Source organism: Nonomuraea sp. NPDC004186, from assembly GCF_053603495.1.
This window is the reverse complement of the sequence record NZ_JBSGFQ010000048.1, coordinates 1-44411: the sequence shown is the minus strand read 5'-3', so window position 1 is coordinate 44411 and position 44411 is coordinate 1. Positions and strand designations below refer to the sequence as shown.

The window sequence follows — 44411 nt, the reverse complement described above, 5'->3', positions numbered from 1 at the left end:
GGCGCCGGGCCGCGTGGCAGCGGCTGCTGAAGCGGTCGGGCCGCGCCGTCCCGCCGCCCGTCGTCGGCGACTGGTCCCCGCAGTCGGGGTACGACGCCGCCCGCCGCCTGCTGGCCGACGACGACGTGACCGCCGTCTTCGCCGCCAACGACCAGATGGCCGTTGGCGTCCTGCAAGCGGCGGCCGAGCTGGGCCGCAAGGTGCCGGACGACCTGAGTGTGGTCGGCTTCGACGACCTCGACTTCGCGCCGTTCCTCATCCCGCCGCTGACGACCGTCCGCCAGGACCTCGCCACGGTGGGCCGCCGCTGTCTCGAGCACCTGATCACGCAGATCGAGGCCCCGCAGAAGGTCGAGGCGTCCGCTCCCGCCAGCAGGTTCGTCCGGCCGGAGCTGGTGGTGCGGGCCTCCACCGCGCCGCCGCGCCGCTGACCTCACCGCCACCGCCCAGGCCGTTGACAGGCCGCTCAGGTTAGCGCAAACATGAATGTGCTGAGCTGAACAACGCATCGGCCTTCCCTTCCGAGAAAGCAGGTCACATGCTGCGCCGACTGCCGATCATCGCCTTAACCGCGGTTCTCGCCGTCTCGTCCCTCACCCACCCCGCCGCGGCGGAAGGAGCCGAATCCGTGCCCGACGCCAAGCCGCTCGCCCGCGCGTACGGCGCTCTGGGCGCCAACTTCAACCAGAACCTCGACGCCCTCGACTACCGGGAACTTCGCGAGGCCCGCGCCCGCTGGGTCCGCGGGTTCTTCCCGATGCCCGCCGCCGACAAGGGCGACCCCGCCGAGCACTTCGCGATCAGCACCATCACCAAGGCGGCGGCGCGCGGCTACGACACCGTCCTCAGCCTGAAGTTCCCCTACGACGCGGCGTCCTTCCCCGCGCCGGGCAGCCCCAGGATGGCCGCGGAGCTGGCCCGGCTGGACAAGGTGCTGCCCACGGTGATGGGCAAGGTGGACATCCTCACGATCGGCAACGAGCCCTTCATCGAGAGTCTGCCCGCTGAACGTGACCAGCGGCTCAACGAGTTCTACGAGACCGTCGCCCGGCACGTGATCGACTACCGGCGTGAGCGGTGCGGCGCCGACTGCGGCACCGCGCTCTACATGGGCGCGCTGAACCGGCTCGACCTGCCGGACCGCCGCACGCCGGCGGCCGAGCGCTGGATGACCTTCGTACGCCAGACGCCGGAGATCGAGGGCGTGGACATCCACCCGCACATCCCCGCGCCGGAGAACGCGCAGCCGTTCCTGGACTACATCCTGCCGAGGATGCGCCCCGACCAGACGTTCCTGGTCACCGAGTTCTCTCTCGTCTGGTACTGGCAGCAGCACCTGAAGGACCCGGTCGCGGCCACGTTCGCCCAGAAGTACGGCTTCCCCTCCGGCACGCTGGTATGGCAGGTCATCAAGGCCGCCATCGACAAGCCGTTCAGCGAGCGGAAGTGGGACGACTTCCTGGCCGGCAGCCCGTGGTTCACCAGCCAGTCGGGCTTCCTGCGCGACCAGATGAAGCTGTACCGGGGCACCGGGCGGCTGGCGGTCGCCACGTACGCCTTCAAGCAGGACGACCTGATGGTCGAGAACTTCGGCCCTGGCAAGGCCCCGTGGCTGCTCAACAGCGTGTACGCCCCGTACACCGTGCAGCCCCGCGGCGCCCTGTCGGGGCGCGGCTACTGGCTCGACGCCTTCCGCGCGCTGCAGCGCCACTGACCAGTTCGCGCCGGCCGCCGCCAACCGCGGCGGCCGGGCTCGCCGGCGCGCTCGTGGGATCACCAGTGCGCCGTCCGCGGCTGGCTACGATCTTCGGTGGCGACCAGGACGTCGAGCAGCAGCTCCTGCAGCTCGGCCCGGACCGCCGCATGAGCCGGGTCGTCCCACAGGTTGTCCAGCTCCATCGTGTCGGTCTCCAGGTCGTACAGCTCGCCGGAGCGCGCTCGGGTCGTGGACGGCGCGCCATGGTAGACGACGACCTTCCAGCGGTCGTGCCTGAGCATCGTGGTGTGCACGGGCTCCTCGTACGGGTGGCCGCTGTTGCGGTACTCGCACAGCGCCCAGTCCCTTGCCGGCGCGTCCTGCTCGCCGCGGGCCGGCGGCAGGAGGTTCAGCCCCTGCCCGCGGGGGAGTGGCGGTGCGCCCGCGGCCGCGAGGAACGTCGTCGCCAGGTCGATCCACTGGACCAGCCCGGCCCGCCGCTCGCCGGCGGGCAACCCGGCGGGCCAGCGCATGACGAGCGGCACGCGGACGGCGCACTCGTACATCATCGGCCCCTTCAGCATGAGCTGGTGATCACCGAGCATCTCGCCGTGGTCGCTGGTGAAGACGACCAGCGTGTCCTCGGCCAGGCCCGCCTCGTCGAGGGCGGCGAGAATCCGGCCGACCTCGTCGTCGACGAGACTCACCATCGCGTAGTAGTTGACCCTGACGTCGTGGAGCTCGGATTCCGTGTACTCCGTGTAGCCGCGTGCGTGGCCGGCGTAGGAGCGGTGCGAGGCCTCGGTCTGCACGGGCGGCTTGCCGGCGAGCTCCTGGTCCCGGGTGACCGGACGCCGCAGAGCCTTTCCACGGTAACGATCGACGTACTCCTTCGGCGCGCCGAACCCGTGGTGCGGGTCGAAGAAGTTGGCCACGAAGAAGAACGGCTTGTCCGCGTCGCGCGAGCGCCGCAGGTAGTCGATGGTCTCGTCGCCGATCCACCGGCTGTAGTGGAACTCCGTGGGAAGCGTGTCGAAGCCGGTCCCGGAATCGGCCTGGGCGGCGGCCTCGTACAGGTCCGGCCGTACGGCCCGCAGCCACCGGTGGTAGGCGTTCTCGGACGATCCGACGTAAGGGTCGTGTGCCCACCGGAACACGCGGAAGCCGTCGTCCAGCCGCGGTTCGAGCCGGCCGCCGAAGCACGCCCCGCCGACGTGGAACTTCCCGGCCAGGCCGCAGTCGTAGCCGTGGTCGGCCAGGGTGCGCGAGAACAGGTGCTCGTGCGCGGGCAGCCCTACGCCGTTCGCCCAGGCGCCGTGCGCGTGAACGTAGCGGCCCGACATCAGGCTGGCGCGGGAGGGGCCGCAGACCGGGCTCTGTACGTAGCAGTTCTCGAAGAGCACGCCCTGGGCCGCCAGCCGGTCGAGGTTGGGCGTGTCGATCTCGTCGTTGCCGTAGGCGCCCATCGCGTCGAAGCGCTGCTGGTCGGTGCAGATGAGCAGGATGTTCGGTTGATTCATGTCTCTCATTCGAGGTCAGGACTTCACGGCCCCGGCGACGCCTTCGACGAAGTAGCGCTGGAGCGCGAGGAATCGTCGCGACGGCCGAACGTCGTCATGGAGGTCCTCTCCTCGCCGGAACTGAGGGGCCAAGTCCCAAGGCGAACGTTCGCGTCCGGAGGCACCTCGCCGGAGGATGTCGTGCTCCCCGTGTCCATGGTCTACCGCGCCTCCACCGCCTCCGCGCCGGCCTAGTGCCAGTTGTGTGGCGCGCGTTTGAGGGTGTAGACCGCCTCCGGCAGGTCGTCCCGGACGCGGATCATCCAGCGGGCGAGATCGGTGGTGAGGGCGGCGCGGATCTCGGCGAGCGCGGGATCGTCGTACCGGTTGTCCAGCTCCGCCGGGTCGGCGTCCAGGTCGTAGAGCTCGCCGGCGCCGCGCTCGTCCAGGAGCAGCTTCCACTGTTCGCGCCGGAGCATCACCGTCGTGCCGGACTGGGTGACGGTGTTGAGCTCGTCGAAGGTCCGGCCCTCGTACGGGAAGTGCAACGGCGGGCGCTCGTCGACGTCGTAGGACAGCCCGCCGAACCCGCGTTCGCCGTATCCGCTGGCGAACTCCTCGGCAGGATACGGAGCCCCGGTGAGCAGGGGCCACAGGCTACGGCCCTGGACGCCGGGCGGGATCTCGACGTCGATCGCGTCGCAGATCGTCGGGAACAGATCGGCGAGCGAGACGAAGTCGGTGCGGTTGTCCACGGCCCGCACGCCCGGCCCGGCGACGGCGAACGGGATGCGCATCAGGCACTCGGGCATGCCCGCGCCCTTGCGCTGCAGCCCGTAGTCCCCGACGTAGTCGCCGTGGTCGGCGACGAAGAGCACCAGCGTGTCCGCGTCCCGCCCGCGTTCGCGCAGGTGCGCGAAGAACCGTTGGAGCTGGTCGTCGATCAGCCGGAGCATGCCGCAGTAGTTGGCACGGTAGCGCCGCCACTCGGCGTCGTACCCGGGCCGCTTCTCCTCGATCAGCCTGCGCAGCCAGGTGTAGGTGCCGCCCTTGCGCGCGGCGCCCTCGGGCCCGGCCAGCCGGTCGGGCACCTGGTCCGGCCCGAAGAGGCTGAAGTACGGCTCCGGGACCTGGTACGGATTGTGCGGTTCCGGGAACGACAGCCAGGCGAAGAACGGCCGGTCGCCGGGCGTCCGGTCGATGGCGCTGATCGCGTCGGAGACGATCCGGTGCGGGAACTGGCACTCCAGCGGGAACGGTGTCGGCTCGTGGCTGACCGAGTGGTCGAGCGCGCCGAGCCACTGCTCGAACCGCGCCTGGTCGGCGGTCGCCGCGCCGGCCGGGCCGCGGTTGTGCCAGTACGGTGCGGCGAAGGTGTCGAAGTCGTCGGGCTTGCGGTGGAAGTGCGTCTTGCCCGCCAGGTGCAGCGCGTAGCCGGCGTCGCGGAGCACGTCCACCAGGTCGGAGCCGCGCAGCACGTGCTGCGCCGCGCTGTTCTGCCGGACCCGGTGCGCGGACGGGTAGCGTCCGGTGAGCAGGCTGACCCGGGCGGGCACGCACAGCGGGGACGTGGTGTGCGCCCGCTGGAACCGCGTGCCGCCGCTCATCAGCTCGTCGAGGAAGGGCATGGTGTCCAGGGGGAAGCCGCTCGCGGCGGTCCAGCCGGCACGCTGCTGGTCGGTCATGATCAGCACGATGTTCGGTCGGTTCACGGGATGAGCCCCCATCGCTAGCGCTCGGCGTACATGGGCTTGAGGTAGTCCGCCCGCGGCTTCCAGTTGGGGAAGGCGTAGTCGTCCAGGCCGACCTTCGCGCCCTTGCCCTTGGCCGCCGCGATCGCCGCGTCCCGTTCCTTGGCGCTGTCGCTGGACAGCTTGGTCAGTGCCGCGCGGACGTCGGTGACGTCGCCGCTGAACGCGCCCTGGACGATGTCCCCGAGGGTGGGGGTGACCGGCTTGGACTCGATCTGGACCCGCTGGACGTCCTTGTTCCCGGCGACCGGAGTGGGGGCGAGGTAGACGCTCTCCTTGAACCAGGAGATCAGCTTCTTGTAGGCGGGGTGCGCTTGGGACTGTTCGACGACGGCGATGTCGCGGGGTGGCTGCGACATGGTCTCGGCGACCCGGCGCGAGTAGTCCTCCGTGGTGAAGTAGTCGCCGAGCAGTTTGTTCGCCGCCGCGGCGTGCTTGCTTCCGGGCGACAGCCAGTATTCGCCGGGCTGCGGCACATGGTAGGTGGCCACGGTGTCGCCCGCGTCGGGCACCAGGATCGGCCCCACGCCGAGCTTGTCCGCGAAGTCGGGCGTGCTCTGCAGCGCCACGCCGGGGCACCACGGGCCGTCGAAGTAGTACGCCGCCACCCCGGCGGTCCACCGGGCGCGCGCCACGTCGTCGGTCCAGGAGTTCGCCCCCGGCACCAGCAGCTTGTCCCGGCTCAGCGACACCAGGAACTCGATCACGTCGAGGTACTCGTCGGCGTGGAAGGCGTACTCGCCGGTGGCGTACCGCAGGCCGAGGCCGCCCTCGAACCCGGCCGCCTGCGCCAGGTCGTGGACCTGCTCGCCGAGCCGCTGCGGCATGCCGACGTTCCACACCCAGCCGTACGACTGGCCGCCGCTCTTGCTCTGCACCGTCCGGGCCGCGGCCCGGAACTCGTCGTAGGTCTTGGGCGGGGCCTGCGGGTCCAGCCCGGCGCGCGCGACCAGCTCCGTGTTGAACCACGACGCCGCGACGTAGACCTGGTGGCTGAAGACGGGAAACGCGTAGATCTTGCCGTCGAAGACGTGCAGGCCCTCGATGAGCGAGTCCTTGACCCGGGCCGTCGCCTCGTCGCCGAGGTCCAGCGGCTGCGCCCATCCGGCGGCGATGAGCGCCGCGGGCGGCACGTTGTTGAGGCCGGCGTTGGAGTGGACGTCCGGCAGCTGGTTGCTCTGTTTGGCCAGTTGCAGCGCCTGGCCCATCTTCGCGGGGTTGTAGTACGTGTACTGGACGGGGACGCCGCCGGCGCTCTTGGCGAATTTGGCGAAGATGTCCGCTTTCGCCTTCTGCAGCTGGTTCTGGTGGTCCCACCAGGTCAGCGACCCGCCCGCGGTACCGCCACCGCCTCCGCCGCCACCGCACGCGCCGGTCGCCGCCACGGCGGCCAGGGTGCCTGCTGCGGAGAGGAATCCCCGCCGAGTCATCGCGGTCATCGGTCCTGCCTCCCACCGGCGGCTGTGAACGTCGCGTAAAAATGTTGCCGCGCGGCAAATTCATTCTTGCCACGCGGCATGCCGCGCGGCAAGACTCTTCTATGAACTCAATGTCATCGGCTTCCACCGGAGGATGTGAACGACCGTGGTGACACAACGTGATGTTGCGCGGCTGGCCGGAGTCTCCGTACGGACCGTCTCCAACGTCGTGAACAACTTCGCCTACGTGTCGGAGGAGACCCGCGCCCAGGTCCAGCGCGCCCTGGACGAACTCGACTACCGGCCCAACGTCGCGGCGCGCAGCCTGAACCGGGGGCGGTCGAACCTGCTGGCCCTCGTGCTGCCGCTGGACGTGCCGTACTTCACCGAACTGGCCGCCCACGTGGTGGATCGGGCCGAGGAACGCGGGTACACGGTGCTCATCGACCGCACCGAGGGGGTGGCCGAACGGGAGCGGCAGATCGTCATGCGGCGGGACCGGTCGGCCCTCTTCGACGGGTTCATCTTCAGCCCGCTCGGCCTGACCGAGGACGAGCTGCGTCGCTGGGCCGGCAACTGCCCGACGGTGATGCTGGGCGAGATGCGGGTGGAGGGCATGGATCACGTCGCCATCGACGACACCGCCGCGGCCCGCAGCGCCACCGCGCACCTGATCTCGCTGGGCCGCACCCGGATCGCCGCCATCGGCGTGCCCCACCTGCCGCGCTCGGAGACCGCCGCGGCGCGGAGGCAGACCTCGGCGCACCGGTCCGACGGGTACGAGCAGGCGCTGGCCGAGGCGGGGCTGCCGCTCCGGCCCGAGCTCACCGTACGGGTGCGGCGCTACCAGCGCGAAGACGGCCGGCGCGCGATGGACCAGCTGCTCGATCTGGCGGAGCCGCCGGACGCGGTGTTCTGCTACAACGACCTGCTCGCCATCGGGGCGCTGCGGGCGGTGGTGTCCCGGGGGCTGCGGGTGCCCGAGGACGTCGCCGTCGTCGGGTTCGACGGCATCGAGGAGGGCCGGTTCGCCAATCCGGCGCTCACCACCATCGCGCCCGACAAGAAGCGGATCGCCGAGCTCGCCGTGACCCGCCTGCTGGAGCGCGTCGAGGGAGACCAGGGCCCGCCCGTCCATCTGGAGGCGCCCTGGCGGCTGGTGGTCGACCAGAGCACCACCGGCGGCACCGGGCAGGGCGCTCCGGAGACGCGCGGATGACGGTCGCACTCCCCGCCGCGCCGGGAACGCGACCGCGCGGCACCGCGTACGTCTGGCTGTTCCTGGCCCCGACCGTGCTGCTGTACGGCGCCTTCACCGTCTACCCGATCATCGGCAGCTACGCGTACTCGCTCACCGACTGGAACGGGTTCGACACGGGCCGGACGTTCATCGGCGTGGCCAACTACCGCGAGGTCCTCGCCGACCCGATGTTCTGGAGCTCGTTCCGGCTGACGCTGACGTTCATGGTCTGCGCGGTGCCGCTCCAGGTGCTGGTCACCCTGCTGGTCGCGATCCTGCTCAACTCGCCCCGCATGCCGCTGCGCAAGCTGTTCCGCACCGCGCTGTTCCTGCCGGTGGTCACCACCACGGCGATCGTCGGCGTCGTCATGCAGTTCGTCTTCGACCCGGCCAGCGGCCCGGTGAACCTCGCGTTACGCGAGGCCGGCCTGGTGACGGACGGCATCGACTTCCTCGGCCAGTCGTCGACGGCGCTGGGCACGACGATCGCCGTGTACGTGTGGAAGTGGTTCGGGATCACCCTGGTCTACTGGCTGGCCGCGTTGCAGACGGTGCCGAACGAGGTGTACGAGGCGGCACGCCTCGACGGCGCCGGCGCGCCCGCGATCCTGCGGCACATCACCCTGCCCCTGCTCAAGCCCTTCCTGGTCATCATCACGCTGCTGTCGATCGAGGCGTCGTTGCAGGTCTTCGACCTCGTCCTGACCATGACCGGCGGCGGCCCGTTCTACTCGACAGAGGTGATCGAGGTCTACATCTACCGGTGGGCCTTCGCCGCCACCATCCCCCGCCTCGGGTACGCCTCCGCGGCCGCCGTGCTGTTCGGCCTGTTCGTCTGCCTCGTCGGCATCCTGCAACTGCTCGCGGTTCGCGCCGCCCGGCGGACCAGGAGGGCGGCATGAGCACGGTCGCGCAGACCCGCCCCCGCCCGCGCCGGACCTGGAGCGCGACGCTGCGCCGGCTGCCCTGGTGGCTGGCCGCCGCCGCGCTCGCCATCGGCTGCCTGCTGTGGATCTACCCGTTCCTGTGGATGGTCTCCGCGTCGCTGAAGACGTCGGCGGAGGTGTTCACCCAAGGGCTCGGCCTGCTGCCCGACAACCCGGCATGGGAGAACTACGAGCGCGCGTGGAGCAGCGCGCAGTTCGGGAAGTACCTGCTCAACACCGTGATCGTCACGGTGAGCACGGTCGTGGTGGTGCTCATCCGGTGCGCCATGGCCGGCTACGTCCTGGCCCGCCACGACTTCCGCGGGCGCCGGATCGTCATGGGCGTCCTGGTCGCCACGCTGTTCGTCCCGGCCGGATACACCATCATCCCGCTGGTCGACCTCTCCCAGCGGCTCGGGCTGCTGAACTCGCTGACGGGCATGATCGTGGCGATGTCGGGGGCCGCGAACGTGTCGGCGATCCTGCTCTACGCCGGATACTTCCGCGGCATCCCCAAGGAACTGTCCGAAAGCGCGCTCATCGACGGCGCCGGGTTCCTGACCGTCTTCTTCCGCATCATGCTGCCGCTGGCCAAGCCGGTGACGGCCACGGTCACCGTGCTCACCTTCCTGAACACCTGGAACGCGTTCTTCCTGCCGCTGGTCTTCACGTTCTCCCGGCCCGACCTGCGCACCGTCAGCGTCGGCATGCTGGCGTTCGTCGGCGAGAACACCACCGACTGGTCCGGCATGGCCGCCGCGGCGACGATCTCGCTGCTGCCCGTGGTCGCACTGTTCGTCGTCCTGCAGCGGTACTTCGTCGAGGGCATCGCCGGTGCCGTCAAATCCTGAATCCCCGGAGAAAGCGAGTCTTGTGAACACCGTCATTCCCCGTCCCGAGTACCCGCGTCCGCAGTTCGTCCGCCCCGCATGGCGGTGCCTCAACGGAACCTGGCAGTTCGAGAGGGACCCCGGCGACTCCGGGTTGGAGCGGGGCCTGCTCGACCGGGATCTGACCGGCGAGATCGTCGTGCCGTTCTGCCCGGAGGCGTCGCTGTCCGGCGTCGGCGATCCGGACTTCCACCCGGCCGTCTGGTACCGCCGTACCGTCCGGGTGCCGCAGGACTGGGCCGGGCAGCGGGTGCTGCTGCACTTCCAGGCGGTGGACCACGACACCACGGTGTGGGTGGACGGCGTCGAGTCCTGCCGGCACCGGGGCGGGTTCACCCCGTTCACCTGCGATCTGACCGCGGCGGCCGATCCGGCGCACACGTACACCGTGGTCGTGCGCGCCCGCGACGCCCGCTCCGGCCCGCAGGCGCGCGGCAAGCAGACCACCGACTACGAGGGGCGCGGCGCGCACTACGGGCGCACCACCGGCATCTGGCAGACGGTGTGGTGCGAGCCCGTGCCCGGCACGCACCTCGGCCGGCCGCGGATCACGCCGAACGTCGCGGCCTCCGCGTTCCGCGTCACCGTGCCGGTGTCGGGCGACCGCCCCGGGCACGCCGTCAGGGTGACCGTGTCGGACCAGGCCGGCGACCTCGCGCAGGCGCAGGCTCGCGCCGACCTCGACCTGGCCGCCGAAGTCTGGCTGCCGCTGCCGGACGACCGGGTACGGCTGTGGTCCCCCGAGGACCCGCACCTGTACGACCTGCGCATCGACCTGCTCGACGGCGGCGGCGCCGTGGTCGACACCGCCACCAGCTACGCCGGGCTCCGCTCGGTCGCCATCGACGGGCACGCCGTCCTGCTCAACGGCGAGGTGCGCTACCAGCGGCTCGTGCTCGACCAGGGCTACTACCCCGACGGCCTGATGACCGCGCCCACGGACGAGGCCCTGCGCCGCGACATCGAGCTGGCCGTGGCCGCGGGGTTCAACGGCGCGCGGCTGCACCAGAAGGTGTTCGAGGAGCGGTATCTGTACCACGCCGACCGGGCGGGTTTCCTGGTCTGGGGCGAGTTCGGGGACTGGGGGGCCAACGTCGGCGGGCCGCCCGGCGACAACCAGCAGCCGACCGCGTCGTTCGTGACCCAGTGGCTGGAGGCGGTCGAGCGCGACTACTCCCACCCGAGCATCGTCGGCTGGTGCCCGCTCAACGAGACCTGGCAGCGGCTGCACGACCGGATCACCGTACTCGACGACGTCACCCGGGGCATGTACCTGGCCACGAAGGCGGCCGACCCCACCCGCCCGGTGATCGACGCGTCCGGCTACGCGCACCGGGTCCCCGGCGCCGACGTCTACGACTCGCACTGCTACGAGCAGGATCCCGAGGTGTTCGGCAAGCTGATGGCGGGCCTGGCCGACGGGACGCCGTACGTCAACGCCGATCCCGACGGCACGGCGTGGTCGGTGCCGTACCAGGGGCAGCCGTACTTCTGCAGCGAGTTCGGCGGCATCTGGTGGAATCCGGACGTGCGCTCCGATGAGAGCTCCTGGGGGTACGGCGAGCGCCCCGCCGGCGAGGAGGAGCTCCAGCAGCGGTTCGCCGGCCTGGTCGGGGTCCTGCTGAACGACCCCCGGATGTTCGGCTACTGCTACACGCAGCTCACCGACGTCTTCCAGGAACAGAACGGGATCTATCGCTTCGACCGCTCCAGCAAGCTGGATGTCTCGCGGATCCGCGCGGCACAGCTACGTCCGGCCGCCATCGAGCAGGCGCGATCTGAGGCCGAGGGATGTTAACCGGCGCGAAGAAGCGGCGGGCGTTCGCCGTCGGGCTGGTCACCGTCTTGACGCTCCTGTCCCCGGCCGCCCTCACCCCCGCCGTCGCCCCCGCCGTCGCCCCCGCTGTCGCTTCCGCCGAGCCCGCGCTTGCGGCGGCGGGCCCCGTGCAGGGCGGGACGATCGAGGTACGCGGCCGGGTGGTGGACGCCCGTGACGGCATGCCGATCGCAGGGGCCGGCGTGCACGCCTCGAGGTCCGGGATCACGCGACCGACCCAGGGCCGCGTCGACTTCACCCAGCCCGGTGCGCTGAACGGCTGGCACTACGCCGCGGGCCTGCGCGGCAACGCCGGAACCCAGGCGATCAGCCGCCTCGAAGGCCGCAGCGCCTCCGGCTGAGGAGGGGACCGGTGATCCTGATCGTCACCGGCCCGCTCCCGTCGCGATCCGGTACTGCGCCGCGACCGCCCCGTTGGCCGTCCGGTACGGCCCGGACAACTCGATGGGACCCTCGGCCGAACCCATACTGGCCGGCAACTCCACAACACCGGCACGGCCGGGGAGGTCCCGGCGCGCTCGGCGATGCGCACCAGAAACGGGATCGCCTCAATCGTGCACGGATAGCTGTCACCCTGGTGGTGCGCCGAGCCCTGCATGCCGTCGAGCGCGCTCTCGCGGACGGCGGGATCGGGGGGCCGTCGGGGTGATTCAGGCAACCGCCCGTACGGGAGGCACCGTTCCACACCGACATCGGCTCGGACGCGACGGACCAGTCGAGGCGCTCACCAAGGACGGCAGATCAGGCGTCGTACGTGCGTCATTCGAAGAACTTGAGGCTGTACCCGACGTTGGTGTTAGCGCCGGGCACGTTCGCCCGCCGGTAGGTGGTATTGCTCCACCACACGGCCGTGCCGGTGTACCAGAACCGGTTGGACCACGAGTACGGCGTGCCCTTGGCAACAGCGTGGTACATGGTCGGGAACCGGTTGCCGGACGGCGGGCTGGTGGCGATGTCCCCGCGCTCCAGCACGAACGTGTGGTGACCCGGGCCGTCCACGTGCAGCGTCGGGGTCCAGCCCGCCATCATGTACTCCGCGTACGAGCCGAACAGGCAACCGTTGCTCTTGTACCAGTCCCACACGTTCGTCGGGTCACCACCGGAGCGCAGCCGCAGATCGGCGAGGCAGTACTTGCTGCTCCAACTGCCGTTCGCCGAGTACACGATGTGCAACTGCCCGTTCGGGTCGAGGATCGGCTCGGGGCCCTCGTTGATGAACGGGTTGCCGACGACCCGCTCCCACGGCTCCCGCGGCTGGGAGATGATGTACCGGCCGCCGGTGGCCGTGGTCGGGCTGCTCATCCGGGCGAGGTAGAGGTTCTGCTCGACGTTGGTGTCGCCCGCCCAGCCGGACCACACGAACCAGCGCTGGCCGTTGAAGGTGAACGGCACGCCGTCGATGGCCCACTTGTCGCCGGGCAGGGCGACCTTCGTCGCGGCGGAATAACCGGAATCGGCGGTGGCGGAGCTGATGTGGTACATCCGGTGGGCGGCGCCGCGGCCCGCCGCGAAGTAGATGTGGTAGCGGCCGTCGTGGTGCACGATCTCGGGAGCCCACACCTCACCGAGGTTGCCGGTGTCCATCCACACCTGACGCGGGGACGCGACGGCGATGCCCTCGAGAGTGGTCGCCGTCCGTACAGCGACGCCGCCGTTCACCGACTTGGCCGCGACGTAGAGATCGCCGACCTTGATGACGCTGGGGTCGGCGCCACCCAGCGTGGTGCGGCCGAGAGGCACGGGCTGATCGGCGGGTTCGGCGGTGTCGGCGTTGGCGGGGGAGGCGGGGATGCCGCCGACGGCGGTCAGGGCGAGGGCGATGACCACGAGTCGAAGAGCATGTCTTTTCATAGGGCTCTTTCTACCTACGAGCCGGCCGAAATTTAAAGTAAAGTTTATTAATAGATTAGCGCTCATTCGAGCGGCTCGCCGGAACGGCGCGACGACAAGGCACGCACGGTGTCGGCGCTGGCTTCGGAGAGGTCATGCGGCATATGAGTACTCGTGGAGGACTCCGCCGAGCCGGTCTCGTCGGCGTATGTCCTTGTCTCGATCGCTCATGGGCAGCAGTCGCAGCGCGGCGAAGGAGCATGGCCGATCATCCTGCCGCACGCGCGGCCACGATTCTCGGCATGGACAAAGCAATGCAGCCCCCGGCCGACGCCCGAAGCGCCCAGCCGAAAGGCTTCGTCGCGAAGCTCCCCGCCGACCGTCGCTCCGTCCCGTTCTCCATCGCACTGCACCTGGTGCCCGGCACGGTCATCGTCGCCGTGTACGCGTTCATCGCCGCCCCCTGGTCCCCTCGCGGTTGTGCTCCTCCCGCGCCGGCTGTGGTCATATGCGGGTCCCGTTCCGGGGTCCGGAGGGGCCTGAACGAATCCTCAACATGGACTCAACACAGCCGCACCTACCTTCCTCTCATCAGCCACAACACGAGAGGAAGACGACGATGAGCATCAAGCTTCGTAAGTCGCTCACCGCCCTGGCCATCGGTGGCGCGGCCTCCATCGCCATGCTGACGGCCGCCCCGACCGGTGCCGTCGCCGACACCGCCAAGGCGCAGGGCAACACCCCCGCCTGCGTCGCCATCTGGCAGAAGAGCGGCTGGGTCAACAAGACCGGCTACGCGCGCAACGACTGCGGCGTCCGGATGCGTTACCGCATCGACTGGTCGTATGGGGCCGACGGCCGCTGCTTCACCGTCGACCCCGGCCAGACCATCTCCAGCACCGTGCCCAAGGCGCCGCGCAGGTTCAACGGCGCCAGCTACTGCTAGACGTTGCGGCGGTACTGACCGCCCGCCTCGAAAGCGAGCGCGATCGGGCCGCCAGGGTGTCATGCCGAGGTGTGCTTGATCGCTGTGATGCGGAACGGGATCCGGCGGCAGCGGGTTCGCGTACGCGCGATGCATCTGTCCACGGACGCCTCGAGGAATCGCGGAGCGCTGCCCGACTGGCGGCGGCCGGGAGCGGCCGGAGAGCCGCACGCCCAGGCCGGCCGATCCGCCAGGCAGCGCCCCGCGCCCGCGAGCCGGGCCCGTTCAACCCACGCGACTGCTGGAGATCCACCCGGCTCCGCCGCAAGCGATCGTCATGTTTCGCGGTCGGATGTGTGGAACCCGCGCGGCGCTGCCGGTCCGGCGGGCGCCGTCGCACGGGGCGGATGACCGCGTCCATGACCGCACCAGAGAACACGATCGCGAGCGAGAAGCCAGGATCAGAGAGCCCAACGGCCGGATCAACCGGCCGCAAACGATCATGACGAAGTCGAAGAGCAAGGTAGGCGGTAAGTGCTCCAAAAGGCCCTCCGTTCGGGGCCGTGCGACCAGCCCCAAAGGTCGCCCCCGGTCACCGGCTCGCGCCGAACTTCCCGGCCGGTTGACCGCGACGATCCGTATTTTGCGGCTCGCTGTAGCTTCGGGAGCTCCAGGCCGGTCCGGGAAGACCCCGATCGAGCAGAATGGCGGACTTGATGGTTCCTCTCACTTCTTCCGACCCGCACCGCCTGGGACGGTACTGGCTGGTCGGCCGTCTTGGCGCGGGCGGCCAGGGCGTCGTCTACGAGGCGTACGGCGAGTCGGGCGAGCGGGTCGCGATCAAGGTGCCCAGGTCCGAGGGCGCGCAGGCGCGGACCAGGCTGGCCAAGGAGGCGTCGGCGGCCCAGCGGGTGGCCTCGTTCTGCACTGCCAAGGTGATCGAGGCGCAGGTCGAGGTGGCGCCGCTGTACATCGTCAGCGAGTACGTCGCCGGCCTCAGTCTGCGGCAGGTCGTGGCCGAGTCGGGCCCCTACGAGGGCGACCGGCTGCGCCGCCTGGCCGTCGGCGTGGCGACCGCGCTGACCGCCATCCACCAGGCCGGCATCGTCCACCGCGACCTCAAGCCGGACAACATCATCCTCGGCCCCGACGGCCCTCGGGTGATCGACTTCGGTGTCGCCAGGGAGGTCGGGCCCACCACGAGCGGTCCGGTCATGGGCACGCCGAACTACATGTCGCCGGAGGTGTTCGACGGGCGCGCCGTGACCGAGGCGGCCGATCTGTGGGCGTGGGGCCTGGTCGTGCTGTTCGCGGCCCGGGGGGCTGAGGCGATCGAGCCCGGCGACCCGATGGCGGTCATCGGGCGGTTGCTCGACTTCACGCCGGACGTGGCCGGGCTGCCCGAACCGCTCGGCTCCCTCGTGGCGGCCGCCCTGTCCAGGAACGCCGCCGACCGGCCGGCCGCCAGGCAGGTGCTGCTGCGCCTGCTCGACGACACCATCGCTGCCGGCAGCGTCGCGGCAGGCGCCGCTGAGGAGGACCCGCTGGCGCGCGGTGGCACGCTGGCCGGCACGCTGAAGGGCCGGGCGGAACCGGACCTGGGTGCGATCGCCGAGGAGCTCTACGCCGAGCTCACCGAGACCGAGCGGGCGAGCGTGCCCGAGGTGTTCCTGCGGATGATCGACGGCGACGCGCTCCGGCCGGTCGGCCGGGACGAGCTGCCCGAGACGGCGGCCGTTGACGCGCTGCTCGACGTGTTCGCCGCTGCGGGCATCGTCACGCGGGCCGGGACGGCGTACGCGCTGGCCATGCCGGGCCTGCTGCGCGCCTGGCCCCGGCTGGGTGAGTGGGTGGCGGGCAACAGCGCCGGGCTGCCCGTGCACCGCAGGCTCGCCGCCGCGGCCGCCGAGTGGGACGGCCACGGTCGCAAACCCGCCGACCTGCTGCAGGGCACCCAGTTGGACCGGACCTTGCAGTGGGCGGCCACCGAGCGCAAGGACCTCACGCTCACCCGCCGCGAACGCGACTTCCTCGACGCGGCCGCCAGGCAGTCCCGCCGGCGCTCCAGGACGCGCAACCTGATCGCGGCGGTCCTGGCGGTCCTGCTGGTCGCCGCGCTCGGCGGGCTGGGCGCCGCCGAGTACCTGCGCAGGCAGTCCGACCGGCAGCGCGACGAGGCCCTGGCCAAGGAGCTGGCCCTGCGCGCCGACGGCCTGCGGGAGCAGGAACCGCGGCTGGCCCGGCTGCTGTCCGTGGCCGCCTGGCGGCTCGCGCCCGCGCTGACGGAGACGCGCGGCGCGCTGTACGAGTCGGCCTCCCGGCACACGAGCGACGTCTTCGTCGCCCCGGGCGTCAGCGCCCAGACCACGCAGGCGCTGAGCCCGGACGGCCGGATGCTGGCCTCCGCCGACGGCGGCACGGCCCGGATCTGGGACGTCACGAGCGGGCGGCGGCTGCACGAGTTCTCCGGCCTGCCCCAATCCCCGAACGCGCTCGCTGTGAGCCCTGGCGCCCGCACCCTGGCCGTCCTGGACGACCAGGGGGTGCAACTTTGGGACTCCGCCACGGGCAGACCGCTCGAGGACCGGTTCGGCGCCGAGGCGGGCAACGCGGGCGCGTTCGGGAAGCTGGAGTTCGACCGTACCGGCCGGCTGCTGTCCGTCCCGCACGGGGACGAGGGCGAGCGATGGTGGGACGTCGCCGGGCACAAGTGGCTCACCTCGCCGCGCGGCGCCGTGCTGAACGGCGTCAGCGCGGACGGCCGCTACGGCTTCGTGGCCCGCGGCCGGGACGCGGCCGAGGTGTGGGACCTGCACCGGGGCCGCCTGCTGAAGCTCGACAGGCCGCCCGCCTCCGGCACCGTGTCCGAGGTCAAGTTCACCAGTGACGGCAGCGGGCTGGCGCTCGTCCAGGACGTGCCCGGCCGCGACCAGCCCATGGTCCACGTGTACGACCTGACCTCCGGCACGACCAAATTCGCCGAGGACGGCAAGGCCGGGCAGGAGGTCGACTTCGTCTTCGGCGACGAATTCGTCGCCCAGTGGGACGCCCAGGACGACGAGCTCGTGCTGACGCGCTGGAGCGACTGGTCGACCGTGCTGAAGCTGCCGCTGCCCGGATCCATGCAGGTTCGGTTCGACCTCGCCGCGAAAGCCGTGCGCGGGCTGGACAGCGAAGGGACCGTCTTCACGATCGATGTGTCCATGTTGTTCGACCCGTCGCTCGGCGCCGAGGCGGACAACCTGCAGCCGTCGCCGGACGGCCGCGTCGTGGCGGCCAAACGGGACTACGACCTGACCCTCCTGGACGCGGCGTCCGGCCGCCGCCTGGCGGGCCCGATCACCTGGAAGGGCTGGGGCGAGGCCATGGCGTTCACCTCCGACGGCAGGCGGCTGGCCTACGGGGACGGCGCGCGCGTCCGCGTGCTCGACGTCGCCACGGGGCGGACGGTCGACGACTTCGCGGCCGTCACCAAGGGGACGGAGCAGATCAGCGAGCTCGCCTTCACCCGCGACGGCCGCACGCTGGCCTTCCTGACCAAGTCCTCCAGCGGCGATGAGTGGCTGGAAGTGCGCGACCTCGCGCGCCGGGTGTCCACCTCCACCGGGCAGACCGGCTTCCCGCCGATGAGCGCCGGCGCGGACGGCCGGGTGCTCGTAGCGGGCAACGGGCCGCTCCTGTACGACACGGTGAACAAGATCGCCCTGCCCATCGCGAAGGAGGCCCAGCGGCTCGGCGTCGCCGCCGCCGCCAGTCCCGACGGTAGCCAGGTGGTCTTCGCCGGGTTCAACCGGCTCACCCTGTGGGACCGCGACCTCAAGACCCGCCTCGCCGTCTTCCCGGCCGCACTGGACGGGGCCGAGGCCGTGCCGGTCGCGGCGGTCGCCTGGTCGCCGGACGCGCGCACGATCGCCGTGTACGAGGACGGCCCCCGGATCCGGCTGTGGGACGTGGCCGGCAAGCGGGAGCTGGGCGTCGTGTTCGACGGGCTGACGGATTCGGTCGGCAACAATTCCTGGCTGGGTTTCTCCCCGGACGGCACGAAGATCTACAGCCTGACGTCCGACGGCACGCTGCGCACCCACGAACTCGACGAGCGGCGGCTGGTCACGCAGGTGTGCGCCCGCGCCGGCCGCGCGCTGTCGGCCGAGGAGTGGCGGACCTACCTGGCGGGCATCGAGCCCTTCACGGTGTGCCCCGCCACCTGACCTGCGCGGATGGAGCGTGGCCGGCGGTCCGGGGTCATTCCCCGGCGAGTCGCCGATCGACGCGGGTGAGCAGATCATCGATCGGTTCTCAGGCGGTGCAGCGCCACAAGCGCACGGTGCCGTCCCCGTGGGCGGTGGCCAGCAGCGGTCCCTCAGGGGAGAACTCGACGCTTTCAACGGTGGCGGCGAACCCGTCCACCGTCATGGGAGGGGCGGCCACGTTGGTGCGCCAGATGCGGGCCGTCCCGTCGTGTCCTGTTCCCGCCACCCATCGCCCGTCGGGGCTGAAGGCGACGGACCACACCATGTTCTGGTGGCCGCGTAACACCAGAGGCTCGCCTCGGCCGGATACGGGCCAGATCCGCACGGTGTGCCGTCGGTGCCCGCACTGGCCAGGAGCCGCCCATCCGGACTGAACGCGACAGCCCACACGAGACCTCGATGGCCGCGCAGGATCAGCGGGGGCAGGTCGCGGTGCGGGTCCCAGATCCGTACGGTGCCGTCCTGCCCGCCGGTCGCCAGCCGGCGCCCGTCCGGGCTGAACTCGGCGCTCCACACCACACGCTCGTGGCCACGCAGCACCACCGGCTTCGTCTCGCCGCCCGTGTCGGCGACCCGTATCGTGCCATCGGTGGCGGCGCTGGCCAGGCGCCTCCCGTCGCGGCTCACGGCCAGGCCCACCATCTCGCCGTCGTGCCGGTCCAGCACGCGATTGGTGCCGGCAGACCAGTCCCAGCTCCGGACGGCGCCGTCCACACCTCCGCTGAACACCCGCCGGCCGCTCGAATCGAAGGCCGCCGTCCACACCTCCTTCTCATGGCCGCGCAGCACCGAAACGAGCCCCATGCCTAATGCGCACGCCTGGAAAGCTGCTGATAACTGGGTGTTCCTGCTCTCGCCCGGAGCTGCCTGAGCTCGTACGCGAATCGGTGGAGCGGGTCATTCTCCGGATCCAGCACACGTTCAGGACGTCCCAACGCCTCATCCTCGGTGACAGTAAAGATCTGTGTCATCACAAATTGCAGTCAGGAATCGCATACCGCGAGATAAGTCTAACTCCGCTACACAGGCGCCTCCTCCTGACGATCCATCGCCCGCCCCGCAGGGGCCTGCGGCGAGGCGGACCAGGAGAACCACCGAGCTCTGGACAACGCCTCAGAATCAGATCCGGCCGCAGGTCACGGGCCTCGGCGGGGCTGCGCCTTGTTTATCCAGTCGCCGCGCCCTCGCTGGACAACCCACGGGTCACCTACAACTGGGTGAGATCGCGGGGAATGGCGACGAGCGCAACCCCTGAATCGCCGGAAACACGCATTCGGAAATCGCAGGTAATGCCAGTCGAAGTGAGGAGACAAATGCGAAAGACCCTGATCACGTTCGCCGCGGTAATCTTCGCGGTGTTCGGCCTGGCGGCCCCCTCGTCCGCCACAACCCCGGCCGACGAGAAACCGGTCGTCCTCGTCAACGAGAAGGGGGAGAGCGTCCTCAGCGTCCCGGTTCGCGCCAGTGAGGTCGGCATCCTGGCCTTCAGCGACTGCCCGAGCAGCTACAGCTGCTACTGGACGGGGACCGGTGGCAGCGGTAGCAGGGTCTACCTGACCTCCATCGTCAACAACGGAGCCGGTGTGACGCTGGCGACCAACATCCGCAACCGGACCACCACCATCCGGATCGACTGCTGACCACCATGCCGTCGCCGAGACACTGATCACGTCGCTTCTCAACTCGGAAGTCCGTCCTGGGGAGGCCACTTTCGGCCGCTCGCAGGCTGGGAGCTTGACCGATCGGCCTTCTCCCTCTCAGCCACTTCTCGCGGCACCCGGTTAGGGGCCCAGTCGTACGTGGCCCTGTGGACCCGCACGGTCGACCCCGTCCTGACGGGCCCGCGGCGCGGCGGGGGCCGAGCTGGGCAGAGGCTAGGTGGTCGTTCGCAACCGGGCCTCGGCGGCCCAGTGGGGTGCGTTCCACTGGTCGGCGATGGTGGCGGCCTGGGTGAAGTGGGCGGCGGCCTCGGTGCGGCCCAGGAAGAGGGCCAGCTCGCCGAGGGTGTGGGCGACCGGGGGCAGCGCCACCGCCAGGCTCGCGGCGCCCGCCGGGGGGTCGTTGCGGTGCGGAAGCAGCGTCGCGTAGATCTCCTCGGCGGCGTCGCGGTCGTTCAAGGCGACGATGGCCATCGCCCGCAACGTTGTGAGGAAGGTGAAGAAGAAGTCGGGGCGGATCGGGCTGGGTGACGCGCGGACCTCGCGGGCTTCGGTGTCCAGGCCGTTGGCGTGGAGGGCGAGCGCGAGCAGGTCGGAGGTCATGGCGCCGAGCGCGGTGTGGAGGGCGCGCACGTCGTCCAGGTGTGCACCGAGCGTGCCGTCGTTCAGCCAGATCGTGGCCAGGGCGAGTTGGAGAAAGCCCGTGGCGTGCACCGATCCGGCGCGCTGCATGCCCTCGTCGGCCTTGATGTAGAGGCGCTCGGCGTCGGCGAATCGGCCTTCGACGAGTGCCAGGGTCGCCAGCGTGATCTCGGCGACGGCGATCGCCTCGCGCATTCGGTAGGTGCGCGCGAGGTCCAGGGCCTCGGTGGTCGCCTGGCGCATGGTCACCGGGTCGTTGGCGGCGGCGGCGACGGTGGCAAGGTTGATCAGCCCGGTGACGCGGTAGACGGGCAGGTCGTGCTCGGTGCCGATCGCCACGAGCTCTCGGCAGAGCTCGGCGTCGCCGTGGACCCGGGCCAGGCTCTGGAGTGCCGCGGCCCGCAGCCGGGGGCCGGTGGCGAGGTCGAGTGCCTCCTGCGCTGCCTCCAGAACGGTCGGGTCGTCCTCGCCGACCAGTTCGTCCACGTACGCCGTCAGGAGCCGGGACCGCACCGAAGGGGTCAGGTCGCGCTTCAGCAGGCGGCTCAGGCGGTCGACGATGGACCGGTCGACCGTGCCGTACATACGGGCCTGCCAGGTGGTCGGCTCCGTCCACGCGGTGAATGCGGCGATCATCAGGTCGTCGCGGCCCAGGGACTCCGCGTACTCCACAGCTTCACGGCGGGTCTCGCGGGCGGCTCCGACGGCTCCCGCCCGGATCTGCGCGCGCAGCAGCCTGCCGAGCAATTCGATGCGTTCGTCCGGTCCGGTCGAGTTGGCGACGGCGTCGGTGAGGAGGGCGGCCGCCACGTCGTGGGCGTAGCGGGCCTCGGCAAGCTCGGCGGCCTGGACGCAGTAGCCGACGGCCTTTGGTGAGCCGGCGCGCGCGTAGTGGTGGGCCAGCGCCGCGATGTCGTGGGTGCCTTCAAGAGCGGCGGCGATCCGGGCGTGCATGCGGGCTGTGCGGAGGCGGCTGAGGTCGGCGATGAGGGTGTCCCTGACGAGGGCGTGGACGAAGCGGACGCGTCCGGGGGCGGGCTCGTTCAGCAGCCCGGCGATGACGCCCGCGTCCAGCGCGTCCATCACGCCGTCCTCGTCGGCGTCGGCGGCCTTGACGAGGACGTCCACCGAGCTTTCCCGGCCTGCGACCGCGGCCAGCCGGAGGATGGACACGCCTCCCTCGGGCAGGCGCGCGAGCCGGCGGCGGAGGACGTCCCGTACGCCTTCGGGGACCTCGGAGAGGGCCACCAGCGCGCCTTCGCCATTCAGCAGCCGGGCGCTTTCGCGCACATAGAACGGGTTGCCGCCGGTGCGCTCGGCGATCCCCGCGATGGTCTCCTCGTCGGCCTCGCATTCGGTCCGTACGAGCTCCGCGACGGCCTCGTCGTTCAGCCCCGACAGCGCCAGGCGGAGGGGCGTGGCGCGCGCGAGGGAGGCCAGCGTTTCGGTGAGGTGCCCGCTCTCGTCCGCGCGGTACGCGGCGACGACCAGGATCGGGGCCCGCATGCCGAGGCCGCCGCCGAGCAGTTCCAGCGTGGCGGCGTCCGCCCAGTGCAGGTCGTCCAGCACGACGGCGACCGGGCGTTCCGCGGCGACCGCCGCGAGCCATTTCCACACGGCCTGGCGCAGGCGGAACCGTCCCGCGGTGGCGTCGGCGTTCACCGGCTCGGTGTCGGTGAGCAGCGGCGCGAGGCCGTCGGCGAACTCGCCCGGGGACGTGGCCGCGGCAACGGCTCTCAGCGCCTCGGTCCAGGCCCACGCGGGCGGCGCGCTGTCGACCTCGGGGCAGTGGCCGACGGCGACCAGCCATCCGTCACGTTCAAGCCGCCTGCCCAGGTGTTCCAGTAGCGTCGACTTGCCGAGCCCGGCCTCGCCGGTGACAAGGGCGATGCGGGCGCCGTCGGTGGCGGCCTCGGTGGCGGCCTCAGTGGCGGCCGTGACCAGTGCCGACAGTTCCGCCTCGCGTCCGACGAACGGCGCCTCGGTGATCGGAGCCGGCCGCGGCAGCGGTGCGGTCGGCGGCGGCGGGGGCACGGTCTCGCGCAGGATGTCCGTGCGCTGGGTGAGGATCGCCTCCTCCAGCGCCGTCAGGTCCGGGCCGGGGTCGAGCCCGAGCTCCTCGGCGAAGATAGCGCGGGCGCGGCGGAGCGTCGCCAGCGCGTCGGCTTGGCGGCCACTGCTCCACAGTGCCAGGGCGTGCAGCCGCCAGCCCTCCTCGCGCAGCGGCTCATCGCGGGTGAGCCGCTCGGCCTCGGGGACCACCGCGGCAGCGTCGCCGATTCGCAGACCCGCCGCGACGTGCAGCTCGGTGGCGAGCAGGCGCAGCTCGTTCAGCCGGGCCGTCTCGGCGGCGGCCCACGGCTCGTCGGCGACCTCGGCGAACGCCGGTCCCTGCCACAGCCCCAACGCTTCGGCGAGCCGGGACCGGACGGCACGCGGGTCGGTGACCGTACGGGCCTGGTCGAGCAGGTCCTCGAACCGCCACGCGTCCACCGACTCCGGCCGCAGCCGCAGCGCATAGCCGGGCGACGCGCTCACCAGGAGCCGGGCCGACGTGCGCGGCGGGCGCCCGGGCTCCAGCAGCCGGCGCAGGTTGGACACATACGCCTGCAAGGACAGCAGAGCCCGCGCGGGTGGCTCGTCGCGCCACAGATCCTCGATCATCCGATCGACCGGCACGACCTGCCCACGCGCCGCCACCAGCAACGCCAGCACGCCCCGCTGCCGCGGCCCGCCGAGGTGAACGGCCGCACCGTTCACCTCGGTCGCGAACGAGCCCAGCACCCGGATGAAAACCATGATTCGCACATCGTACGTGGACGCTTCCAAATCGGCTCCAAGCCCCCTCCAAATACCCGGGAGCAGCCTGAACACATCGCCACCGATGAAGGGCAGGAACAGATGAGCGTCAACACCCAGGACATGGAGATCGTCCACCGCGCCTTCCGTCGCGAGTCGCGGCTGCTGATGGAGCTCGTCGCGGCGGTCGCCCCGGGTGACACCGCTCGCGCCAAGGTGATCGCCGACCATTTCCGTGACTACCGGCTGGGACTGAAGAACCATCACGAGGGCGAGGACGAGCTGCTGTGGCCGCCGCTGCTGTCCCGGGTCGATCTGGAGAGCGACATCGTCCTGCGCATGGAGGCACAGCACGAGCGCGTCGCGGCCACGCTGACCAGGCTGGACGCCGCGGTCCCGGCGTGGGAGGCCGCTGCCGGGGCGGACGAGCGCGACACGCTCGTGGCCGCCCTCGCCGACCACCGGGCCGTGCTTCTCGAGCACCTCGACGATGAGGAGGCCACCCTTCTTCCGCTCGCGGCCGAGCACATCACCGAAAAGGAGTGGGCCTCCCTGGGCGACCACCTGGTGGCCAACACGCCCAAGCTCACCCTTTTCACCCTCTTCGGCCTCGTCCTGGAGGACGCGAACCCGGCCGAGCGCGCCACGCTCCTGTCCGCCCTTCCCGCTCCGGTACGCGGCATCTGGCACATCATCGGCCGCCCCCGCTACGCCCGCCACATCAGCCGCGTCCGCGCCGCCTGACCAGACCCCACAGAATTCCCAAGCCCTCGCAGGAGAAGAACAATGTCACTGAAGAAGATCAACACCGTCCTGACCGCCGCCTTCATCCTCTTCATCCTCTGGTTCGGGACGGATTTCATCCTGAGCCCGGAGACGACGGCGCCGGGGTTCGGCCTGCCGAGCTGGCCGTCCGGCGACGGCGGCGGCTTCCTGATCATCAAGGGAATCCGCGACGTCGTCCTGGCCCTGGTCCTGGGCATCCTGCTGGTGACGGGCCACCGCCGGGCGCTGGGCTGGGTGCTGCTGGTGGAGGCGCTCGCCGCGTACGGCGACATGACCACCGTGCTGGCCCACCACGGCTCCGTGGCCACCGCGTTCGGCGTCCACGCCCTGACCGCGACGCTGATGGTGATCAACGGCCTGCTGATGATGCGCGAGACCCGCAAGGTCGCGGCCGCTCCGGCGACGCCCGCCCCGCATCCCGCCTGACGCCGCGCAGCAACGGTCCCAGGACGGTCGCCTACGGCATCCACGGCACCCCCGCCGGCGCTCGTGCGTCACGCGCGGCGGGCGGGTGTGACGGTGACCGCGCAGGAGCGCGTGGCCCGGTGGGCGCGGGCGTGAAGTGGGGGCAGGTGCCGGCGGCGACATGATCACCAACCCGGAGACGCCCCGCACCTGCCAGGGCCCCGCGGTGTCAGCAGAACGCGAGGGACCCGTCCGGCCGGACGGGAACCCGGCGTTCCCAGTGCACGTAGTCGTCCTCCGCCAGGGCATCCTCGTCGATGGTGATCCCCCAGCCGGGCCGGTCGGGCCGCAGCTCCAGGTGCCCGTCGACCGGCACGTACGGGTCCGGGCACCACCTCGTCGTCTCCGGCTTGTACTCCAGGATCGAGAAGTTGCTGCAGGCCGCGGCGAAGTGCACGTTGTGCGCGGTGGCCAGGGGCCCCATCGGGTTGTGGGGCGCCACCATCGTGTTGAAGGTCTCGGCGAGGGTCGCGATGCGCCGCATCTGGGACATGCCGCCCACCACGCAGATGTCCGGCTGGACGAGGTCGGCGCCCCCGTGGGTGAGCAGGTTCAGGAACTCGTGGGGAGAGTACAGGCTCTCGCCGGTGGCCAGGGGCACCTCCAACTGCTGGCGCAGGTGGCCCCAGGAGGCGTAGTGCTCCGGGCGGAGCGGCTCCTCCAGGAAGAGCGGGTCCATCGGCGCCAGGGCGTTGCCGAGCTGAACCGCCTGGTAGGGCTCGAAGATCTTGGCGTGCGCGTCGAAGGCGAAGTCGAACTCCTCCGGGCAGCACCGCCTGACCTCCTGAGCCCATTCCGCCGTCTCGGCGACGACGAGGCCCCAGCGTCTGGCGTGCAGGTCCGTACGGAACGGGCTCAGCTTGAAGGCGGTGAATCCGTGTTGCCGGTGCAGCTCGGTGGTCTGGCGGCGGCACTCGTCGGGGTCGGGCGCGGAGTAGAGCCCGCAGTAGACGCGCACCCGATCTCGTACGGCGCCACCGAGCACCTGGTAGACGGGCACGCCGAGCGCCTTGGCGGTGATGTCCCACAGCGCGTGGTCGATGGCGGCGATCGCCGCCAGCCCGAGCGCCCCCTGCGGGAACCTGGCGGTGCGGAGGAGGAGCTGGGACACGTATTCCACGCGCCGCGGGTCCGCACCCCCGATCTGCCCGCCGAGGTAATCGAGCAGGGGGCCGAGCGCCAGGTCGGGGCCATGGTTGTAGGCCTCGCCCCAGCCGCTGACGCCCTCGTCGGTGTCGACGCGCACCAGCACCCGGGGACGATCGCCGACGCGCTGCACGAACGAGCGGAGGCCGCTGATCCTCATGACGCCGCCACGGGCAGGGGCCCGAGGTCGTCGGCCTTCGCCCACTCGGTGAGGATCCGCGCGACCTCCTGCCGTTCGGGTTCGCCGAGGACGGTGCTCGGCGCCCGGACCGCGCGGTCGCACAGGCCGAGCTGGTGCATCGCCTCCTTGACGACGCTGACGTTGTTGGCTCCGCCGTCGACCGCGCGCAGGTGCTCGAATCGCGCGATGTCGCGGAGCATCCGCTCCGCCGCCGGATAGCGCTCCTCGCGCAGGGCGTCCCTGAGCCGGAGCGAGAAGGCGGGGTTGACGTTCACCAGCCCGGAGGTGAAGCCCTCGGCGCCGTGGACGGCGTAGGAGAGCGCGTACGGTTCGGCCAGCCCGGCGATCCAGACGAACCGGTCGGGGCCTGTCTCCGCGCGTAGCTGCGCGAAACGGTTCACGTCCGCGACGGCGTACTTCAGGGCGATCACGTTGGGGCACAGGTCGCCCAGCCGCGTCAGCAGCCGGCCGTCCACCCAGGCGTTGCGCAGGTAGAGGACCAGGGCCAGGTCGGGCACCGCTTCGGCGATCTCCCTGTGGTAGTCGAGCCAGCCCTGGGCCGACACGTGCGGGTGCACCGGCTGGTGCACCATGACCATCCGGATGCCGTGCGCCGCCGCGTGGCGGGCCTCCTCGACGGCGGTGGCGACGTCGAGGCCGATCCCGGCCAGGAGGTGCGCCTCTCCCTGAACGGCCTCCGCGGCGGCCGTGATCAGCTGGAGCCGCTCCTCGGCGCTCAGGGCGTAGAACTCGCCGGTGTTGCCGTTCGGGGTGAGCACGTTGACGCCCGCGTCGACCAGGCGGCGCAGCAGCGAACGGTACAGCGCGAGGTCGGGGACGCCGCCGGCGTAGGGCGTGACCGGGATGGCGACGACGTCGCGCAGGGCCCGGGAGAGCTCACCGAACCTCACGGCCGGCCTCCTTGATCTGCTGGAGCGCCCGCTCCTGGAACACGCTGATGTGCTGCAACACGAGCCGGGCCGCCTCGTCGGCCTGCCCGTTCAGTGCCGCCTCGAGAATCTGCCGGTGCTCCTGCGCCTCGTCCTCCCAGGAGGGACGCTGGGACCAGACGTTGACGGAGATGAGGGCCGTCTGGTCGCGCAGCTGGTCGAGCACGCCGACCAGCACCTCGTTGTCGCAGTCGGCGTAGAGGGCGCGGTGGAAGTCGCGATTGGCGAGGCTGCGGGTCACCTCGTCCGTGGCCTCGTCCGACTTGCGCAGGGCCTCGCGGGCTAGCCGGCCGCCGTCGCTCAGCCCGGCCTCGACGCTTCGCCGCACCGCGGCCGGCTCGATCAGGCACCGGGCGTCGAACACGCTCCGGGTGAGGCGCTCGTCGACCTTGCGGACCGTCACCCCGGTGTATTCGCTGATGGTGACCAGGCCGGCCCCGCTGAGCGTCTTCAGCGCCTCGCGCACCGGAGTCTTGGAGACACCGAAACGGCTGGCGAGCTCCACCTCCACGAGGGCACGCCCGGCCGGCAGCTCGCCGCTCAGAATGCCGCGACGCAGCGCTTCGAGGACGAGGGCCGTCCTCGAAGACGCTTTGATCGCGCCCAACGCTGTCTCACTCACCCGCGCTCCTTCACTTGTCATCGACCACCGCAACCGGCGCTCCGTCTGGCCGCCGGGGGGATCGGAGGGCATATGGCCCATTGTATAGAACCGACCATACCCTAAATCTCATATCTCATGTACCGTATGGCAACCGCACAGCGGAGCGCAGTTCTTGGTGAACGAGAGGAAAGACCCATGACCCGTCAGCACCACCCGGCCGAGGTCCTCGGCCGGTACGCCCTGTCCCGGCGCAGCTTCATCCGGACGGCGGCACAGGCCGGCGTCGCCATGGGTCTGGCGTCCGCGGTGAGCGCCTGCGGCGGCTCAGGCGGCGGCAGCGGCGGCAGTGTCACGCTGCAGTTGTGGGACACCGACACCCGCCCGGAGCGCACGGCCAACCTCAAGAAGCTGATCTCGATGTTCGAGGCCAAGAACCCCGGCATCCGCATCAACTACCTGGGCCTGCCCACCGACCAGTACATGCAGAAGATCAACACCGCGATCGCCACGCGCTCCACACCCGACCTGCTCACCCCGAAGGCGTCCGACCTCGCGGCCCTGGTGGCCCAGAACGCGCTCGCCCCCCTGGACGAACGCCTGAAGAAGGCCGGCCTCGAACAGCACATCTCCGAGCAGATGCTCAAGTCCACCCGGGCCGCCGCCCCCGACGGCAAGCTCTACCTGACGCCCACCACCAGCCTCGCCGACGTGATCTACTATCGCGCCGACTGGTTCCAGGAGGCCGGGCTGAAGCCGCCGGCCACCTGGGCGGACTTCGACGCGGCCGCGAGCCGCCTCACCGACGCCTCCTCCGGCCGCTTCGGCTACACGCTGCGCGGCGGCAACGGCTTCTTCAGCCAGTTCGTGCAGATGGTCTATCCACGCGCGGGCGTGAGCACGTTCTTCCGCGAGGACGGGTCCTCCACGCTGGACGACCCCGCGGTCATCGCCGCCTGCGAGAAGTACGTGGCCCTGTTCGGCAAGCAGACCGCGCGCAGCGATCTGACCGCAGACTTCAAGACCATGGTGGCCCAGTTCGGCAACGGCGGCGCGGCCATGTTGAGCCACAGCATCGGCTCCTACCCCAACCACGTCGCCGCCCTGGGAGCCGAGAAGGTCGGCGCCGTCGCGCCCTTCCCCGGGCCGGACGGCCAGGTGCTGACCGGCTGGATGACGACCGGGTTCGCGATGTTCCAGGAGAGCGAGCACCAGGAGGAGGCCTGGAAGTTCCTCGCCTACACGATGGAGCCCGAGGGCAACAGCTTCTGGGCCCAGAAGTCCGGATACCTCCCGGGCAACAAGACGGTCGCGAAAGAGAAGTGGGTGACCGAGAACGCCGCCATGAAGGCCGCGCTGGACGCCGCCGCGAAGCCCGGCGTCGTGACCCTGGAACAGCCCTACTACCTGCCGGAATTCACCTCCATCACCGTCACCGACCTGCTTCCGGAGTGGCAGAAGGTGCTGCAGGGCAGCCTGACGCCCCGTGACTTCCTCGCCGCCGCGGCCACGGCCCTGACCACGGCCAAGCGCAAGTACGACAAGGAGCACGGATGAGCTCCACGACCGCCGAACCGGTGCACCGCCCGGCCGGGTCCCGGGCCGGGCACGCGTACCTGCTGATCGCGCCGGCCGTCGTGCTGGTGCTGGTCTTCCTGCTCTATCCCGTGCTCAGCGTCTTCTGGGAGAGCCTGCGCCACCACAACCTCACCCGGCCCCTCGACGACGGGTTCGCCGGCCTGGACAACTACCGGGCACTGCTGGCCGACGAGCGGTTCTGGCGGAGCCTGCGCTTCACCGCCCAGTGGGTGTTCGTGGAGGTGGGGCTGCAGTTCGTGCTCGGCCTGGCGCTGGCGCTGGTGCTGAACCGCACCTTCGTGGGCCGCGGGCTGGCCCGCGCCCTGGCCTTCAGCCCATGGGCGGTGTCGGGCATCCTCACGACGACGATCTGGATCCTGCTCTACAACCCCACCACCGGGATCGGGCACTACCTGGCGTCCATGGGCATCGGCGAGTACGGGACCTCCCTGCTGTCGGATCCCGGCACGACCTTCTGGGCCCTGGTCATCGCCGAGCTGTGGAAGGGCATCCCGTTCTTCGCCATCCTCATCCTCGCCGACCTGCAGTCGGTCCCGCTGGAGCTGTACGAGGCCGCGAACGTCGACGGCGCCGGGCCGCTGCGCCGGTTCTCGTCGGTGACCTGGCCGCACATCCGCAGGGCCGTGGTCATCGCCACGCTGCTGCGGGCGGTGTGGGAGTTCAACAACGTCGACCTGCTGTACACGATGACCGCCGGCGGCCCGGCGGGTTCGACGACCACGCTGCCGCTCTACGTGGCCCAGACCGCCATCCACGACCAGGACTTCGGCTACGGCTCCGCGCTCACCGTCACGGCGTTCCTGCTGCTGACCTTCGCGTCCCTGGTCTACCTACGCATCAGCTCCGGCGATTCCAAGGAGGGCAAGTGAGCCTCGCCACCCGCGACGACGTCGGGCGGGTCCCGGCGACACCACCGACCCGGGGGCACGCGACCGGCGCGCACGCGGCCCGCAAGCGGCGGCGCTCGGCCGGCGGCCGCCTGATGCTGTGGTTGCCGCTGACGTTGTTCCTGCTCTTCACGCTCGTCCCGTTGTACTGGATGGTGCTGTTCGCCTTCCGGCCGCCGGGTTCCACGGCCCTCGTGCCGTGGCCCATCACCCTGGAGAACTTCCGCAGGGTCTGGGAGGGCTCGGGCTTCGGCGTCTACTTCCGCAACAGCATCGTCGTCGCGGTCGCCAGCCTCCTCGTGTCGACGGTGATCGGCATGCTCGGCGGGTACGCGCTCGCCCGCCTCACCTTCCGCGGCAAGAACGTCTTCCTGGTCATCATGCTGTGCACGCAGTTCATCCCGGGCGCCATGATGCTCATCCCGCTCTTCCAGATCTTCAACGGGCTCTATCTGACGAACAGCCTGTGGAGCCTGATCATCGCCGACACCGTCTTCCACCTGCCGCTCTCCCTCGTCCTCATGGCGGGCTTCATCAGAAATGTGCCGGTCTCCCTGGAGGAGGCGGCTCAGGTGGACGGGTGCGGCCGGATCCAGGCGTTCTGCGCGGTCGTCCTGCCGCTGCTGAAGCCCGGGATCGTCGCCGTCGGGTCCTTCGCGTTCATCAGCGCGTGGAACAACTTCCTGTTCGCCATCATGTTCATCAGCTCGCAGGACCGGTTCACCGTGCCCGTCGGGCTGAGCTACCTGCTGGGGGAGTTCGGCACCGACTTCGGCGCTCTCGCCGCCGGGGGCCTGATCGCCGTGGCGCCCGTCGTCGTGCTCTTCGCGTACGTCCAGCGCTTCCTCATCCAGGGGTTGAGCGCCGGCGCGGTCAAGGGCTGACGTCGGTGTGCGGTTCGATGTGGGGAGCGCCCGGCCCGGCGGGCGAGTTGCCGTAAGCTGCGGCCCGATCGGTCGCAGGCATGCGGCCCGCCAGTGCGGGTAATGACCGCCACCGAGCGGAGGGTTGGGCGGCATGGGCTTGTGGATGAGGTTGAAGGGCCGGTTCGGGCGGCAGGGGCGGAAGCTGCGGGCCACGGCCTTGCGGCGCTTCGGCTGGACAGAGCTGCGCCCGGGCCAGCAGGAGGCGATGGAGCACTTACTCAAGGGCCGCGACGTGCTGCTCGTCATGCCGACCGGCGGCGGCAAGTCAGCGGTCTACCAGGTGCCCACGCTGCTGCTCGACGGCCCCGCGATCGTCGTCTCGCCGCTGATCGCGCTCCAGCGCGACCAGGTGACCAGCCTGCTCAAGGCCGACGCGGGCGGCGCCGTGGCGGTGAACTCGACCTCCTCCGTAGCGGCCGGGCTGGAGAAGGTGACGGCCGGGGACGCGGCGTTCGTGTTCCTGTCCCCGGAACAGCTCGCCAAGGCCGACGTCGTCGAACGCCTCGCGCAGGCCGGGCCCTCGCTGATCGTCATCGACGAGGCCCATTGCGTCTCGTCCTGGGGCCACGACTTCCGGCCCGACTACCTGCGGCTCGGGAAGGTCATCGAGCGCCTGGGGCATCCGCCGGTGGTGGCGATGACCGCCACCGCCGCCCCGAACGTCCGCGAGGAGATCATCCGCTCGCTGGGGCTGACCGACCCGGTGGAGATCATCAGGGGGTTCGACCGCCCGAACATCTCGCTGGAGGTCCGCCGCTTCGTCTCCGCCCAGGACAAGCAGCGGGCGCTGGTCGAGCACGCCGCTTCCCTGAGCGGTCTCGGCCTGGTGTACGTCGCCACCCGCAAGGAGACGGCGGAGTACGCGGATGCGCTGACCCGGAAGGGACGCCGGGCCGAGCCGTACCACGGCGGCATGCGGGCCACCGAACGCACCCGCGTGCACGAGCTGTTCACCAGGGGCGAGGTGGACACCGTCGTGGCGACGTCGGCGTTCGGCATGGGCATCGACCGGCCCGACGTGCGCTACGTGCTGCACGCCGAGCCGCCGGAGTCGCCCGACGCGTACTGCCAGGAGATCGGCAGGGCGGGACGGGACGGCGCCCCGGCCTCGGCGGTGCTGTTCTACCGGCAGGAGGATCTGGGCCTGCGCCGCTTCTTCACCGGCGGGCGAGCCGACGCCGAGGCGCTGCTGCGCGTGGCGACCCTGGTCCGCGAGCACGCCGGCATGGTGCCCGCGGGCGAACTGGCCGCGCTGCTCAAGGTGAGCACGTCCAACCTCGCCAGGCTCGTCAACCTGCTGGAACGCGCGGGCGCGCTGACCGTGACCCACACCGGCGACCTGCGGTACGCCTCCCGCACGCTGACGCCGGAGCAGGCCGCCGCGCAGGCGTCCGAGCTGGACGAGGCGCGACGACGCGTGGACGACTCGCGGATCGACATGATGCGCGGCTACGCGGAGACCAGGGGCTGCCGCCGCCGGTTCCTGCTCCACTACTTCGGCGAACCGTACGCCGGAACCTGCGGCACCTGCGACACCTGCGAGAACGGCCCGGCACCCGGACCGGCGCCCGCCTCGGACGGCGGGGAGCTACCTGTGCAGGCCAGGGTGACGCACAAGATGTGGGGAGCGGGGACGGTCATGAGCCGCGAACATGACCGGATCACCGTGCTGTTCGACTCGGTCGGCTACAAGACGCTGTCGCTGGCCGCGGTGGGTGACGTCCTCCACCGCGGGTAGGTTCCGCACCGTCCCGTGGATCCGCTCGGCCATGGCCCGGGCGGCCCGGGAAAATGGTTGGACGGGAGGATCCGCGCGCTGATAGGGTCCTGCGAACCGTGACACCGCACGAGGAGGTGAGACCCATGAACGCTGTATCGATGTGGGTGCTCCCCTCGTCGTCACGGTCGGGCGACTGACATAGATGTCGCCGGGAGCGCCTCGACAAGGCGATCCCGAAAGGCGACAACCTATGAATTCTGATGGTTTCCCGTCAGGCACCGGCGAGCATGCCGTAGCGATCAGCCGGGTGGCGGAGCGGCAATGGCACGCCGTCGAGGGCGACCGGGTGGTCGGCCGCGGCGACGTGTCACGCAGGCCCGACGGACGGATGTTCCTCAGCATCGACGCGTGGGACGGCGAGGTCTTCGACCGGCTCGCCGACGCCATGCTGGCGGACCTGCCGAGGCCGCTGCACACGGTGGTCGACGAGGCCGACCTTGACCTGACGTCGCAGTGGGAGCGTGCCGGGTTCGCGATCCGACGCCGCGAGTGGGAGTACCTCGTGCCCACCGACCCGCGGATCACGGGTCTCGGTTCGGCGCCACCACCGGAGGGCGTGACGATCGTGGCCGCGGGCAGGGTGGAAGAGGCCCCTCTGCGTACGTTGGACCGCGCGATTCGCGACGAGGTCGAGGCCACCGTCGGCTGGCAGGAGATGCCCGCCGAGGTGGTGCCCGGCCCGATCGTGCTGGATCCGTCGAAGTACGCGGTGGCCGCCCGGCCCGATCAGTACGTGGGCCTGGTCCGGCTGGCAGCGGTGACCAGGCGGCCCCGGATCGGGCTGGTCGCGGTCCGGTCCGACCGGCGGCGCCGCGGCATCGCCCGGGCGCTGCTCGCCCACGTCCTGGGTGCCCTGCACCACAGCGGCACCGAAGCGGCCTCGGCCGAAGTGAACGAGTCCAACCGGGCGGCCATGGCGCTGTTCGAGGGCGTCGGGGCCCGGCGTACGAGCAGCAACCTGGAATTGGTGCTCCGCTGAGACCGCACTGCGGCTCGCGTCAACGGCATTCGTAATGAAGAGGTGAGAGAACGATGGCAAGATCACCAGACGGTATCGAAATAGAGGGCACGGTCATCGAGTGCATGCGTAACGCCACCTTCAGGGTGGAGCTCGAGAACGGGCACAAGGTACTGGCACACATCAGCGGGAAGATACGGAAGAACTACATCAAGATCTTGCCGTACGACCGGGTGCTCGTGGAGCTCAGCCCGTACGACCTGACCCGCGGCCGGATCCTGTACCGCTACAGGACGTAGTCACCGCCCGGGGCAGCGGATATCGGCGGGCGGCCGCGCTCACGCGCGTCGGCCGCCCGCCGTCATGCCCCGCCATCGCTCCACGGCCAGGGGCCGCGATCTCCTGCGCAGGATCTGAGCCGCGTTCAGGCATCCCGGGCGCAGCGGTCACTCCGGCCAGGTGCGGCTTCTTCGGGGTGCAGGAGCAGGACGCTGCCGTCGCCGTTCGCGGCGATGATCAGGGAGCCGTCCGCCGTGGCCGCGATCCCGGCGAACGGCCGCGGCATTCCGGGCAGGCCGGGCGGGATGAACAGGCCGGGTTCCGGGCCGGTCAGGCCGGCCGCGGACGCGACCGGAAGCGAGCCGGCTTCGACCTCCACGTCGCCGGTGGCGAGGTCGATGGCGAGCAGGCGGCGGTGGGCGGTCTCGACGACGTACATGGTGCCGTCGTGGACGGTGATGCCCTGCGGGGTGCCGAGCCCGTCGGCGAGCAGCACGGGTACGCCGTGCTCGACGCGGTACACCGCGGCGAGCTGCTCATCGCTGACGTAGCAGCGCCGGCCGGCGTCGACGGCCACGTCGACCGGGCGGCCGAGGCCCTCGGCCAGCACGCTGACCTGGTCGTCGTGGTCGATGGCGACGATGCGGCCGGCGCCGGATTCGGCGACCAGCAGGGTGCCGTCGGCGCGCACGGCGATGCCCAGCGGCCGGTTCAGGCCGTCGGCCCGGGTGCGCACCGTGCCGGAGCGGCGGTCGTAGGTGCGTACGTGCCCGTACTGGGAGGTGGTGTGGAGCAGGTCGCCGTCGGCGGCGATGCCGTGCACGAAGGTCAGCTGCTCGGTGGTGGTGACGTCTTCGTCCGGCCGGTCGGCGGGCTGGGTGAGGCGGTAGTGGTCGGCCACGTGGACGCCGCCGCCGAGATCGATGGTCACCCCGAAGGGGCCGCCAAGGCCGCGGGGCACGATCTGGCGGGTACGTCCGTCGGCCGCGAGCTCGGCGACGCCGCCATGCGCGTAGCTGGAGACGAACATCCGGTTGTCGGCGTCGAAGGCGGCGTTGTCCAGGGCGTTGAGCTCGCTGACGATTTCCGACCGGTCGCCGGTGCCGGCCAGGTCGACGCGCGTGACGATCCCGCTCGCCCCGCGGGCGAGCACCAGCAGGGCGCCGGCGCGGTCGAAGCGCACGGCAACCGGATCCGGGACGTCCGCGGCCACCAGCTCGGGCTCGCCGCCGTCGAGCGGGATGCGGAACACCTCGCCGGTGAGCATGTGCGGGTAGTAGAGCTGCCCGTCCGGGCCGAGCTGCATCGCGTTGCCCATGGCGAGGCCCGCCGTGAGCACCGTGGGTTCGCCGCCGGCCGGGGACAGCTCCAGCAGACGTCCACCCGGGATCATCTCGTTGGCGAACACCCTGGTTCCGACGCAGGCGATGCCGTTGGGCGCGGTGATCTCGCCGGTGACGAGCGTGAAGTCCCCGGTTGGGCCCCGCCGCCACACCCGGCCCGGGACCAGGTCGGTCACGTACATCGCGCCGTCGCTGTCGAAGGCGAGGTCGTCGGGGGAGTGCAGCGGCCCGTCCGGTGGCACGACCACCTCGACGTCGCCGGTGGCCAGGTCGACGGCGCTGATCTGACCGGCGAGGAACTGGGCCACGTACAGGCGCCCGTCGGGTCCGAAGGCCATGCCGTTCGACCCCCACAGCGGACTCGCCCGGACCAGCAGCTCGGCCTTGCGGCGGTTCATCGGTTGCCCGCCAGGATCTCGTCCATGCCGCCCTCGGTACGCCACCGGCGCAGCAGGTCGTGGAAGGCGACCGGACCGGGCCCGTACGTCTGGCTGACCCGGCGGGGCTTGCCCTCGTTGTTGTAGTAGCCGGGCGTGCACTCGGCCTGGAACCGGCTGTTGTCCGGCGCCAGCTCCCGGATGGTGGCGACCCACGCGTCCTCGGCGTCCTTGGTCGGCTCGACCACACCGAGGCCACGCCGGCGGGCCTCGGCGACCACGGCGCCGATGTGGGTGGCCTGCTCCTGCAGGATGTGCACGAAGTTGACCGCGGAGGCGTTCTGCAGCGGGCCCAGGTGGAACAGGTTCGGGAAGCCGTGGCCGTAGAAGCCGTGCAGCGTGCGGGGGCCCTGCCGCCAGGTGCCGAGCAGGGGCGCGCCGTCCCGGCCGTACACCGGCAGAGCGCCGGAGAGGATGCCGGAGACGCCGACCTCGAAGCCGGTGGCGAAGATGACGCAGTCGACCTCGTACTCGTGCTCGCCGACCACGACCGCCGACTCGGTCATCGCGGTGACGCCGCCGTGGTCGGCGGTGTCGACCAGGGTGACGTTGGGCCGGTTGAACGTCTGCAGGTAGTGGTCACTGAAGGTGGGCCGCTTGCACATGTAGCGGTACCAGGGCTTGAGCAGCTCCGCGGTGGCCGGGTCGTCGACGATCTCGTCGACGCGGGCGCGGATCTGGTTCATCTTCTGGAAGTCGGCGATCTCGTCGAGGTACTCGCGCTGCTCGGGTGACAGGTCGGTGTCGACGGTGCCGGCCATCAGGTGGCGTTGCAGCCGTGCGGTGCTGGTCCAGCCGTCGTTGATCAGGTCCCGTCCGGCGGGCCCGCCGGTGACGACGGTGAGGAAGTTCGCCATCCGTTCCCGCTGCCAGCCGGGCTTGAGCGAGGCGGCCCAGGCCGGGTCGGTGGGGCGGTTGTCGCGCACGTCGACCGACGAGGGGGTGCGCTGGAAGACGTACAGGTGCTGCGAGTCCCGCCCCAGGTGCGGGATGACCTGGATCCCGGTGGCGCCGGTGCCCACGACCGCGACCCGCTTGTCGGCGAGCTGGTGCAGGCCGCCGCTCTGGTCGCCGCCGGTGTAGCCGTAGTCCCAGCGGCTGGTGTGGAAGGTGTGCCCGCGGAACGTCTCGATGCCGGGGATGCCGGGCAACTTCGGCTGGGTCAGGGTGCCGGAGGACATGACGACGTAGCGGGCACGGAAGTCGTCGCCGCGGTCGGTGCGCACCTGCCACTCGGCCGCGGCGTCGTCCCAGCGCAGCTCCGTGACGCGGGTGTGGAACAGCGTGTCGCGGTACAGGTCGTAGAGTTCGGCGATCGCGACGGCGTGCCGGCGGATCTCCTCGCCGGGCGCGTACCGCATGGTGGGCAGGTAGCCGACCTCTTCGAGCAGCGGCAGGTAGACCGATGATTCGATGTCGCAGTGGATGCCCGGGTAGCGGTTCCAGTACCAGGTGCCGCCGAAGTCGCCGGCCTCGTCGAGCATCCGGATGCCGTCCACGCCGGCCTCGCGGAGCCTGGCGCCGGTGAGCAGCCCGCCGAAGCCGCCACCCACCACCAGCGCCTCGACTTTGTCACGGACCGGTTCCCGCTCGGCGCGTTCGGTGTACGGGTCGGCGGCATAGTAGCCGAACTCGCCACGGGCGCCCTGGTACTGGGCGTTGCCGTCGGGCCGCAACCGGCGGTCGCGTTCGTGGCGGTACCTGGCGCGTAGCACGTCCGGGTCGAAGCCCAGGTCCGCGACTGTGAGGCGGGCAGGCGGCGTCGGAGAGTGTTCCATGGATGCCCTTCCGATTCGGGTGATCAGGTGGGGAGCGGGTGAAGCTCAGTTCGGCGGCGTGCTCAAAGGCGTTCTCGTTGCGATCGGCGGCAGGCAGGCTGCGCTCCTGGCCGTACGAATGAGCGAGCGGCCGGTGGCTAGTCGGTCCCGCTTGGCGCGGTTGACCAGCAGCATGCCGATCATTTTGGCGTGGGCGCTCATGTACGTGGCGAACTCGGCCTGAGCGGCGTCCTTCTCCTCAGAGGTGAACTCGGCCAGGCTGACCAGCATGTCGGACCAGTACGCGAACTTGCCAGCGGGTCAGCACTGGTCGGCCGGATCGGCGCCACCGGGCAGCCCTCGCGCGGTTCGGCCCATTCCGCCCGCGGCTCCAGTTCCGGTGCCTGCTGGAAGGTCTCAGTCAGCTCGTGCTTCTTTCTCGGCATCGAGTCAGGCCGCCGACCAGCCGCCGCCCACCGGCACGATCGCGCCGCCGCCCTGCCTCAGCAAGTGCGGCAGCAGCAGCGGTGCGATGAGCGCTCTCTTCGTTGACATCACAGACCACGACGCGAGCGCCGGCCTTGGCAAAGGCGACCGCCATCGCCGGGACGATGCCGGAGCCCGCGCCGGTGACCAGGCAGCTCTTGCTGTCGAAAGCGCTCAACGTCCTCTCCTGTCAGGAGCGAGTATCACAACCGGACAATGCTGTCCGGTAACAATGTAGCCCGTCTGACTGATCATTGTCGAATGCGGGGCATGCTGATGTTGAGCATGCGGACGCTGTTGTCCGGTTGGTGGTGTGAGAGCCATGTCCGTGGCACGTCCGGCGGGCAAGGGGCGCCGCGTCGCCGCTCGCAATCGCGCGGCACTGATCGCGGCGGCCCGCAAAGTGTTCGCGACCGTCGGCTACGACGCGCCGCTCAGCCTGCTCGGTCGCACTGCGGGAGTCGGCTCCGACCCGGTCCGGATGGCGGAAGGCATGTCGGCACACTCGGCCCGCAGGCGGTCCGGCACGAGAACGACAGCCTGCCGGCCCAGATGATCGCCGATCTGGAAGCCCGGCCCACCGAACCGGCGGCAGGCAGACCAGGGCCGTCTTCGCGCCATGACGGCCATCCTGCGGACACACCACAACCCAACCGGCGAATATCAGCCGTAATGGTCGATCTCGCCGTAGAGGGCAACCGGTCTCTTGTAGTGAACGGCCCAGATCTGGTTGCCGTAGTCGAAATGCCACCACTCATCGGCGCCACGCCGACCGGTGGGTGCTCACCCAGGCACGGCGGTCTGTTCGCGCTCGCCCGATGCCCGTCGTGCGCTGATCGTCATCACCGCGAGGCCGGCCAGGACGATGGCGGCGCCGGCGTACAGGGGAGCGGTGTAGCCGAGGCCGGCGCTGATGGCCAGGCCGCCGAGCCAGGCGCCCAGCGCGTTGCCGACGTTGGAGGCCGAGACGTTGGCGCTGGCGGCGAGCGGGACGCCGTCCGCGTAGTCGGTGACGCGGGTGATCATGCCGGGGACGGCGGCGAACCCGAACAGGCCCAGCAGGAAGACCAGGACCACCGACGCGGCGGGGCTGCCGGCCAGCAGGCCGAACGCGATGAGCGTGGCGGCGAGGCCGGCCAGGGAGGCGATCAGCGTGCGGTCCCGGTTGCGGTCCGCGGCCCGCCCGCCGGCCAGGTTCCCGATCACCAGGCCGGTGCCGTACACGACGAGCAGCCAGGCCACGTCGGCGCTGGAGAAGCCGGTGACCTGGGTGAAGGTGTAGGCGATGTAGCTGAACGCGCCGAACATGCCGCCGTAACCGAGCGCGGTGGCCGCCAGCGTCAGCCAGACCTGCGCGGAGCGGAACGCGCGGAGCTGGACGCGCAGCCCGTTCAGGCCGGAAGCCGCCGAGGGATGCGTACGGTCCACCGCGCCGGCCCAGCCCGGCACCAGCGCCGCGATGGCGAGCAGGGCGATCACGCCGATCACGGTGATCGCCCAGAACGTGGCGCGCCAGCCCCAGCGTTCGCCGACCAGCGCGCCGAACGGCACGCCCAGGACGTTGGCGAGGGTCAGCCCGGCGAACATCACCGCCACCGCCCTCGACGCCCGCTCCGGCGGCACCATGCGCCGGGCGACGAGCGAGCCGATGCCGAAGAACGAACCGTGACACAGGGCGGCGACGACGCGGCCGAGCAGCATCACCGGATAGTCGGACGCGACGGCGGAAAGGAGGTTGCCGGCGACGAAGAGCGCCACCAGCCCGATGAGGACCGACTTGCGGGACAGCCCGCTGGTGGCGGCGGTCACCACGATGGCGCCGACGGCGACGCTCAGCGCGTATCCGGAGATCAGCCACCCCGCCGCGGCCTCGGACACGGCCAGGCTCAGGCTCACCTGGGGGAGCAGGCCCGCGATCACGAACTCGGTCAGGCCGATCCCGAAGCTGCCGAGGGTCAGCGCGATGAGCCCGGCGGGCATCCGCCGGCTGCCGTTCGCCGGAATCGTCACGAGAGCATCATCCTGGTTGCGATCTTACTCACCCGCCACGTAGCCGGGCGACCTGCTCGGCGGACAGGTGAATCTCGCCGGCCCTGAAGCCGGCTCTCGACCCCTCCAGCGTCTTCGGCCCGTACGGGGCGAACATCGGGAAAGGCTGGTGCGGGACGTAGCCCATGGCGATCGCCGAGGGTGAGACGCCATGGTCGCGGGCCAGCTTTTCGGCTCGCTGCTTCCGCTCGAAGTTCTCCGGCCCGTAGAAGCACCGCACCAGCGTCGCGTCCGTACGGTCCGAAGGATCGGCTCGGGTGAAGAAGTTACGGGACCGGGCCGACCACGCGTCGAGGTGCCCTGCACGGTCGGCGCGGATGGCGCGACGCCGACGGCCATCGGACCGATGCCGCCGCAACTCGCGGCGCTCTGCCGGACCTTCCTCAACGTGACCGAGCTGACCGTACGTGCCGTGCTGCCGGGCAGCCGGGACCACGTCCGGCACGGGGCCATGCTCGACCCGAACACCTCGGCGACGCCGCCGATGCCCGAGATCGCCGCGCTCTGCGACGAGCTGCTCGCGGCGCACGAGCACCTGCTCCTCGACTCCCTCCGCCTCCCCCCGCTGAGAGCGTTCGCCGGCGGAGGCCTGCGGCTTCAGGCGCCCGCCGGTCCGCTGTAGTCGGTGACGGCATAAACCTGCAGGAGCCTCTCGACTCCGCGCAGGAAGGTCTCGCAGATCAGCACCGGGTCGAACAGGCAGCCGGCGGCCATGGCGCCGTCGCGCATCATCACGAAGTGGCGGGCGGCGGGCTCGGCGCCGGTCTCCTGGATCCTGGACAGCAGCTCCGTGACGGTTTCCAGGAACCATTGGCGGTGGGCGAGCACGGCCTTGTGCACCGGGGACTCGGGGTCGGGATACTCGGCGGCGGCGTTGAGGAAGGCGCATCCCCGGAAGCCGGGGGACCGGATGCCTTGGGCGATGGACTCGCTGAGGGCCTGGATGGTGCCGTCGGCCGGTAGTCCGGCGGCGACGGCCTCGTCGGCCTGACCTCGCATGGCCCGGTCGACCTCGTTCAGGTAGGCGAGGACGAGGTCTTCCTTGCCGGGGAAGTGCCGGTAGAGGGTGGCCCGCGTCACCTGCGCCTCGGCGACGATGCGATCGATGCCGACGGCGTGGATGCCCTCCGCGTAGAAGAGCCGGGTGGCCGTGTTGAGCAGCCGGGACCGCGCTTCGGACGGTCGGCCTTCGGATTGGCTGGGCATACGGCCATGTTAGTGGGTAGAACGTTCGGTCTTGACTTTCTGCGCCGCAGGTTGCCATGCTGTGCCGAGACAGAACGTTCGGTCTAGCTAGGCACGAGCGAGGCGGCGGCCTGGCAGGACCCCCCACCGGACGAGAAGGCCGGCCACGGGCCGCTCCCCACATCGCTCATCCACCGAAAGGATCATCATGAGCACGATCGCTGCTTCGCCCGGTTTTTCCGGGACCGCGTCCGCTTTGCGGCGGCTGTACTTCGTCCGGTTCGCGTTCGCCATCGTCTGGGCCCTCGCGATGTTCACGACCGCCTCGAACCTGGGTCCGCTCGCGGTCACCCTGCTCGTGCTCTACCCGCTGTTCGACGTGGCCGCCGCCGTCATCGACGCCCGCGCGTCGCGCGCCACCGGCTCACCTGCCCTGCTGTACGTGAACATCGCGGTCAGCCTGATCACCGCCGTCGGCGTGGCCGTCGCCTGCGCGTCCGGTATCCCGGCCGTGCTGCGCGTGTGGGGCGCCTGGGCGGTCGTGGCAGGGCTGGTCCAGCTGATCGTGGGCGTCACCCGCCGCAAGATGGGCGGCCAGTGGCCGATGATCATCAGCGGCGGCATCTCCGTACTCGCCGGTGCGTCCTTCATCCTCGGCGCCTCCGCGGCCAGCCCGACGCTGACCAACGCGGCCGGCTACGCCATCCCCGGCGGCATCTTCTTCCTCATCTCGGCCTTCCGTCTCGGCCGCGCCGCGAAGGGAAACTGACCTGGACGGCAACACGTACGACGTCGTCGTCATGTGCTGCCGCCGGCCGCGCCGCCCACTTCAGGACGGCAACTCCCAGGGGCCGTACAGCGCGTGGTGAGCGCTCGTGGTGAAGGCCCAATAGCGCTCGCCGTAGGACCAATGCCACCATTCGGTCGGGTAGTTGACGAAGCCGATGGAGGTCATGGCGGTGCCCAGGATGTGCCGGTTCGCCGTGGCCTCCGCGGAGATGGCGGTCGAGGCGGTGTAGCAGGCCTCGCCGTCCTCCGGCGGGGTGGCGTTGACCGGCGTGCCCATCGGCAGCTCGTCGCCGTTGGAGGTGCACAGGGTCAGGTCGACCGCGCCGCCGGTGACGTGGGGGGCCACGTCGGGCGGGGAGACGTATCTGCTGGCCTCGACGCGAACGCGGTTCTCGTCCCAGTCGGGGTGCGCGGCGCGGTGACGGGTGACCGATGAGTCGAAGTACTGCTGCTGCAGTCCCACCCGGCGGTACCCCTCGGTGATCAGCAGGCGCAGCTCGCGGGGCAGCCGGGTCTGCGCGGCCACCAGCCGGTCGGCCACGCTCAGCCGTACGTGCGCGTAGGCCCCCTCGCGGTCGGCCAGCCTCGGATCGACGCGGATGGCCTCCACGGTGCGCAGGTCCACGAGCGGTTCCCCGCACTCCTTGACGGAAACCGCGGCGATCCGCGGGTCGGACAGGAGCACGATCTTCGGCATGGAAGCCCTCCGTTGTGAACCATGGACACGCCACATGAGGCGTGCCGTCGCCATGGTTCACGAGCGGGATCCAAGACCGCTGTAATCCCCCTGGAACAGTTTTTACTGCGACATCTCCTCGTACTCGCGGGCGCCGTGCAGCCGGAACACCTCCAGCGCCTCGGCCCGGGTCGTACGGGCGGTGGCGTCATCGCCGAGGGCCTCGTGGACCAGCGCCAGGTCCCGCAGGGTACGGGCCCGGAACAGGCCCAGGCGCAGCGCCTCCCACAGCCGCACGGACTCCTCCAGATCAGCCTTGGCCTGGTAGAGGCGACCCTCGGCCAGGTTGAGCTCGCCGAGTGTACGCAGGGTGCAGGCCTCGCCCCAGCGGTCGTGCAGGGTCCGGGTGACGCCGAGCGCCTCCTCCAGCAGCCGCCGGGCCTGCTCGTGCCCGCCGAGCCGGAGCCTGACCTTGGCCAGCGAACGGGAGCAGTAGGCCACCATGAGCCGGTCGCCGAGCTGCCGGAAGATCTCCAGCGCCTGCTCGCACACCTTCTCGGCCAGGTCGTACTCGCCTCTGGCGCGGTGGTGCAGCGACATGTTGCGCAGGGTCAGCCCGGCGCCGCGCTGGCTGCCGGCCTCCTGGTAGAGGGTCAGCGCCGTGGTGAAGTCGGTCCAGGCGGCGGCGTAGTCGCCGCGTTCGAGGCGTACCGTGCCGGTCAGCCGTTTGACGTGGGCGATGGCGGCGGTGTCGGCCAGGCGCTCCCAGAGCGGTTCGGCCTCGCCGAGGAAGTGCAGCGCCTCGGCCAGGTAGCCCTGTTCGCGGCACGCCGCGCCGAGGGCGGCCAGGGTGGAGGCCTCCCCCCGTACGTCCGCGGCCTCGCGGAACAGTGAAAGCGCCTGGCTGAGGTACTGGCGGGACTCGGCGTAGAAGTCCCGCTCGTAGTAGAGCTGCCCCAGGCCCGCCAGCAGGCTCGCCTCGCCGAGCACGTTGCCGGTGCGGCGCGCCGCGGCCAGCGCCGCCTCGTGGGTGCGGTGCCAGGAGGTGAACGGGTCGTCGACGACGTACTGGCTGCTCCCGAGGGCCACCAGGGACAGCGCGGAGGCGAGGTCGACGGCCAGTTGGTCGAGGTCCATCGAGGCGGCCAGCTCGACGGCGGCGATCAGCGACTCCTCCTCGCTCCTGAACCAGCCCCGCGGGTCGGCCAGCGCCGGGTGGGCCGCCTCATCCCCGACCGGGTGCGGCAGCCCGGGGGTGACGCGCATGGGTACGGCTCCGGTCGGGACGACCTTGCTGACCTGCTCGACCAGCCACAGCCAGCCGCCCAGCACCCTTCTGGTCATCGCCGTCAGCTCCTCGGCCCCTTCCTCGGCCCGGGCGCGCTCGCCGGCGAACAGCCTGACCAGGTCGTGGAGCCGGTAACGGGCCTGCCCGGTCTCGTCGGGGTCCACCTCGTCGACCAGCGAGGTGTCCACGAGCTGCTCCAGCAGCTGGTCGGCCTCGCGCGGGCCGATGTCCACGGCGGTCGCGGCCACCCAGAGGGGGAAGCTCGGCAGCCCGAGCAGGCCCAGCCGGCGCAGCGCCCGCTTCTCCTGGGCGGAGAGCATGTCGTAGCTGAGGGCGATGCTGGCGCGTACCTCCAGGTCACCGGCGGCCAGCTCGTCGAGCCGGTGCTGCTCGTCGGCGAGCCGGTCGGCCAGCCGCTGAGCCGACCAGCGGCGCCGCGAGCCCCGCCCCCCATCCGGGGCGGTTCGACGCGCTTCTCCAGC

Annotated in this window: 39 protein-coding genes; 21 read left to right on the top strand and 18 right to left on the bottom strand. The window is 70.9% G+C overall.

Annotated elements, in window-relative coordinates:
* Positions 1 to 431, top strand: a 431-nt coding sequence (locus tag ACWEPL_RS33510; RefSeq protein ID WP_452438553.1) for a substrate-binding domain-containing protein, incomplete at its 5' end; no start/stop codon positions are given.
* 107 nt (positions 432 to 538) lie between these two features.
* Positions 539 to 1714 carry a hypothetical protein gene (locus ACWEPL_RS33505; protein WP_452438552.1) on the top strand — a complete coding sequence of 392 codons (1176 nt, stop codon included), beginning with the start codon at positions 539 to 541 and terminating at the stop codon, positions 1712 to 1714.
* A 59-nt stretch (positions 1715 to 1773) separates the two neighbouring features.
* Here ACWEPL_RS33505 and ACWEPL_RS33500 read toward each other — a convergent pair whose 3' ends face one another.
* From ACWEPL_RS33500 to ACWEPL_RS33490, 3 genes are all read right to left on the bottom strand, one after another.
* Entirely contained in the window at positions 1774 to 3216 is a 1443-nt protein-coding gene (locus ACWEPL_RS33500; RefSeq protein WP_363971770.1) for a sulfatase family protein, read from the bottom strand.
* 230 nt (positions 3217 to 3446) lie between these two features.
* Positions 3447 to 4907 (bottom strand): sulfatase-like hydrolase/transferase, encoded by a 1461-nt coding sequence (locus ACWEPL_RS33495; protein ID WP_452438551.1) that lies wholly within the window; start codon positions 4905 to 4907, stop codon positions 3447 to 3449.
* Positions 4908 to 4924: 17 nt separating this feature from the next.
* Complete coding sequence (locus ACWEPL_RS33490) at positions 4925 to 6385, bottom strand: ABC transporter substrate-binding protein (RefSeq protein WP_452438550.1); 1461 nt, start codon at positions 6383 to 6385, stop codon at positions 4925 to 4927.
* Between the two features lie 145 nt (positions 6386 to 6530).
* Here ACWEPL_RS33490 and ACWEPL_RS33485 point away from each other — a divergent pair, with 145 nt between their 5' ends.
* Genes ACWEPL_RS33485 through ACWEPL_RS33465 form a run of 5 tightly spaced genes read left to right on the top strand, consistent with a single transcriptional unit; the run spans position 6531 to position 11598 of the window.
* On the top strand, positions 6531 to 7583 hold the full coding sequence (locus ACWEPL_RS33485) for a LacI family DNA-binding transcriptional regulator (protein ID WP_452438549.1): 1053 nt from the start codon (positions 6531 to 6533) through the stop codon (positions 7581 to 7583).
* Positions 7580 to 8506 carry a carbohydrate ABC transporter permease gene (locus tag ACWEPL_RS33480; RefSeq protein WP_363971762.1) on the top strand — a complete coding sequence of 309 codons (927 nt, stop codon included), beginning with the start codon at positions 7580 to 7582 and terminating at the stop codon, positions 8504 to 8506. The genes ACWEPL_RS33485 and ACWEPL_RS33480 overlap by 4 nt, the downstream gene beginning before the upstream one ends.
* Entirely contained in the window at positions 8503 to 9381 is an 879-nt protein-coding gene (locus tag ACWEPL_RS33475; RefSeq protein ID WP_452438548.1) for a carbohydrate ABC transporter permease, read from the top strand. Before ACWEPL_RS33480 ends, ACWEPL_RS33475 begins: the two co-directional genes overlap by 4 nt.
* A 22-nt stretch (positions 9382 to 9403) precedes the next feature.
* The gene (locus tag ACWEPL_RS33470) at positions 9404 to 11218 is read left to right on the top strand and encodes a glycoside hydrolase family 2 protein (protein ID WP_452438547.1); all 1815 of its coding nucleotides are present in this window, start codon (positions 9404 to 9406) and stop codon (positions 11216 to 11218) included.
* Entirely contained in the window at positions 11212 to 11598 is a 387-nt protein-coding gene (locus ACWEPL_RS33465; protein WP_452438546.1) for a hypothetical protein, read from the top strand. Before ACWEPL_RS33470 ends, ACWEPL_RS33465 begins: the two co-directional genes overlap by 7 nt.
* Before the next feature lie 418 nt (positions 11599 to 12016).
* Here ACWEPL_RS33465 and ACWEPL_RS33460 read toward each other — a convergent pair whose 3' ends face one another.
* Positions 12017 to 13108, bottom strand: coding sequence for a glycoside hydrolase family 43 protein (locus ACWEPL_RS33460; protein WP_452438545.1), 1092 nt, complete (start codon positions 13106 to 13108; stop codon positions 12017 to 12019).
* 598 nt (positions 13109 to 13706) lie between these two features.
* Between ACWEPL_RS33460 and ACWEPL_RS33455 the strand changes: the two genes are divergently transcribed.
* Positions 13707 to 14033, top strand: a complete 327-nt coding sequence (locus ACWEPL_RS33455) for a hypothetical protein (RefSeq protein WP_350734145.1) — start codon at positions 13707 to 13709, stop codon at positions 14031 to 14033.
* Positions 14034 to 14728: 695 nt separating this feature from the next.
* Positions 14729 to 18220 (top strand): WD40 repeat domain-containing serine/threonine protein kinase, encoded by a 3492-nt coding sequence (locus ACWEPL_RS33450; RefSeq protein WP_452438583.1) that lies wholly within the window; start codon positions 14729 to 14731, stop codon positions 18218 to 18220.
* Between the two features lie 88 nt (positions 18221 to 18308).
* On the opposite strand, the gene ACWEPL_RS33445 is transcribed toward ACWEPL_RS33450, so the two are convergent.
* Positions 18309 to 18527 carry a WD40 repeat domain-containing protein gene (locus ACWEPL_RS33445; protein ID WP_452438544.1) on the bottom strand — a complete coding sequence of 73 codons (219 nt, stop codon included), beginning with the start codon at positions 18525 to 18527 and terminating at the stop codon, positions 18309 to 18311.
* Positions 18422 to 19066 carry a WD40 repeat domain-containing protein gene (locus tag ACWEPL_RS33440; RefSeq protein WP_452438543.1) on the bottom strand — a complete coding sequence of 215 codons (645 nt, stop codon included), beginning with the start codon at positions 19064 to 19066 and terminating at the stop codon, positions 18422 to 18424. Before ACWEPL_RS33440 ends, ACWEPL_RS33445 begins: the two co-directional genes overlap by 106 nt.
* A 509-nt stretch (positions 19067 to 19575) precedes the next feature.
* Here ACWEPL_RS33440 and ACWEPL_RS33435 point away from each other — a divergent pair.
* Entirely contained in the window at positions 19576 to 19902 is a 327-nt protein-coding gene (locus ACWEPL_RS33435) for a peptidase inhibitor family I36 protein (protein WP_452438542.1), read from the top strand.
* Positions 19903 to 20136: 234 nt separating this feature from the next.
* Here the strand turns inward: ACWEPL_RS33435 and ACWEPL_RS33430 are convergent, their stop codons facing one another.
* A complete protein-coding gene (locus ACWEPL_RS33430; RefSeq protein WP_452438541.1) occupies positions 20137 to 23361 on the bottom strand; it encodes a BTAD domain-containing putative transcriptional regulator in 3225 nt (1074 codons plus the stop codon).
* A gap of 102 nt (positions 23362 to 23463) precedes the next feature.
* Here ACWEPL_RS33430 and ACWEPL_RS33425 point away from each other — a divergent pair, with 102 nt between their 5' ends.
* The gene (locus ACWEPL_RS33425) at positions 23464 to 24105 is read left to right on the top strand and encodes a hemerythrin domain-containing protein (RefSeq protein ID WP_363971746.1); all 642 of its coding nucleotides are present in this window, start codon (positions 23464 to 23466) and stop codon (positions 24103 to 24105) included.
* Between the two features lie 42 nt (positions 24106 to 24147).
* Entirely contained in the window at positions 24148 to 24573 is a 426-nt protein-coding gene (locus ACWEPL_RS33420) for a DUF4267 domain-containing protein (RefSeq protein WP_363971744.1), read from the top strand.
* A gap of 208 nt (positions 24574 to 24781) precedes the next feature.
* On the opposite strand, the gene ACWEPL_RS33415 is transcribed toward ACWEPL_RS33420, so the two are convergent.
* The 3 genes from ACWEPL_RS33415 to ACWEPL_RS33405 are packed head-to-tail and all read right to left on the bottom strand — an operon-like array spanning position 24782 to position 27511.
* On the bottom strand, positions 24782 to 25918 hold the full coding sequence (locus tag ACWEPL_RS33415) for a mandelate racemase/muconate lactonizing enzyme family protein (RefSeq protein ID WP_363971743.1): 1137 nt from the start codon (positions 25916 to 25918) through the stop codon (positions 24782 to 24784).
* Positions 25915 to 26850 carry a dihydrodipicolinate synthase family protein gene (locus ACWEPL_RS33410; protein WP_350734155.1) on the bottom strand — a complete coding sequence of 312 codons (936 nt, stop codon included), beginning with the start codon at positions 26848 to 26850 and terminating at the stop codon, positions 25915 to 25917. The genes ACWEPL_RS33415 and ACWEPL_RS33410 overlap by 4 nt, the downstream gene beginning before the upstream one ends.
* Positions 26837 to 27511, bottom strand: a complete 675-nt coding sequence (locus ACWEPL_RS33405; protein WP_355211933.1) for a GntR family transcriptional regulator — start codon at positions 27509 to 27511, stop codon at positions 26837 to 26839. The genes ACWEPL_RS33410 and ACWEPL_RS33405 overlap by 14 nt, the downstream gene beginning before the upstream one ends.
* 177 nt (positions 27512 to 27688) lie before the next feature.
* Here ACWEPL_RS33405 and ACWEPL_RS33400 point away from each other — a divergent pair, with 177 nt between their 5' ends.
* The 6 genes from ACWEPL_RS33400 (at position 27689) to infA (ending at position 33939) form a co-directional block, all read left to right on the top strand.
* The gene (locus ACWEPL_RS33400; RefSeq protein WP_452438540.1) at positions 27689 to 29047 is read left to right on the top strand and encodes an ABC transporter substrate-binding protein; all 1359 of its coding nucleotides are present in this window, start codon (positions 27689 to 27691) and stop codon (positions 29045 to 29047) included.
* Positions 29044 to 29958, top strand: a complete 915-nt coding sequence (locus ACWEPL_RS33395; protein WP_363971736.1) for a carbohydrate ABC transporter permease — start codon at positions 29044 to 29046, stop codon at positions 29956 to 29958. Before ACWEPL_RS33400 ends, ACWEPL_RS33395 begins: the two co-directional genes overlap by 4 nt.
* The gene (locus ACWEPL_RS33390) at positions 29955 to 30860 is read left to right on the top strand and encodes a carbohydrate ABC transporter permease (RefSeq protein ID WP_452438539.1); all 906 of its coding nucleotides are present in this window, start codon (positions 29955 to 29957) and stop codon (positions 30858 to 30860) included. Before ACWEPL_RS33395 ends, ACWEPL_RS33390 begins: the two co-directional genes overlap by 4 nt.
* Positions 30861 to 30993: 133 nt before the next feature.
* Positions 30994 to 32640 carry a RecQ family ATP-dependent DNA helicase gene (locus tag ACWEPL_RS33385; protein WP_452438538.1) on the top strand — a complete coding sequence of 549 codons (1647 nt, stop codon included), beginning with the start codon at positions 30994 to 30996 and terminating at the stop codon, positions 32638 to 32640.
* A 232-nt stretch (positions 32641 to 32872) separates the two neighbouring features.
* Positions 32873 to 33661, top strand: coding sequence for a GNAT family N-acetyltransferase (locus tag ACWEPL_RS33380; protein WP_452438537.1), 789 nt, complete (start codon positions 32873 to 32875; stop codon positions 33659 to 33661).
* A 53-nt stretch (positions 33662 to 33714) separates the two neighbouring features.
* A complete protein-coding gene (gene infA / locus ACWEPL_RS33375) occupies positions 33715 to 33939 on the top strand; it encodes a translation initiation factor IF-1 (protein ID WP_350734166.1) in 225 nt (74 codons plus the stop codon).
* Positions 33940 to 34064: 125 nt separating this feature from the next.
* On the opposite strand, the gene ACWEPL_RS33370 is transcribed toward infA, so the two are convergent.
* Genes ACWEPL_RS33370 through ACWEPL_RS33360 form a run of 3 tightly spaced genes read right to left on the bottom strand, consistent with a single transcriptional unit; the run spans position 34065 to position 37747 of the window.
* Positions 34065 to 35660, bottom strand: coding sequence for an SMP-30/gluconolactonase/LRE family protein (locus tag ACWEPL_RS33370; protein ID WP_452438536.1), 1596 nt, complete (start codon positions 35658 to 35660; stop codon positions 34065 to 34067).
* A complete protein-coding gene (locus ACWEPL_RS33365) occupies positions 35657 to 37477 on the bottom strand; it encodes a flavin-containing monooxygenase (RefSeq protein ID WP_452438535.1) in 1821 nt (606 codons plus the stop codon). Before ACWEPL_RS33365 ends, ACWEPL_RS33370 begins: the two co-directional genes overlap by 4 nt.
* Positions 37478 to 37522: 45 nt before the next feature.
* The gene (locus ACWEPL_RS33360) at positions 37523 to 37747 is read right to left on the bottom strand and encodes a hypothetical protein (protein ID WP_452438534.1); all 225 of its coding nucleotides are present in this window, start codon (positions 37745 to 37747) and stop codon (positions 37523 to 37525) included.
* A gap of 517 nt (positions 37748 to 38264) precedes the next feature.
* Here ACWEPL_RS33360 and ACWEPL_RS33355 point away from each other — a divergent pair.
* Positions 38265 to 38498: a hypothetical protein gene (locus tag ACWEPL_RS33355; protein ID WP_452438533.1), complete on the top strand. Its 234-nt coding sequence runs from the start codon at positions 38265 to 38267 to the stop codon at positions 38496 to 38498.
* Between the two features lie 227 nt (positions 38499 to 38725).
* Here ACWEPL_RS33355 and ACWEPL_RS33350 read toward each other — a convergent pair whose 3' ends face one another.
* Entirely contained in the window at positions 38726 to 39952 is a 1227-nt protein-coding gene (locus tag ACWEPL_RS33350; RefSeq protein ID WP_363971722.1) for an MFS transporter, read from the bottom strand.
* A 28-nt stretch (positions 39953 to 39980) separates the two neighbouring features.
* Positions 39981 to 40349 carry an aldo/keto reductase gene (locus ACWEPL_RS33345; RefSeq protein WP_452438532.1) on the bottom strand — a complete coding sequence of 123 codons (369 nt, stop codon included), beginning with the start codon at positions 40347 to 40349 and terminating at the stop codon, positions 39981 to 39983.
* Between ACWEPL_RS33345 and ACWEPL_RS33340 the strand changes: the two genes are divergently transcribed.
* Positions 40287 to 40613 (top strand): family 4 glycosyl hydrolase, encoded by a 327-nt coding sequence (locus ACWEPL_RS33340; protein WP_452438531.1) that lies wholly within the window; start codon positions 40287 to 40289, stop codon positions 40611 to 40613. The genes ACWEPL_RS33345 and ACWEPL_RS33340 overlap by 63 nt on opposite strands.
* Here the strand turns inward: ACWEPL_RS33340 and ACWEPL_RS33335 are convergent.
* The gene (locus ACWEPL_RS33335) at positions 40589 to 41197 is read right to left on the bottom strand and encodes a TetR/AcrR family transcriptional regulator (RefSeq protein ID WP_452438530.1); all 609 of its coding nucleotides are present in this window, start codon (positions 41195 to 41197) and stop codon (positions 40589 to 40591) included. The genes ACWEPL_RS33340 and ACWEPL_RS33335 overlap by 25 nt on opposite strands.
* Positions 41198 to 41384: 187 nt before the next feature.
* Here ACWEPL_RS33335 and ACWEPL_RS33330 point away from each other — a divergent pair, with 187 nt between their 5' ends.
* Complete coding sequence (locus ACWEPL_RS33330) at positions 41385 to 41945, top strand: hypothetical protein (RefSeq protein WP_452438529.1); 561 nt, start codon at positions 41385 to 41387, stop codon at positions 41943 to 41945.
* 60 nt (positions 41946 to 42005) lie between these two features.
* On the opposite strand, the gene ACWEPL_RS33325 is transcribed toward ACWEPL_RS33330, so the two are convergent.
* Together ACWEPL_RS33325 and ACWEPL_RS33320 are read right to left on the bottom strand one after the other, a co-directional pair.
* Positions 42006 to 42662 (bottom strand): M15 family metallopeptidase, encoded by a 657-nt coding sequence (locus tag ACWEPL_RS33325; RefSeq protein WP_452438528.1) that lies wholly within the window; start codon positions 42660 to 42662, stop codon positions 42006 to 42008.
* A gap of 102 nt (positions 42663 to 42764) precedes the next feature.
* On the bottom strand, positions 42765 to 44411 hold a 1647-nt coding region (locus ACWEPL_RS33320), incomplete at its 5' end, for a tetratricopeptide repeat protein (protein ID WP_452438527.1).

What these genes read in the sequence shown, in the direction of transcription:
- ACWEPL_RS33415 (WP_363971743.1), bottom strand. Translation starts at nt 25,918, where the DNA reads ATGAGGATCAGCGGCCTCCGCTCGTTCGTGCAGCGCGTCGGCGATCGT.
- ACWEPL_RS33475 (WP_452438548.1), top strand. Translation starts at nt 8,503, where the DNA reads ATGAGCACGGTCGCGCAGACCCGCCCCCGCCCGCGCCGGACCTGGAGC.
- ACWEPL_RS33435 (WP_452438542.1), top strand. Translation starts at nt 19,576, where the DNA reads ATGCGAAAGACCCTGATCACGTTCGCCGCGGTAATCTTCGCGGTGTTC.
- ACWEPL_RS33440 (WP_452438543.1), bottom strand. Translation starts at nt 19,066, where the DNA reads ATGGGGCTCGTTTCGGTGCTGCGCGGCCATGAGAAGGAGGTGTGGACG.
- ACWEPL_RS33430 (WP_452438541.1), bottom strand. Translation starts at nt 23,361, where the DNA reads ATGGTTTTCATCCGGGTGCTGGGCTCGTTCGCGACCGAGGTGAACGGT.
- ACWEPL_RS33460 (WP_452438545.1), bottom strand. Translation starts at nt 13,108, where the DNA reads ATGAAAAGACATGCTCTTCGACTCGTGGTCATCGCCCTCGCCCTGACC.
- ACWEPL_RS33500 (WP_363971770.1), bottom strand. Translation starts at nt 3,216, where the DNA reads ATGAATCAACCGAACATCCTGCTCATCTGCACCGACCAGCAGCGCTTC.
- ACWEPL_RS33450 (WP_452438583.1), top strand. Translation starts at nt 14,729, where the DNA reads ATGGTTCCTCTCACTTCTTCCGACCCGCACCGCCTGGGACGGTACTGG.
- ACWEPL_RS33425 (WP_363971746.1), top strand. Translation starts at nt 23,464, where the DNA reads ATGAGCGTCAACACCCAGGACATGGAGATCGTCCACCGCGCCTTCCGT.
- ACWEPL_RS33385 (WP_452438538.1), top strand. Translation starts at nt 30,994, where the DNA reads ATGGGCTTGTGGATGAGGTTGAAGGGCCGGTTCGGGCGGCAGGGGCGG.
- ACWEPL_RS33400 (WP_452438540.1), top strand. Translation starts at nt 27,689, where the DNA reads ATGACCCGTCAGCACCACCCGGCCGAGGTCCTCGGCCGGTACGCCCTG.
- ACWEPL_RS33455 (WP_350734145.1), top strand. Translation starts at nt 13,707, where the DNA reads ATGAGCATCAAGCTTCGTAAGTCGCTCACCGCCCTGGCCATCGGTGGC.
- ACWEPL_RS33445 (WP_452438544.1), bottom strand. Translation starts at nt 18,527, where the DNA reads ATGGTGTGGTCCGTCGCCTTCAGCCCCGACGGGCGATGGGTGGCGGGA.
- ACWEPL_RS33365 (WP_452438535.1), bottom strand. Translation starts at nt 37,477, where the DNA reads ATGGAACACTCTCCGACGCCGCCTGCCCGCCTCACAGTCGCGGACCTG.
- ACWEPL_RS33380 (WP_452438537.1), top strand. Translation starts at nt 32,873, where the DNA reads ATGAATTCTGATGGTTTCCCGTCAGGCACCGGCGAGCATGCCGTAGCG.
- ACWEPL_RS33330 (WP_452438529.1), top strand. Translation starts at nt 41,385, where the DNA reads ATGAGCACGATCGCTGCTTCGCCCGGTTTTTCCGGGACCGCGTCCGCT.
- ACWEPL_RS33325 (WP_452438528.1), bottom strand. Translation starts at nt 42,662, where the DNA reads ATGCCGAAGATCGTGCTCCTGTCCGACCCGCGGATCGCCGCGGTTTCC.
- ACWEPL_RS33360 (WP_452438534.1), bottom strand. Translation starts at nt 37,747, where the DNA reads ATGCTGGTCAGCCTGGCCGAGTTCACCTCTGAGGAGAAGGACGCCGCT.
- ACWEPL_RS33465 (WP_452438546.1), top strand. Translation starts at nt 11,212, where the DNA reads ATGTTAACCGGCGCGAAGAAGCGGCGGGCGTTCGCCGTCGGGCTGGTC.
- ACWEPL_RS33370 (WP_452438536.1), bottom strand. Translation starts at nt 35,660, where the DNA reads ATGAACCGCCGCAAGGCCGAGCTGCTGGTCCGGGCGAGTCCGCTGTGG.
- ACWEPL_RS33335 (WP_452438530.1), bottom strand. Translation starts at nt 41,197, where the DNA reads ATGCCCAGCCAATCCGAAGGCCGACCGTCCGAAGCGCGGTCCCGGCTG.
- ACWEPL_RS33355 (WP_452438533.1), top strand. Translation starts at nt 38,265, where the DNA reads ATGTCCGTGGCACGTCCGGCGGGCAAGGGGCGCCGCGTCGCCGCTCGC.
- ACWEPL_RS33505 (WP_452438552.1), top strand. Translation starts at nt 539, where the DNA reads ATGCTGCGCCGACTGCCGATCATCGCCTTAACCGCGGTTCTCGCCGTC.
- infA (WP_350734166.1), top strand. Translation starts at nt 33,715, where the DNA reads ATGGCAAGATCACCAGACGGTATCGAAATAGAGGGCACGGTCATCGAG.
- ACWEPL_RS33480 (WP_363971762.1), top strand. Translation starts at nt 7,580, where the DNA reads ATGACGGTCGCACTCCCCGCCGCGCCGGGAACGCGACCGCGCGGCACC.
- ACWEPL_RS33420 (WP_363971744.1), top strand. Translation starts at nt 24,148, where the DNA reads ATGTCACTGAAGAAGATCAACACCGTCCTGACCGCCGCCTTCATCCTC.
- ACWEPL_RS33395 (WP_363971736.1), top strand. Translation starts at nt 29,044, where the DNA reads ATGAGCTCCACGACCGCCGAACCGGTGCACCGCCCGGCCGGGTCCCGG.
- ACWEPL_RS33490 (WP_452438550.1), bottom strand. Translation starts at nt 6,385, where the DNA reads ATGACCGCGATGACTCGGCGGGGATTCCTCTCCGCAGCAGGCACCCTG.